We start from the raw sequence: 54,581 nt of genomic DNA, 5'->3' as shown, positions 1-54,581 counted from the left end.
CTCGGTCTGCGTCATCGGCATTTCGTCATGGCGCACGCCGTCAACGTCGTAAGCCACGCATACCGGGATCTGCTCGATGTTGGTGAGCACATCCAGCTTGGTCACGAAGTAGTCGGTGAAGCCGTTCACGCGCGAAGCGTGGCGAGCGAGCACGGCGTCGTACCAACCGCAACGACGCGGGCGTCCGGTGTTTACGCCGAATTCGCCACCGGTCTTCTGCAGGTAGAGGCCCATGTCGTCGAACAGCTCGGTAGGGAACGGACCAGCACCCACGCGGGTGGTGTAGGCCTTGATGATGCCGATGGAGCGGGTGATGCGGGTCGGGCCGATGCCCGAACCCACCGACGCGCCACCAGCAGTCGGGTTGGAGGACGTCACGAATGGGTAGGTACCGTGGTCCACGTCCAGGAAGGTGGCCTGGCCGCCTTCCATCAGCACGACCTTGTCCTCGTCCAGAGCCTTATTCAGCTCGTAGGTGGAGTCGATGACCAGCGGGCGCAGGCGCTCGGCGTAGGAGAGGAAGTACGAGACGATTTCCTCGACCTCGACGCTGCGGCGGTTGTAGATCTTGACCAGCAGCTCGTTCTTCTGGCGCAGTGCGCCTTCGACCTTCTGGCGCAGGATGGACTCGTCGAAGACGTCCTGTACGCGGATGCCCAAGCGCCCGACCTTATCCATGTAGGCCGGGCCGATGCCGCGTCCGGTGGTGCCAATGGCACGCTTGCCCAGGAAGCGCTCGGTGACCTTGTCCATGGTCTGGTGGTACGGGGCCACCAGATGCGCGTTGGCCGAGACACGCAGCTTCGAGGTGTCGGCGCCGCGCGATTCCAGGCCGTCGATTTCTTCGAAGAGGGCTTCAAGGTTCACCACGCAGCCATTGCCGATAATCGGAGTGGCGTTCGGGGAAAGGATGCCGGCAGGAAGGAGCTTAAGCTCGTACTTCTCTCCGCCGACGACCACGGTGTGCCCGGCGTTGTTGCCGCCGTTTGGCTTCACTACATAGTCAACCTTGCCACCGAGCAGGTCGGTAGCCTTTCCTTTACCCTCATCGCCCCATTGGGCTCCGACGATCACGATTGCTGGCATGGGATCCTCCCCCTTGCAAAAAGCAGTGGTTACGGCGTGCTTAGCGCCGTCCCGGCACGGTGCCGGGCAAAAAATATGCCCCTGTCCTGCTCACTGAAACCCGGAGGTCCGTTGCAAGAGTTAGGGGCTCTTACGACCAAAGTTTACCGAAACGATTAGCGAATCTCGAGTTGCACGTCACGAAGTCGGGGTTAATCATGGATATCAACGAGTTTCTCGCGCAGACTTGACCCTGACACAGTGTGAGGGCGGAGAACTGAAGCATGTTATCCATCGGGGCGTTTGCGCAGATCGGCCAGGTTACCCACCGCATGCTGCGGCATTGGGATACTGCCGGCCTGCTCACCCCCGCCCATGTGGCCCCGTTCAGCGGCTACCGCTCCTATGATCCTTCCCAGCTTCAGCGTTTGCATCAAATCGTCGCCTTGCGGGATTTGGGGTTCGGGCTCGAAGAGATTTCCATAATCCTGGATCAGGGAGCAACAGCTGGAAAAATAGCCGAGCTTCTGCACATTCGCCGGGCGCAGGTTGAGGCCGAACACCAGTTGGCCACACAGCGCTTGGCAGACGTGCAGCGGCGCCTGCACTTGATCTCCAAGGAGAAGCACATGTCACGTATTGAAATCATCCACAAGCCATTGCCCGCGGTGCGCTTGGCCGCAGGCCGTTTCACGGTGGCCGAGCAACCTGAAATCGCCGGTCGCGTCGGTCCCCTCTTCGACAGAATCGCGCAGTCCCTTCAGGGCCAGAGCCTTGCCACCCCCATTGCGCAATACGATGGCACCGAGGATGGCGTAGAGGTCATTGCCGGATACGCCACTAGCGCTATGAACCTCGCCGGGGTCGAGATCATCGAGCTTCCTGCAGTGCCCGAGGCGATCTGCGGGGTGCACTTGGGAGCCATGGACACCATCCATGAAAGCTGGCAGGCCGTGCACGAGGAAGTCTTGGCCCGCGGGCTAGTCCCATCCGGTCCGTGCCGCGAAGCCTATGTGCGCGCCGTGTCGGAAAACCAAGCGGATTGGGTGACCGAGCTGCAGCAACCGGTCAGCAAGCCTCAGCCAACCAGCTGATGCGGGGCCTCCAGCAGGTCTCCCACTACGCTGCGCGCGGCGCCGACCAGCGCACCGGTTTGGCCCAGCGGCGAACACAACAGCCGCGCTTGGGCGGCGATGCTTGGCGCGTGCACCTGCAGGCTGGCTTCCATGGCAGGACGCAACCACTGCTCCAGGGCGGCAAAATGCCCGCCAAAGACCACGGTGGAAACGTTGTACAGGCGCATGGCCGAGGCTACGGCAATTCCCAAGGATTTTCCGGCCTCGGCCACCGCGCCCACTGCCGGTTCGGCACCGGTTTCCAGCGCTTGGTAGAGCCGGCCAATTCGCTCCTGGCGCGATTCGCTATCGGCAACCGCCCCGAGGTTGGCAGCGGCCAGAATAGCTTCCTGCCCGGCGACGGTTTCCAAGCAGCCACGCCCGCCGCAGCTGCACGCCTTGCCATCGGGGGCGATCACCACATGCCCGAGTTCGCCGGCATGCCCCTGGGGTCCGACAAAGAGTTCAGCGCCGATGATCAATCCGCCGCCAATGCCCACTTCCCCCGAGACAAAGAGGAAGTCGCGGTCCTGGGCCGCCATCAATTGCTGCTGGGCCAGCGCCGAGGCGTTGGCTTCGTTAAAGAGCCTGAAGCGGGTTTTGGGTTCGGGCAGCAGCGCCGCGACATCCAGTTCCTGCTCCACCCAACCGAGGTTAGGGGCCTGCAAGACGGTGAACTGCTCCTCGTCCACCAAGCCCGGGACGGCGAGCGCTCCGCCAAGAATCGCCAGTCCTTGGGATTGGGCCGCTTCTTGCAGATTGCGGCTCAGTTCCCCCAGCGCGGCGAGCACTTCTCCGGAGTGCGAGCGGTGATTGGTGCGCGGCCGGATTTCGTGCGCCAGCAGTTTCCCGCTCAGGTCAACTAATCCGGCGGCAATGTAGTCGACATTGATTTCCATGCCCATCACGCAGCGCGCGGGATTGAGCACCAGCCCCACCGAGGGCCGTCCGCGCTCCCCGTCGCGGTGCACGCCGATTTCAATGGCCAACCCGGCAGCCAACAGGTCGGCGACCAAGCTGGAGACCGAGGCCTTGGTCAATTGGCTGCGCTGGGCGATATCAGCTCGCGATAGCCTCCCGGCATCGCCGGTGCCGGCAATCACCGACAGGACCCTGGCCAAGTTGGCTTTGCGCACGTCCCCGACGTTGCCCGGGGCGGAGGATGCTGCGGCTCGGGCGCTGGACGCTGGTTGGCGCATGCCTTCTCCTTGTGGAAATTCCTGGAATGGATTTGCGGGTTTCGCTATTGACTCTAGCGTATTGCCACCCATATAGTTCAGAACATAAACTAAATGGCGGAAGCCATACCACCCCGATCCAAGGATGCATCCCATGACTCTTCAGCCAACCGCCGCCGACCGCTTCACTTTTGGACTGTGGACCGTGGGATGGACCGGTGCCGATCCCTTCGGTGTCGCCACCCGCAAGAACCTGGACCCGGTAGAAGCCGTCCACAAGCTTGCCGAGCTCGGCGCCTATGGCATCACCTTCCACGACAATGACCTGATTCCTTTTGACGCCACCGCTTCCCAGCGCGAGCAGATCCTTTCGGACTTCCGTGCAGCACTGGAAGAAACCGGCCTGAAGGTCCCGATGGTGACCACCAACCTGTTCAGCCACCCGGTGTTCAAGGACGGCGGCTTCACCTCCAACGACCGCTCGATCCGCCGCTTCGCACTGGCCAAGGTCTTGCACAACATCGACCTGGCAGCCGAGATGGGCGCCGAAACCTTCGTCATGTGGGGCGGCCGCGAAGGCTCCGAATACGATGGCTCCAAGGACCTGGCAGCAGCACTGGACCGCATGGGCGAAGGCGTGGATACCGCGGCCGGCTACATCAAGGACAAGGGCTACAACCTGCGCATCGCGCTGGAGCCGAAGCCAAACGAACCACGCGGCGACATCTTCCTGCCCACCGTTGGCCACGGCCTGGCTTTCATCGAGAAGCTGGAACACGGCGACATCGTTGGCCTGAACCCGGAAACCGGCCACGAGCAGATGGCTGGCCTGAACTTCACCCATGGCATCGCCCAGGCGCTGTGGGCAGGCAAGCTCTTCCACATCGACCTCAACGGCCAGCGCGGCATCAAGTACGACCAGGACCTCGTCTTCGGCCACGGCGATCTGACCAGCGCCTTCTTCACCGTTGACCTGCTGGAGAACGGCTTCCCAACCGGCGGACCGAAGTACGACGGCCCACGCCACTTCGACTACAAGCCATCGCGCACCGACGGCTACGCTGGCGTCTGGGACTCGGCCAAGGCCAACATGTCCATGTACCTGATGCTCAAGGAACGCGCACAGGCATTCCGCGCAGATCCAGAAGTACAGGAAGCCATGAAGCTTTCCGGTGTCTTCGAACTGGGCGAAACCACCCTGAACGCTGGCGAAACCGCAGCACAGCTGATGAACGATGCGGCAAGCTTCGCCGACTTCGACGCCAACGCCGCGGCGCAGCGCAACTTCGCGTTCATCCGCCTGAACCAGCTGGCTATCGAGCACCTGCTCAACGCCCGCTAAACCCCGCATACCCACCCCACCGAAGGAAGCAGCCCGAACAATGACGCTCGTTGCCGGCATCGACTCGTCCACCCAATCATGCAAGGTGGTCATCCGCGACGCCGCAACCGGCGCATTGATCCGCTCCGGACGTGCCTCGCACCCTGAGGGCACCGAAGTGGATCCAGAGTTCTGGTTCACTGCGATGCAGGCTGCTATCGCCCAGGCCGGCGGCCCGGATGATGTAGCCGCAGTTTCGGTGGGTGGGCAGCAGCACGGCATGGTGGTGCTCGATGAATCGGGCACCGTCATCCGTCCGGCGCTGCTGTGGAATGACACCCGCAGCGCCCAGTCCGCCACCGACATCATTTCCGATGCCGGTGACGGCGATATGGAAGCCGGCGCCAAGTACTGGGCACAGCGCACCGGCACCCTCCCGGTCTCCTCGATCACGCTGACCAAGCTGCGCTGGCTGAAGGACAACGAACCGGAAAACGCCGCCAAGGTCGCCGCCGTCTGCTTGCCGCACGACTGGCTGTCCTGGCGACTGGCCGGTTACGGTCCGGGCAGCGGCGCCGAAGGCTTGGCCGCGCTGCGCACCGATCGCTCCGATGCCTCGGGCACCGGATACTACCGTCCCGCCGAAAACGCCTACGACCTCGAGGCGCTGGAGCAGCACTTAGGCCACGCCCCGCTGCTGCCAGCCGTTGCAGGGCCGCTGGAATCCATTGGCCGCACCGCGTCTGGCGCATTGATCGGTGCCGGCGCGGGCGATAACGCCGCAGCCGGATTGGGCGTAGGCGCCAAGGTGGGCGATGCGGTGATGTCCCTGGGCACCTCCGGCACTGTCTTCGCGGTTGCCGATTCCCCCTCGGCAGATGCTTCCGGCCTGGTGGCAGGCTTCGCCGACGCTACCGGCAACTACCTGCCGTTGGTATGCACCCTGAACGCCACCCGCATCTTCGACGCCACTGCCAGCCTGCTGCAGGCCAGCCTCGAAGAATTCAATGACCTGGCGCTGTCCGCCGCCCCGGGCTGCGACGGCCTGGCCTTGCTGCCCTACTTCGACGGCGAGCGCACCCCTAACCTGCCAGAGGCCACCGGCTCGCTGCATGGCATCACCCGAGCCAACTACACCGCCGCGAATCTGGCCCGCAGCGCGGTGGAAGCGGTAGTTTGCTCGCTGGCCGACGGCCTGCGCGCACTGGAAGCGCAAGGCGTCCAAGCCCAGCGCGTCATCCTGGTCGGCGGTGGCGCGCAGTCCCGCGCGGTCCAGCAGATCGCCGCACAGATCCTGGGCTTGCCAATCCTGGTCCCCGCCCCGGGCGAATACGTGGCCGATGGAGCCGCCCGCCAGGCGGCCGGCGTCCTGGCCGGAGAATTCCCCCACTGGGCACAGGGCACTGCCCAAGTCCCGGCGATGGAACCGGCCCCGCAGGTACTGGAACGCTACCGCGCACTGGTTTCCAGCCAGTGGCTCGACAAGTAGGGAATAGCCGTGGAACTGCGCAACAGGGAACTGAACTGGGCCGGAAATCTTGAATACCGGGCCAAAGAACTGCTCTACCCCACCAGCCTTGCACAGTTGCGGAACCTGGTGCGTGCTGCAAAATCCGTGAAGGTCCTGGGATCGCGCCATTCCTTCAATGACATCGCCGATACCGAGGAGCTGATGATCACTCTGGCCAAGATGCCAGAAGCCATCGAGATTGATGAGCAGGCCATGGCCGTGCGCGTCAGCGCCGGCACTACCTACGGTGCCCTGGCTGATGCACTGCAACGCGCCGGCTATGCCCTGCACAATCTCGCCTCCCTGCCGCATATCTCGGTTGCCGGGGCGGTATCCACGGGAACCCACGGTTCCGGCGAAACCCATGGCAACCTCGCCACCGCCGTGCGCGCGGTGGAACTGGTGCTGGCCGATGGCTCGCAGCTGAGCGTGAAGCGCGGCGACGAGGATTTCAATGGCATCGTGGTCGGCCTGGGTGCGCTGGGCGTGCTGACTCACCTCACCTTGGATATCGTGCCCAGCTTCGAGGTGGAGCAGACCGTCTACCAGGACCTGTCCTGGGACAAGGTGCTCGAGGACTTCGACACCATTCAGGCTTCGGCCTACAGCGTCAGCCTGTTCACTGACTGGAGCGGCGAGCAGGTAGGCCAGGCCTGGCTCAAGCGCCGCGTCGGCGACGCGCTGGCAGAGCATATTGACCAGGGCCGATTCGGCGGGTTCCCGGCGACCGCTGCGCTGCACCCGCTGCCCGGCGCCGATGGCGGGATCTGCAGCATCCAGTTGGGCCAGGCGGGTTCATGGTCGGATCGCTTGGCGCATTTCCGCATGGACTTCACCCCCAGCGCCGGCGATGAATTGCAGACCGAATACCTGGTCCCGCGCGAGCACGCGGTAGAAGCGATCCAGGCTATCCGCAGCCTTTCCCCCGCCATCACTCCCCTGCTGCTGGTCTCGGAAGTGCGCACCATTGCCGCCGATGACCTGTGGCTCAGTGGAAACTACGGCCGTGACGGCATCGCCCTGCACTTCACCTGGAAGCCCCGGCAGGAGGCTGTCGAGGCGCTCCTTCCACGGATCGAGGAAGCACTGGCGCCTTTTGCGGCACGCCCGCATTGGGGCAAGCTCTTCGCAGCCACCTGCGCGCAGCTGGCCGGGCTGTATCCGAAGTTCAACGACTTCATTGCATTGGCGCAGCGCCTGGATCCGTCCGGCAAGTTCCGCAACGACTTCCTGGACCGCACGGTGTTTGGAGCCTGAGCGCGCACCGGCGTTGCGACTAGACTTGTCACCATGGCATTGACTCAGTTAACGGTCGTGGACACCGCGGTCGGCATCCTGCAACAGTTCGGGTTGGCTGATTTGTCGATGCGCCGATTGGCCAAGGAACTCGATGTCCAGGTCGGTGCGCTCTACTGGCATGTGAAGAACAAGCAGGAGCTGCTGGCGCAGGTTGCCGCCCAGCTGCTGAACACCCCTGCGCTGTCGGTGGCTGCCGAGGACTACAACTCCCCATCCGAGGCGATCCTGCAGCTGGCACGCAAGCTCTACCTCGCGTTGCTGCCGATCCAGGACAGCCCCGAGGTCATCGAAGTCGCCACCGCGATGCGGGCCACCGAGCTCCAGCCGGTGCTGCAGCTTCGCACCCTGCTGGAAGCAGCAGGACTGCCTGCCGAAAATGCCCGCCATGGCCAGCAGCTTTTGCTGAACCACGTGCTCGGCTCGGTTGCCTACCGCCAGAACCTAGTGCAGCTCGATGTCGACGCACCCCTGGCTGATGGCTTCGACTGGGGGCTGCAGCGGGCCGTTGCCGGCCTCATCGGCTAACGCCTCGCGCCGGGAATTCCCAACTCTGCCAGCTCCCGCGCGCTAGCGGTCAATTCTCGAACTTCCTTCTTGGCCAAGGCAGCTTCCGGGTTATCGCTCAGGACCGAGACGTCCTCAATCAAACTTGCCAGGTAGTTCTTCGCTTCCTGCACCGAGTCGATAAGCAGCTGGGCTTGTCGAGCACCCGAGCGGCAGCGATCCATTCCTGCGCGAAGTCCCAGTATGGTTGGGCGTCCTGCGTGATCCGGTGGTTGTCGAGCTCTTCGACCAGCATGCCAGGGTCGTGGAGCACTGCCATGGCAACAGCTTCGGCTGCACGCCCTTTCTCGATCGCATCATGCATCAATTCCTTGTTCACGACTCCCTCCAGGAATCCCTGGTATTTGCCTGCGGCCGCAAGCAGGCGATTCCTTCCGCAATGGGTTTTGCGCCCTCTAGCTGTCCGGCATGAATCGGTGTCGATGAATATTCGAATCCGTGGCCTTCGGTACCGCGCCTTCGAGAGATCCCGATGCGCCGGAGGCAGGGCCAGCGGGATGAATCTTCATTCTGGAGGTTCTTCCTGGAATGAGCCATCGCCGTTCTGTTCTTCGAACTGGTCGTATCGTTCCCGCGCTTGTTCGATATCGGGCATATGGCTCACTGTCCAGTCGAGGAGCGCATCGATCGGTGCGCGCATGGTCTTGCCTATCGGCGCAACACGGTACTCGACTGCTACCGGACGGGAGCGCAATACCCTGCGGTCGATGACGCCATTTCGCTCCAGCCGGCGCAGCGTATTGGTCAAGGACTTCTGGCTCACTCCCGGAACGGCTCGCCGCAGCTCGTTGAATCGCTTGGGTGATTCGCAAAGCTGGCTCAAGACATGCAAAGACCACTTGTCCAAGACCTGGTCGAGCAGTTCGCGGTGGGAAGCCGATATGCCCAGCGGCGATTCGGAGGTTTCTTCCATTGCACCTAGTTTCGTTGCAGTTGCTTTTGTAGACCAAGTATAAGTTTTATACCTGCATCCAGCAGCGAACTACTGAAGGAGAATTCCATGCCAGTGAATTATTCAAGCCCCGCCGGGATGCTCCCCGGAACTCCCTACCACCACGTAGCGGTGGGATCCGGCACGCGGCATATCCACATCGCCGGACAGGTAGCCCACATGCCCGACGGCTCCAGGATCCCCGACGATTTGGCTGGCCAGGTGGCGCAGGCGCTACGCAACGTTTCCGCAGGCTTGAACTCGGCAGGGGCGGGGTTCCAAGACGTCGTCAGGCTGACCGTATACGTAACCGACTGGGAAACCAGCAAAATATCGGAGTTCATGCAAGGAGTCGAATCCGTCGCGGAGGAAATCGGGTTGCAGCTTCCGATGCCGCCTGCATCGTTGATCGCCGTGGCCCAACTGTACGAGCCAGCAGTTCTCGTGGAGATCGAAGCTACAGCGATACTCTGACCCGCAGCGAAAACGCCGAATGGGCCGCGGCCAGCGCCTTACCCGGCTGGCCGCCACTGGGTGGACCGGCCTCCGGCGGCTTTCGGCCGGCGCGAGGCTTCCGGTCCGAAAGGCTACCGAGCTAGCTCAGCTTGCCGCCGGAGGCTTCCAGATAGCAGGCAGCGCACAGCGACTCGTACCAGACCTCTTCACCGTCGATAGCGACCTGGTCTCCATCAAAAACAATGTGGTCACCCGATCGGCGGGTATTGAACATGGCCTTGCGCCCGCAGCGGCAGATGGTCTTCAGCTCTTCAAGTGAGTGCGCCAGTTCCATCAAGCGTGCCGAGCCCGGGAAGGCGCGGGTGCGGAAGTCGGTACGGATACCGTAGGCGAGCACCGGGACATCATCGAGCACGGCAATGCGCAGAAGATCATCGACCTGGGTGCGGGAGAGGAATTGAACTTCGTCGACCAGCAGGCAGGCTACCGGCGGCGCATCCACATGCGGCAGCAAGGCATCAGGGTCATCGCCGAGGCAATGGGCCGCGAACTTCTCGCGGAGGTTCTCTTCCGGCCCCACGCTGAAGTCGACTTCGCGTTCGATTCCCAGGCGGGAAACGATTGATTTCTCGCCCTTGGTGTCAACCCCCGGCTTGGCCAGCAGGATACGCTGGCCGCGTTCTTCGTAGTTGAAGGCAGCCTGCAGCAAGCTCGTGGATTTGCCCGAGTTCATCGCTCCGTAGCGGAAATACAGCTTGGCCACCATTGCTCCTCGAAAGTTGCGGTGCCTGCCAACTGGCAGGCCCCTTAAGATCTTAGTGCCCGCGCCGCGGATCGCCAGCGAACCGGCGCCGCGGACGATTGCCCTGCTATTTCACCGCAGGCTGTTTCTTGCCGGCGAAAACCAGCCTGTAGAGCACCGACATCACGATGACGAAGGGAACACCGAAGATCAGGGTGTACTTGAATTCCGGCACGAAGAACGAGGTCACCAGCAGGCCGGCGAGCAGTACCGAGCCGAGAATCGACGCGGCCGGGTAGCCTGGCAGCTTGTACTCCAGGACGGCCCGGTCCAGGCGCACCTGGCGGCAGAAGGACACGTGGGTCACCAGGATCATGAACCACGTCGCCAGGGCACCGAAGGTAGCCAGCGACATCATGATGCCGAAGCCTCCCTCCGGAACCAGCGCGTAGACCAGTGCTGCCACGGCGATGCCTCCGGCAGACATCCACACCGCGTGGATAGGAGCGCCCGCGCTGTTGGTCCGGTGTGCCAGGCGCGGCGCGTGCCCGGAATCAGCCAGCGAATGCAGCATGCGGGTTGCCGCATAGAGCTGGGCGTTCATGGCCGAGAGCGCGGCAATGATGAGCACGAAGTTCAGTACCGAATCGGCGAACGGGATACCCATCTGGGACATCACAGTGACAAATGGCGATCCGCCGGCCAGCAGTTCGCTGGTGGGCGCCACCGCGAGGATCAGGGCCATGGTGAACACGTAGAAGAGCAGCAAGCGCAGGAAGGAGACCTTGAAGGCCTTGCGTACGGCAATCTTGGGGTTCTTTGCTTCTGCGGCGGCAATGGAGATCGCCTCGATGCCCATGTAGGAGAAGATCGCCACGATGACAGCGGTCCACATGCCGAACAGGCCCTTGGAGAAGAAGCCGCCTTCGGCCGAGTAGTTATGGAACCCGTATTGGTCGCTGGGGTCGTGGAACACCAGCCAGAGGGCAATGATGATGAACGCGACCACCGCGAAGACCTTGATCGCGGAGAACCAGTATTCGGTGGTTCCGAAGATCTTCACGCTGGAGAAGTTCACGCCCAAAAGCGCGGCCGAGAAGACAAGGACCCAAACCAGCCCTGGAATCTCGGGGAACCAGTACTGCATGTACTCGCCTACCGCGCTGACTTCGGTGCCCACGGCGAAGATCAGCGCAGACCAGTACAGGTACTTGGTCAGGTACCCGGCGAAACGTCCAAGATAGCGTTCGGCGTAGACCCCGAAGGAACCGGCCACCGGCTGCTTGACGGTCATTTCCGCCAATGCGCCCATGACCAGCAAGGCGACGACCCCGCCAATGAGGTAGCTGATGATCACCGAGGGACCGGCCATGGCGATGGCGAGCTTGCTGCCCGCGAAAAGACCGGTGCCGATGGCACTGCCCAGCGCGATCATGGACATCTGCCCAGGAGTCAGCGACTTCTTCAAACCCGAACCGAATTCAGTGGCGCGTACCGGCTGCTTGCCCAACGATGCTCCCTTTAGACCTATGCGAACAGCACGGCATCGAAAATGCCGTGCTGTTGTTAAGGTTACTCTCGCGCAGATTCGCCGGCTTCGGCGCACCAAGACCCGAAAGCGGCGGAATTTGCGTTATGTCACGGCATTACGCACGGCGTACTCTTCGCGCTGCCAGGCATTGGTGTGCAGAATTTCACGCAGCTTCTCCACGGCGTCCCAGATATCGGTACGCGTCAGGTACAGCGGGGTGATGCCAAAGCGCAGGACTTCCGGTTCGCGGTAGTCCCCGATAACGCCCTGGTCAATGAGCGCAGCGATGATTTCGTACCCATGCTCATGGCGGAAGCTGACGTGGCTGCCGCGAGCAGCATGTTCGCGTGGAGTCACCAGTTCCAGGCCGTAGCCGGCGCAGCGGGTTTCAACCAGCTCGATGAACAGGTCCACCAGCTCCAGCGAGTTGGCGCGCACCTTGTCCATGTCCGCTTCCAGCGCGATATCCAGGCCGACCTCGATCATGGCCAGCGAAGTAACCGGCTGGGTACCGCACATGAAGCGGCGAATGTCATTTGCTGGAGTGTAGCTGCCAGCCATCTCGAAGGGCGACTTGTGCGACCACCAGCCGGACAGCGGCTGCCAGAAACGTTCATGGTGGCGGGCATTGACCCAGATGAAAGCCGGAGAACCCGGGCCGCCGTTGAGGTACTTGTAGGTGCAGCCCACGGCGTAGTCTGCATCTGCGGCATTCAGGTCAATCGGCACTGCACCCGCGGCATGGGCCAAGTCCCAGACCACCAGGGCTCCGGAGCCGTGGATTGCTGCGGTGGTCTCGTCCATGTCCCACATGGAACCGGTGCGGTAGTTCACGTGCGACAGGGCAACCACGGCGACAGTCTCGTCCAGTGCAGCGCGCAGCGACGCCTCGCCATCGATGAGCTTCACTTCATAGGCCACACCTGTTTCCTGCGAGAGCGAGTTGACCAGATCAGCCAATCCCTCGGCGATATAGATATCTGTTGGGAAGTTGTCGCGTTCGGTGAGAATCACCCGGCGCTGCGGGGCATCAGCCTTCTGCGTGCGCAGTGCCGATGCCAAGGCCTTGAACAGATTCAGTGTGGTGGTATCGGTGATCGCGGTTTCGCTGGGGTTCGCGCCCAGCAGCCGCCCCAGCTTGTCGCCGAGCTTCAGCGGCATCTCGAACCAGCCGGCGGTGTTCCAGGAACGGATCAGGCCCTGGCCCCATTCTTCGGTCACCACCTGGGCGGCACGTTCGGCCGCACCCTTCGGCAACGCGCCCAATGAGTTGCCATCGAGGTAGATGACGCCTTCCGGGAGGTTGAAGCGGTCGCCAAAGGCCACCAGCGGGTCTGTCGCGTCCAACTGGGCAAGGGTCTCTCGGGTCAGTTCCGTGGTCATTGGATCTCCTGTTCAGCCAAGATCAAAGCGGGAGAACTTCCGTTCTCGATGGTGTTTCCATCGTAGAATCAGATTCGATATAGTGCGACTAAATCTGAACTTTCCCAAAGAATTGAGTTGATCAACCGTGGCAGGTTCATTATGGACAGTTCAAGGCGACGCCAAGCCGAATCCTGTTCGTGTAGACGAAGCGGATTTGTCCATTCTCGCCGAGCTGAGCAAGGATGCTCGAATTGCCAATAACGTCCTGGCTGCAAAAGTCGGCCTGGCGCCGTCCACCTGCTTGGGCCGGGTGAAAGCCCTCTCCAAGGCGGGGGTGATCACCGGCTACCATGCTGCGATCAATGAGCAACTTCTTGGCGTGGCCGTCAACGCCATGATCTCTATTGTGGTCTCGTCCACAGCCCGAGACCGCTTGCTCTCCTCGGCGCATCAGCTCAAAGAGCTCGCCGAGGTCAAGGAAGTCTTCGTTCTTGGCGGCTCGCCGGATTTGCTGGTTCGGGTGGCTACCCGAAGCATCGAAGACCTACGGGCATTCGTGGCCGCGCACTTGGGCTCCAACCGCGCGTTCTCATCCACCCAGACGGTAATTATCTTCGAGCACCTGGCTTAGCCGAGACAGGCTTTTTGTCATCTAACGGCGTCTCTCATCTATATCTCATTTATTTCAGCCACAATGAAAAACATGGGAAAGGAAGCTTTGCGCCGCGTCTTTGCGACAATCGCTGTAATCGCAGTCGTATTTCTTGGCGCGTTCGGAATCAGCCAAGCCTTGGAAGGCCCGGCGGACCGGGACCTCGGTGAAGGGTTCATCTTCGAAGAAGTGACTCCTTCCCCGACAATCGGCACACCTAGCACTCCTTCCTCTTCACCTTCTTCCTCGGCGGCTGAATCCCAAAAGCCGTCCTCCAGCCCGAGCACCTCTGCCAAGCCGAAAACCTCGGAAAAGCCTAAGCCCAGCGCTACCCCGACACCGAAGCCCAAGCCGAAACCTCCAGCACCAGCACCGCCAAAGAAGACCGTTGTCCCGCTGCCTCCTTCGGGCACCCAGTACGACGACGATGACGACGATGACGACTACGAAGACTATGACGACGACGATGACGACTAGAGCGCCGGAACGCCGGTGGTCCATCCGGGCCCGAGTTCTGACCGGGATGATGCTCCTGGTTGGCTTGGCCTTGCTGGCAGCGGGTACGGCAAGCTTCGGCGTACAACGCCACGAACTCAATGAGCGCTTGGATGAGTCATTGACTCGCACCGTCAAGGAATTCGAAGTTCTTACCGAAACCGGTGTTGATCCGCGCACCATGGAACGCTTCAAGCACGCTGAAGACCTGCTCTACATAGCAATGCAGCGCACCTTGCCCTCCCCGAAGCAGGGCATGCTCTCCCTGGTCGGTGACGAGGTGCGTTGGACCGCACCGGATATCGTCAACACCCGCCTGGAAGATGATCCGGAATTCCTCGAATGGGCCAGAAGCATCCAGGACGCCAACCATATCCGTTTGGGAACTGTCGACACGGACATCACGACCTACCGTGCCGTCGTTGTTCCGGTTAGCCTTCCTGCAGACCACGAGCATGGCGCGTTCGTGCTGGCCTACGACTACTCTGCCGAGGCCATCGCCAACGACCGCAACTTCATGATCTATGGTGCCGTCGGCGCCTCGGTCATGCTCGTGGCCGCGCTGGCCGCCTGGCTTGTGGTTGGCCGAATGCTCGACCCGATCCGCCGCCTGCAAACTACCGCGCAGCAGATCTCGGAGACCGACGTATCCCAGCGCATTGAAGTTTCCGGAAATGACGAATTCGCCGAATTGACGGTCACCGTCAACGAAATGCTGGATCGCCTTGAAGGCGCGCTCAGCTCCCAGCGCCAGCTGCTCGATGATGTCGGGCACGAACTGCGCACGCCGGTGACTATCATCAACGGGCATCTGGAATTGATGGATCCCAACGATCCGGACGACGTTGCCCAGAGCCGCGATATCGCCATGGACGAGCTCGGGCGCATGTCCTTGCTCATCAATGACCTAGTCACCCTGGCAAAGTCCAACCGCACGGATTTCCTCCAGGTGGAACCGGCAGAAGTCGGCAAGCTGCTTGACGACATCCTCGACAAAGCCCGTGGCCTGGGTCCGCGCCAGTGGCGCGTGGACTACCGCACCGAGGCCACCGTGGCTCTCGACCCGGTCCGGACCACCCAGGCCATGCTGCAGCTCTGCGCCAACGCGGTGAAGTTCTCTGCTGCGGATAGCCGTATCGGCTTGGGCAACGAGATCGTGCGCGATGGGCATGGCAACACCACCTTGCGCTGGTGGGTATCCGATGCGGGCGTGGGCATCCAGGCTGAAGATCTTGAACGTATTTTCGAGCGCTTTGGACGGGGCCAGAACTCTGTTCGTTCTTCGGGGTCCGGCCTGGGGCTGAACATCGTGCAGGCCATAGCGGAGACCCACGGCGGACGCGTGTGGGTGAACTCGGAACATGGCAAGGGTTCGACGTTCTACATTGACATGCCGTTGACGACTGGAAGCAAGGAAGCATGAGCCAGATACTGATCATTGAAGATGAACCGCGAATCAGTTCGTTCGTAGCCAAGGGGCTGCGTGCTGCGGGACTGACCTCATCCATCGCAGAAACCGGGCATGATGGCTTCACCCAGGCCATTGACGGTGACCATGAGCTGATCATCCTCGACCTCGGCCTGCCGGATGAAGACGGCTTCTCGGTATTGCGGCGTCTGCGCGCCGCGCAGATCGATACGCCGGTGATCATCTTGACCGCACGCGGCAGCGTGGAAGACACAGTAGCCGGCCTGCAGAACGGCGCCGACGACTACATGGCCAAGCCATTCCACTTCGATGAGTTGCTGGCGCGGGTGCGCTTGCGCCTGCGCGCCGAGGACAATGCACCTGAAGTTTCCTCGCTGGCCCACGAAGACCTGATCATGGACCTGCTGCGCCGCCGGGTGACGGTCAATGAGCGCGAAGTCGACCTTTCCGCGCGTGAATTCGCGCTGGCCGAAGCCTTCTTGCGCAACCCGGGCCAGGTGCTGAGCCGCGAGCAATTGCTTTCCCGGGTCTGGGGCTATGATTTCGACCCCGGATCCAACGTGGTGGATGTGTATGTCCGCTACCTGCGCAACAAGCTCGGCTCGGAACGTTTTGAGACGGTACGCGGATTCGGCTACCGACTCGCCTCGGAGCGCTAGCCGAATCCTGCACGGGATCTAGCGCAACGTCGGATCCGGAACGAAGCTCTGCTGGAGCAAACGGCTCCAGCGATTGGCCGGCAGCTGCGGGTTCAGCAGTGCAATGCCGATGCAATACTTGGACATCGATACCTCTCGGATGCCCAGCTCGGCCAAGGCCTGGTCCGACGCGCCCCGGCCATCAGCGGACTTGGTCTCCACGACAACCAGGTCCGGTCCGTCAACCCTCGAATCGCCGTTGGCGTATTCCAGTTCAACGTCGCAGGTCAGCCGTTCGCCATCGATGGGGTTCACGAAAGTTGCACGCCGGTAGGCACTGTCCAGCACAGGTTGCAGTTGGGGCACGTCCTGCCCGTACTCGCTGCGCAGGACCGATTCCAAGAACTCGAGGTTCTCTTCGGTCAGCTCGCCGGCGCTGTCCAGATCCTGCTCGACGCGATGCTTCACCGTCGAGCCGCGAAGCCCCTTGGTCTTGATCTCGAACATCGACAGCCCGGTGTCAGCATAAGTGCGCGAGCGCACCTTGTATCGCCGTCGCCGCCCCTGGCGGTGGGCGCGGTACTGGTCGTAGTCCTCGGTATCGAAATACACCGATTCGTAGCGGAAGGTGCGCAGGCCATCGATCTGCATGATCTTGAATTGATCGCCCAAGCGCTCGGATAATGCCGTGAACTCCTCTGGGGCCAACAGGAACTTCTTGTCGACTCGGGTCTGCAGCGCCGCTTCGGAGATCACGTCTTCGAGACTGATCGGCTCCCGGCCGATGACGGCTTCTTCAAGAGCCGCGCGCGCCTGGGAGGCAACGACGTCCGCGCTCTTGGTTGCAAGCGCAGTCATCAGGACCACGTCTCCTGCTTGGCTCCGTTCTGCGCTGCCGGTGCGGACTGGCTGTTCGCCAATTCATAAGTGCCGGAGAAGCTCTCGGATGCGCTGGACTTGGCATTGGACTTGCTGCCGGCAGCGTTGGTACGGAAGCGGACATCAACGATGGTCAGATCGCGAACCATGTCCAGCTCGACAACTACGGTTCGCAGCACCTTGGCATCCAGCAGTTCTTCCAATGCAGCCTGCAGATCCGCCTTCTTCGGGTAGGCACGTTCCAGGGTCACGGTCTGGCGCTCGGTGCGCGGAGCGAAGCTCGGGTGGTCAGCAAGGAACATCACCAGAACCAGGGCCGCGGTGGCCGCTGGAGCCAGCCATGCCGGGTCCGGGTGCAGGCCGTTGACCAAACCAATGGCCAGCGAAATGAAGTAGTAGGCGACTTCTTCCTGGGTCAGCGTGTCTGAGCGAAGGCGAATGATTGAGAGGATGCCGAAGAGCCCCAGCCCCAGCCCCATGCCTGCGCCGCTGCCTGAAAGCAGCAAGGTGACCGCGAAGATTCCCATGCTCAAGGCGATATATGCGAGCACGAGGTCGCGGCGGAAGTGGCGGCGGAAGTATACGAAGTACACCAGAACCGTAATGCCGATGACGTTTGAGGCTAGTCCCGTCCAGAATGACAACATTGCTATCCCTTTCAAAAGTTTGAAGTGATGATCCCTTCTTTATGAACTTTAGGTGAACTAAATGAGTCCAAAAGTAGAACAACATGAGAACGCCCTCATGTTACTGAATAGGTCTTGACTTGCATGTTTGCCTTCTGCTGACGGAGAGTGTGCCGTCTGGCTGGTTTTACTCAGCTTCCGCGCACCCGAGTTCTCTTACTTCTTGAGCATGCCCTCGAAGCGTTAAACAGCTAACGGCGGCTATTCTCTTTGCGAGAATAGCCGCCGTTAGCTGTTGGAGTATCGCTTACTTGCCAGCTTCGATTTCAGCCTTGGCCGTCGAATCCGAATCGTTCAGGAACTTGCCGATGCGGTCGACTTCTTCAGTCTCGCCGATGGCTGCGGCCGCACGGCCCAGCGCATAGATCGAGCGAAGGAAGCCTCGGTTTGGCTCATGGCGCCAAGGCACAGGGCCCTGTCCGCGCCAGCCGGCTTTGCGCAGCGAGTCCAAGCCTCGGTGGTAGCCAACTCGTGCGAACGCGTACGACTCCACGATGCGGCCCTCACTGTGCGCTTCGTTGGCAAGCAGCGCCCAAACCAGTGACGAGGCAGGGAACTTTGCCGCCAAGTCCGTGGCTTCATCACCGGCTTCATAGCGTGCCAGCACTTCGGTTTCTTCCGGAAGCAGGGTTTCCGGGATACCCAGCAGGTTTTCTCCGACCATGGTTACTTCAGCGACTTTCCGGCCGAGCCTAGCTGCTGGGCAGCTTCAACGATGCGGGCAGCCATGGACTCTTCAGCCTTGGCGCCCCAAACGCGCGGGTCATAGGTCTTCTTGTTGCCAACTTCGCCGTCGATCTTCAGCACGCCATCGTAGTTGCCCAGCATGTGGCCTGCGACCGGACGGGTGAATGCGTACTGGGTGTCGGTGTCGATGTTCATCTTGATCACGCCGTAGGCAACAGCGTCAGCGATTTCCTGCTCGGAGGAGCCCGATCCGCCGTGGAATACGAGATCGAATGGGTTAGCCTTGCCGATTTTGGCACCAACCTGGGCCTGGATATCCTTCAGGATCTCTGGGCGCAGCTTTACGTTGCCTGGCTTGTAAACGCCGTGGACGTTGCCGAAGGTCAGCGCGGTGATGTAGCGTCCCTTTTCACCGGCGCCCAAAGCCTCGATGGTAGCCAAGGCATCTTCGACGGTGCTGTACAGCTTGTCGTTGATCGCGTTCTCGACGCCATCTTCTTCGCCGCCCACGGCACCAATTTCAACTTCGAGGATCTGCTTCGCGGCAGCGGTGCGTGGCAGCAGTTCAGCAGCAATACGCAGGTTCTCTTCGAGGGTCTCAGCCGAGCCGTCCCACATGTGGGAGTTGAAGAATGGATCGCGGCCTGCAGCGACTTCAGCCTCCGAAGCGGCCAGCAGCGGCAACACGAAACCGTCCAGCTTGTCCGCTGGGCAGTGGTCGGTATGCAAGGCGATGTTCACGCCGTAGTTCTTGGCAACCTGGCGCGCGAAGGCCGCGAAGCCCAGCGAGCCGGTAACCATATCCTTGATGGATGCACCAGACCAGTATGCGGCGCCGCCGGTGGAGACCTGGATGATGCCGTCGGATTCAGCCTCTGCGAAGCCGCGAATTGCGGCGTTCAGAGTCTGCGAGCTGGTCACGTTCACTGCTGGGAAGGCGTAGCCGCCTGCCTTGGCAGCATCGATCATTGCATTGTACTTATCGGGGGTTGCGATAGGCATGCTTCACTCCTGGTGATTAGCGAGGTTACGCGTCTCCATTGACGGCGGTTCGCCATCCATCCTATCGGCTATGTCACTAACTAAGCCCTAAATCTCGTATCGTGACACGGGGAATTCCGCGGTTTACCGCAAAGCAAACGGCCAACCCAGATGAGAGCTTGTCTCATTATGGTTGGCCGCTGGCTTTTTACGTTCTCTATTCGGTTGTTGCGCTTACAGAGGTGCTTCCCGACGGAGCTAGCTGTGTCTTGGTCGTGGTGCTGGGCACTGATGCAGAGCTCTTGGAAGCCGCCGGAGTTTCAGTTCCGGTCGAGGCCGACTTCGACGAATCCGTCTTTGGTGCAGAAGCTGAGCCGGTTGGAGTATCCGTAACGGCTTCTTCTTCTGGCTTCGTTGGCTCTGGAGTTGGAGCCTCCACCTCATCAGTGGCATCCGGATCTTCGGGTCCGTCCGTAGCGCCTGGACTCTTCGAATCGTCAGGGCTCTTGGAACTATCTGGGCTCTTCGAGCTATCAGGGCTCTTCGAACCGTCCGGGCTCTGTGAACCATCTGGAGACTGCGAACCGCTCGGGCTTTCACTCTCGCTCGGCGACGGGCGCTGTGATTCCGATGGGCTTGGCTTCGGCCGTGGAATGCTTGGAGTGTCATCCTCGGGGACAATGACGTCTGGATCCGGGCCGGTTGGAGCCTTATCAGGAACGCGGGAGCCGTTGCCCTTGGGAGCACTGCCCGCATTGACTGTCAGCCGCTGCGAATTAATCATCGCCTGGCGCTGGCCCGGAATGGTTGGCAGGTAGTTGCGCGGATCATGCCAACGGCCGTCGATGATGACCTCGAAGTGCACGTGGCAACCGGTCGAGTTGCCGGTAGTGCCAGCCAGGGCGATCAGTTCACCCTGCTCGACTCGCTGCCCCACCTTGGCAATCAACTTCGAATTGTGGCTGTAGCCAGTCTGGACATTGCTGCCGTGGTCGATAGTCACGCGCATGCCGGAGTGCCCAGCCCATGCCGATACGGTCACCGTTCCAGCTTCAGAAGCGTAGACCGGCGAGCCGCAGGAAATAGGGTAGTCCTGGCCAATGTGGATCTGGTTGCCAGGACCGGTAGGGTTGGCACGCCAGCCATAAGGGCTGGAAATACTGCGGGTCTTGACCGGGTGCATCAGTTGCAGGTCGCCAGGCAATTTGCCGAGCTCGCCGACCATGCCCGCAAGCAGAGCTGAGGATTCGTTGTCATTGCCGGACGCTTCTGAGCCCGCGTCAGCGCCATCAAGCATTCCAACGGGACGGCCGTCAATAGCCAGCTCCTTGCCGGAACCGCCAAATGAGTTCAGCGGCGCATCTGCACTGACGTAGACCGGTCCGTTGAACATTGATGGATCTGCCACAGCATCGATGCCTACAGGGATATCGCCCTGCCTGGAGTCACCGGCCTGAGCCATGATCGGGATCGCCAGGGCTCCCGTCAGTCCGAGCGCGGCGACGATAGAAGTGGACCATATAACCAATGGCCTTCTGCGTCGAGGCAGCCCGGGCAACAGCAAGTCACGGTTTACTTGATGACGTCGTTTCACGACCGCCCTCTCCCAGATCACGTTTTCATAACTAAAACCCAGAGTAGGCGGAAAATGATAACTAATCCAGATGCTCGACTAAACTCGTCAGTATTAAATTTCTTGTTAACCTACTTTTTGCCCAAACACGTGCCTGCGTACCCACGCATGCATGGCAATCCCGGCTGCGGATGCCGCGTTGATTGAACGAGTCGAGCCGAACTGCTCGATGGACAAGGTGTCCTTGGCCGCAACGTGGACTTCCGGGCTGAGTCCCGGACCTTCCTGCCCGAAGACCAGCACGCAGTCCTTCGGCAGGTCGTAGGTCTCCAGTGGAACGGAGTCCGGGAAGATATCGATTCCCAGAATCGTCAACCCCTCGCCCTCAGCCCAGGCAACGAACTCCTCCACCGTTGCATGGTGGCGTACGTGCTGGTAACGATCAGTAACCATGGCGCCTCGTCGATTCCAGCGGCGACGGCCGATGATATGGACTTCTTTGGCCAGGAAAGCGTTTGCGCTGCGTACCACGGTGCCGATGTTCATATCGTGCTGCCAGTTTTCAATGGCGATATGGAAATCGTGGCGGCGTTCGTCAAGATCAGCAATGATGGCGTCCATCGTCCAGTAGCGGTACTTGTCCGCGACGTTGCGCCGGTCGCCCTCGGCAAGCAACTGGGGATCGTATTTTCCGTCGGTTGGCAGTTCCCCCTCCCAGGGGCCTACTCCGATCACATGCTGCGCGCTCGGGTCATTAACTGGTTCATGCGTTTCTTCGTTCACAGTATTAAGCCTAGTTCGTTATGTTCGCGCCCTTGTTCACGGCGCATTTGCGTGCGCCTGTGTAATCTCTTAATAGAACGGGATACTTTCAGTGCCGATAGCTCCCACCACATATTTCCCTAGGGAGGATCCACGCCTCGTGACAACTTCAATCCGCGGTACGCGAACTGTCCACGACATCAAATGCTGGCTCACGGACATGGACGGCGTATTGGTTCACGAGAACCAGGCCATCAAGGGCGCCGCCGAGATGCTGAGCTACTGGCGCGACAACAACCTGCGCTTCCTGGTCCTGACCAATAACTCCATCTACACCCCGCGCGATCTGCGTGCCCGCTTATTGGCCTCGGGCCTGGACGTCCCGGAGGAAAACATCTGGACCTCCGCGATGGCCACTGCAGAGTTCCTGGCTCGCCAGCGCCCCGGCGGCCGCACCTTCGTCATTGGCGAAGCCGGTTTGACCACTGCCCTGCATGATGCGGGGTTCATCATGACCGACCAGAACCCTGACTACGTCGTGCTGGGCGAAACCCGCACCTACTCTTTCGAAGCCATCACCAAGGCCATCCGCCTGATCGAAGGCGGGGCGAAGTTCATCGCCACCAACCCGGACGCTACCGGGCCGTCCACCGAAGGCATTATGCCAGCCACCGGTGCGATCGCGGCTTTGATCTCGCGTGCAACCAACCGCGAGCCATACGTGGTGGGCAAGCCGAACCCAATGATGTTCCGTTCTGCCCTGAACCGAATCGATGCGCACTCGGAAACCACCGCAATGATCGGCGACCGCATGGACACCGATATCGTTGCGGGCATGGAAGCCGGACTGCTGACCGCATTGGTCTACACCGGCATCACCGCCCGCGAGGACATGGACACTTTCCCGTTCCGCCCGGACCTGCAGTTCCCATCCGTGGCGAATCTGCACGCGGAACTCGCCAAGGGTACCGCTGCAGCGGAAGCGCCTGCAGCCAAGAAGTAGCAGCTAGCGGATTCAGCAAGGCCGGGCTTTTGCCCGGCCTTGCTGCGTTGACGCAAGATTCCGGAAGTATGCTGAAACCGTGACCGAGCAAGTACCGAACGAGGTCCCGAGCGCGCGGAAGCGTGGACGGCCCAAAGGCAGCAACACGGGGACAACTAGAGCGGCGATCCTCAAAGCCGCGTCCAAGGAGTTCTCCCGTGCCGGATACGAGGCAGCCAGCCTCCGGTCGGTAGCGCGCCGAGCCGGGGTGGATCCAGCACTGGTTCACCACTATTTCAAGGACAAGAGCGACTTGTTTGTCCAGACCATGCGCATCCCCGTCAACCCAGGGGAAATCATCGCCGAGGCGGCAACAGCGCCGTTGGAGGAGATGGGCGAGGCGCTGACTCGCGCATTGCTCGCTACCTGGAGCAAGCCGGCTTTCCGCACGGCTGCAACGGCAATGATCCGGGGCTTGGTCTCCAGCAGCAGCGCGGCGAAAATCCTCCGTCCATTCCTGCAAGAGCAGATCTTCTCGCGCTTGGGTGCGCGTTTGCCGGAAGAAAGCGCCGAGCCGAGGGTAGCCCTGGTGGCCAGCCAGATTGTCGGCCTGATTGTCGCGCGCTACATCATTGGCTTGGAGCCTTTGGCCTCCATGGATGATGAGCAGGTTATCGAGCTGGTGGCCCCCACCATCCAGCGCTACCTCACCGGCCAATTGCCTGCGTTGAACCATTGACATGCTGCTGGCAGAGGTCCCTAATTCATTATGTGATGAATAAAACGGCTTGTGTCGATGTGCAGCGGCTCGACGTCAGACGCGGAAGGGCATTGGTCCTGGACCACGTGGAATTCCAGCTCGCGCCGGGACGGATCATCGGCTTGCTCGGCCCCAGCGGCAGCGGCAAGAGCACCTTGCTGCGAAGCATCGTGGGCAACCAAGTCATCAGCAGCGGAACAGTCTCCGTTCTCGGAAAGCCCGCCGGGCACAAGTCCCTGCGCAACCGGGTCGGCTATATGACCCAGGCAGCCAGCGTCTATGACGATTTGAGTGTCCGGCAGAACATCGCCTACTTCGCCAAGATCCTCGGCCAGCCCCCAGCCGAAGTGGATCGAGTCCTCGAAGCCACGGACCTGGCGGACCAGGCTGGCCGGCTGGCTATGGGCCTGTCCGGCGGACAGCGCAATCGGGTGTCCTTGGCCATCGCGCTGCTCGGCTCGCCGGAAATTGTCATCCTGGATGAACCCACGGTGGGTTTGGACCCGGTGCTGCGTGCGGATCTGTGGGCGATGTTCTCGCAGTTGGCGGCCACCGGCCTGTGCCTTGTCGTCTCCAGCCATGTCATGGACGAAGCCATGCGTTGCGATGAAATCCTGCTGCTGCGCGAGGGGAAGCTGCTCGGCCAGATGAGCCCGGCTGCATTGATGGAGTCAACCGGTGCAGACAATCCCGAAAATGCCTTCGTTGCCCTGATCGCGGCAGGCGGCACCGGGCAGCCGCCAAGGGGCACCGCACCTGCACCGAAGCATCGGGCCGAGGCCGAAAGGAACCAGCCATGAAACGGACACTCGCCACCGCCGGGCGGGTCCTGGCCCAGGTGCGCCATGACCCGCGGACCATTGCCTTGATGCTCATCGTGCCCAGCCTGCTAATCGGCCTGATCGCATGGATCTTCACCGACACCCCGGCCTTCAGCCGCATCGGCCCGGCCATGATCGCCTTGTTCCCATTCGTGGTCATGTTCCTGGTAACCAGCATCGCAACACTGCGCGAGCGGCGCAGCGGAACCCTTGAGCGCTTGCTGAGCATGCCGCTGGCCAAGGGCGAATTCATCTTCGGCTACGCGCTGGCGTTCACCCTGGTTGCGATCCTCCAGACCATGATCGCGGTCAGTTTCGCCATCTGGGTTTGCGGCTTGGAGATCGAAGGCAGTTTCTGGCTGCTGTTCGCGGTGGCCGCCCTCGACGCGCTGCTGGGCATCAGCCTCGGCCTGATGGCCAGCGCCTTCGCACGCACCGAATTCCAGGTGGTTCAGTTCATGCCGGCGCTGGTCATCCCGCAGTTCCTGCTGTCCGGAATCATCCTGCCCCGCGAGCAGCTGCCCGGCGCGCTGGAGGCCATCGGCGACTGGCTTCCGCTGTCCCACGCCATCGACGCCCTCTCGGATGCCGCGGCGGGAACAGTGGATTCGGCGACGGCAAGAAGCATGCTGGTCATCGCCGCCTGGATCGCCGCCGCGCTGATCGTCGGTTCCCTGACCCTGCGGCGGCGCACCGCCTAGCGGCTACGCGATGTCCACCGGGGTGTCCAGCACGCGGCCCTCGGCCACTTCGCGCACCTTCCCGGTGATCCGGAACTCGGCCTGCAGTGGCAGGTCCTCGCTGCTGGTTCCCACCAGCGCGGTGAACTTGCCCGGTTCCACAATGCGCTTCCCGGACAGCCCGGTGAACGAGGTTCGGTCAGCATGCACGGTGAAAGCCACGCGCTTCGACTCCCCTGCCTCAAGCTGCACCTTGGCGAAGCCGGCCAGCCAGCGGCGCGGGCGCACCACCTGCGACACCGCGTCAGCCAGGTACAGCTGCACCACTTCGGCACCGGAGCGCGCTCCGGTATTGGCCACGGTGGCACTGACCCGAATGGTGCCGTCGGCAGCGATTTCAGTTTCCGGCAGTTCCAGCCCGGAGATCTCGAAGCTGGTGTAGGAGCTGCCGTAGCCGAAGGGGTAGAGCGGACGCGGATCGAGGTTGGTTACGCCTTCTGAATGCCACGCCAGCTTGGAAGCCAGGTAGGTGCCCGGCTGCCCGCCGATATGGTCGGGGATCTGCACCGGCAGCTTGCCCGAGGGGTTGACCTCGCCGGTCAGCACGCCAGCCAGTGCCGGCCCGCCTTCCACCCCGGGCATGAAGCACTGGATGATGGCCGCGGTGCGATCAGCGAATTGCCCCAGCGAATACGGGCGCCCAGTGACCAGCACCAGCACCGTCGGGGTCCCCGTGGCCAGCACGGCTTCCACCAGATCCCCCTGCCGCCCGGGCAGGCGCAGGTCGACGACGTCGCAGCCCTCCCCCGAGGTGCCACGGCCGAAGAGCCCGGCGAGGTCGCCAACGGCAACCACCGCGACTTCGGCGTTGCGGGCGGCCTGGACCGCCTGGGCGATGCCCGAATCATCCAGATCGGTGAAGTCCACGCCACGGGCATACTCGATCTGCGATCCGGCGAGCGCGGGAGCCTGCTGCAAGGCTTCGAGGATCGAGGCCATCGGCACGCCGTAGTCCTGCTGCTCGGCGAAGCGCGAGTAGACATGATTGGTGAAGGAGTAGCAGCCCAGGTGGGTGCGCGGCTGGGAGGCGCTGGGCCCGATGACCGCCAAGCGTGCCGGGCTGGCCAAGGGCAGGATCTGCTCGTTGCGCAGCAGGATGATCGATTCCTCGGCCATTTTCCGGGCATGGGCACGGTTATCGGCCGAATCCAGTTCCACGTCATCGCCCAGCCAGGCCTGGCGCGGGTTCCAGCCCGGATCCAGCAGGCCCATCTGCAGCTTCTGGGCCAGCACGCGGCGCACCGCGGTGTCCAGGACTTCCTGCTCCAGCGCTCCGGCGCGGACCGCCTGGGCCAGGTTGGCGAAGGCGGTGGTCTCCGGGAGCTCAACGTCCATGCCGGCTTCCAGGGACAGCCGGCCCGCGGCGTCCTCGTCTTCTGCGACTTCGTGCATGCTGTGCAGGAAGCTGACGGACCAGTAGTCCGCCACGACGGTTCCCGCGAAGCCCCAGCGGCCCCGCAGCACTTCGGTGAGCAGCCGGTGACTGCCAGCGGGCGCTTCGCCATCCACGTCCGCATAGGAGTTCATCACGGACTTCACTCCACCCTCGCGAACCGCGCGTTCGAACGGCGGGAACACCGTGTCTTCTAGCGCCCGGGGGCCCATGGAGACCGGCGCGTGGTTGCGCCCGGCTTGCGAGGCCGCGTAGCCGGCGAAGTGCTTCAAGGTGGCGTGCACCCCCGAGTCCTGCAGGCCGCGCACGTAGGCTACACCCAGCTCCCCAACCAGGTGGGGGTCTTCGCCCATGGTCTCTTCCACCCGGCCCCAGCGGTAGTCGCGGGTGACGTCCAAGACCGGGGACAGGCCCTGGTGCACTCCCATCTTCAGCATGTCGGCGCCGATGCGCCGGGCCATGCCGCCAATGAGTTCCGGGTTGAAGGTGGCGCCCCAGGCAATGGACGCCGGGTAGCAGGTCGCGCCAAGGGTGGTGAATCCGGTCAGGCATTCCTCGTGGGCGATGGCCGGGATGCCCAAGCGGTTCGCGGCAATGACCTGTTCTTGCAGCTCGACCAGGCGTTCGCGGCCTTCGGCGGGGGCCAGCGGGATGGTGCCGAAGGCGCGGGTGATATGCCCCAAGCCGTCCTTGATGGCGGTTTCGAAGCTGGGGCCTGCGGTGAAGGTGTCGGCCATCGGCGCGACGTTGCCTTCCCCGTCCTGGTTTTCTTCCTCCGGGCGGATCCAGAACGAGCCCAGCTGCCCGGCTTTCTCTTCCAGGGTCATTTCATCCATGAGCGCGGCGACGCGCTGTTCGGCAGTAAGGGAGATGTCGTGCCAGGTTTGCTCGACGGTTTTCATGGCAGTTCCTTGTCTTCAAAGATTTCGATTGCTTGCGGGGGGGCGGATCAGCCCTTGACTGCGCCCTGCAGTCCATTGACGATGCGCTTCTGCATGGCCAGGAAGAAGATCAGTGCCGGGATCATCGCCAGCGCGGTGAACGCGAAGACGCCGGCGGTGTCGGCCGAGTGCTCGCTGGAGTAGTCGGCGACGCCCAGCGGCAAGGTGCGCATATCCCCTTGCAGCAGCAGCAACGGCAGCAGGTAGGCGTTCCACGAGCCGACGAAGGCCAGTACGCCGACGGTGACCATGCCCGGCCCGGACAATGGCAGCAGGATCCTCCAGAAGAAGCCGATGCGGCTGGCGCCATCGAGCTGGGCGGCTTCTTCCAGCTCCTGGGGCAGCGCCATCAGGAAGGGGCGCAGGATGACCACGGTCATGGGCAGCGCGAAGGCCGCCTGCGGCAGGGCGACGCCCCACCAGGTGTTGCCCATGTCCAGGTCCCGGGTAATCAGGATGAACAGCGGAACAATCGCCACGGTGGCCGGGAACAGCAAGCCAAGCACGAAGACCATGAAGATCGGCTCGCGCAGGCGGAACGTGTAGCGGGCCAGCGGGTAGGCAGCCATGATGCCGAAGACCACCACGACGATGGTGGTGATCACCGCGATCATCGTGGAGTTCAGCGCGTACTGCCAGAAATCCGGGTTCTTCAGCACCCCGGCGTAGTTCTCCAGCACCCACGGCTCGGGAAGGCCTGCCGGGTTCTCGGCCAGCTGCGCGTTGGTGCGGAACCCGCCGAGCACCCCGTAGAGGACCGGGCCCAGGGTGATCGCGACAACCGCCAAGGCGATGGCGTAGACCAGGACGTTTCCGCCTTGCCGGCCGTTGCGCTGCTTGGCGCGTTTTGCCTGGGCGGGGGTGTGCTGGGGCCTGGTAGCCAGGGTGGCGCTCATGCTTTGGCCTTCTTCCGCTTCGTGCGCTCATCATCGGGCTGCGAATCCCGCTTGAGGATGAACTGCTGGTAGGAGATGGCCAGAACCAGGGCGACGATGAACAAGATGACCGAGGCGGCCGCGGCGATCCCGAAGTTCTGGCGCTTGGTTCCTTCCGAAACCAGGAAGCTGGCCATCGTGGTGGTGGCGTTGGCCGGTCCGCCGCCGGTGAGGATCCAGACCATGTCGAAGAGCTGCAGCGAGCCGATCATGGACAAGAAGCCCCAGGTGCGCAGGGTGGGGCCCAGCAGCGGGATGGTGATCTTGCGCTGGATCTGCCACCAGGAGGCGCCGTCGATTTCCGCCGCTTCGTAGAGCTCGGACGGCACCCCCTGCAGCCCGGCAAGGAACAGGATCACCGCCAGGCCAAGGTACTTCCAGGTCAGCACTGCCAGCACGGTCCACAAAGCGAGTTCCGGCGTGCCCAGCCAGCCCTGGGCCGGCCCCTGGATTCCCAGCTTGGACAAGATGGTGTCGATCACCCCGTACTGCGGCTGCAGCAGCTGGAACCAGACCACCCCGGCGATGACTTCGGACAGCACGTAGGGCACGAAGATGATGGTGCGCAGCAGGGACTGGATCTTCATCTTCCGGTTCAGCAGCAGGGCGATGCCCAGGCCGATCGGCAGCTGCAGGGCGATGGAGCCGCCGATGATGACCAGGTTATGGACCAGGGCATCGGTGAACACCTCGTTGCCCAGCACCCGGACGTAATTCTTGAAGCCCACGAAGTCCACCAGCGGGCCGAAGCCCTTCCAGTTGTACATCGAGAAGCGCACGGCCTGGATGATGGGGACCAGCATGAAGACCGCGATCAGCAGCAATGCCGGGCTGACGAAGAACAGGATCTCCAGGTTCTTGCGCCGCTGCGCGGGCTTGCGCGTGCGCTTGGCACCGGCAGGCGGCAGTCCGCTTGGCGTGGAACGCCGCCTTTCGGAAAGCCCTGGGCCACCGCTGGCTGGCGGACTGGCTGCGTAGGTTACTTCTGGGGCCACGGCGTGGATCACTTCTCCAGGTCAGCGGCATCTTGGCTGGCGTCGACGATCTTCTGCGCGTCGGATTTGCCGGCGAAGAGCAGGGCGATCTCGTCGTTCATGGCCCCGCCAATGGAGGCACCGAACGAGGTGTCGAAGTACAGCTGGAAATATGGCGCCTTGTCGCGCACGTCCATCAGCGAAGCCAATGCCGGATCCGAGATCGCGTCCTTGGCCGCCGGGTTGGTCGGCAGGCCCATGTCCAGCTCGGCGAAACCGCGCTGGACCTCGTCGGAGAGCATGTGCTTCACGAAGTCCACCGCCGCGTCGGGGGCGCCTTCGGAAACTGCCCAGGCGTCGCCTCCGCCAAGCTGCGCGGCCGGGTCGCCCTGGCCGCCCTCAATGGCAGGGAAGGGGAACCATCCGGCGTCTTCCCCCATGCCAGTGCCGTCTTCGGTCAGGCCCTGCATGACCCCTGGCTCCCAGTGGCCAGCCAATTCCATGGCTACCTTTCCGGTGGCCAGCAGGCCCGAAGCGGAGGTGGGGCCGGACTGCGCCGGGGTAGAGAGGAAGCCCGGGTTGAATGGCTCGGATTTGATCAGCTGGTCCACGTCTTCCCCGGCCTTGGTGAAGCACTGGTCGCTGAAATCGAGATTGGCGACCGAATCGGCCAGGGTCTGCTGGGAGCATTCGCGCACTGCCGCGTAGTACCAGTAGTGGGCTGCCGGCCATTTGTCGCCGGCGCCGATGGAAATCGGGTCGATGCCTGCCTGCTTCAGCTTCCCGGTGGCCGCAATCAGTTCATCGAAGGTCTGCGGGGCCGAGTCGATGCCCGCTTCCTTGAACAGCGCCTTGTTGTACCAGAACCCCGCGCCGCCCAGCGAGAACGGCAAGGCGTAGGTCTTGCCATCGAGCTGCCAGCCGCCGGCGTTCTCGCCGAGGAAGGCGATTTCCTCGGAGGCCGCCTCGGTCAGGTCCTTGGTCAGCCCGGCGGCCACGTGGGCTGCGAGCTCCCCGCCACCACGTTCCATGTAGACATCCGGGGCGTCGCCGCTCTGGAAGGCCGCATCGAGCTTGGTGAGCATGTCCTCGTGCTGCATGGCGCTGACTTCGACCTCCACCCCTTCATGGGCGGCTTCGAAGTCGGCTGCAACCTGTTCGTAGTAGGCCTTGCCGTCGCCGTTATTGGAGTTGTGCCACCAGGTGATGGTGGTGGTTCCGTCTGCCGACGTCCCTTCCTGGCCTGCATCGGCGGCGCAGCCGGTGGCCAGCAGGGCAGTCGTGGCGGCCAGCGCCAGAATCTGCGCACCTCGGATCTTGGATAACATGCTCGTGCTCCTCAGCTGTGATGAAGACCTGCCGGCATCGGACGGCAGGCAATTGGCTCCACCAAGAATTGCACCGTGACGCAGGTCATGTCAATCGTTTTCGATAACGTTTTCGAAATCCATTGCGAAAACGTTGTCGAAAGATCCGCAATCGGTCGTCATGCCCCCGTGAAGTCACGGAATTCCGGAGTATTTTGCGCTACTGTTAGTGAAGTGATGACCCCTCAGACCGGAATCCCCGGGATCGCCAATGCCCAGCAGCCGCAGATCCCCGGCGAGCCTTCCAGCGCACGCGTGACCATCAACGACGTCGCGCGCGCCGCGCAGGTCTCCGTCTCCACCGTCTCGAAGGTCGTCAACGGCCGCTACGGGGTCGCCCCGGCCACCATCGCCAAGGTCCACCAGGTCATCAGCGAACTGGGCTACGAGACCTCGCTGGTCGCCTCCTCGCTGCGCAGCACCCGCACCAACATCATCGGCATCCTGGTGGCGGAGTTCGAGCCCTTCTCGCTGGGCCTGCTCAACGGCATCTCCGCGACCCTGCGCGGAACCCAATACGATTTGATGGCCTACGCGGGCAACCTTTCCCCCGAAGGGCATGCCGGCTGGGAACGCCGCTCCCTGTCCCGCTTGGGCGGAACGCTGATCGACGGCGCCATCATCGTCACCCCCACCGTGGAAGTCCCGCACAGCTCGGTGCCGGTCGTCGCCATTGACCCGCATGCCGGTCCGGAAATGCCGATCGCCATCGACGTGGACAACCGTTCCGGGGCCTATACGGCCACCCGGCACCTGCTGGATCTGGGCCATCGCCGCATCGGGCACATCCGCGGGCGCGGGGACCTGGCTTCCGCGCACCTGCGCGAGCAGGGCTACCGCCAAGCGCTGGAAGAGGCCGGCGTGGAATTCGATGGGCAGCTGTCGCACGATGGCGATTACCAGCATGATGCCGCGGTGCAGGCCGCCCATGACCTGCTGGACCTGCCCCAGCCGCCCACGGCGATCTTCGCGGCCAATGACCTCTCGGCCCTGGCCGCCTTGCAGGTGGCCGGCGAGCGCGGGCTGCAGGTTCCCGGCGATCTTTCGATCATCGGCTTCGATGACATCCCGGCCGCGGCACAGTCCTCTCCCCCGCTGAGCACCGTGCGCCAGCCGCTGCATGAGATGGGCGCCCAGGCGGTGAGCATGCTGCTGGGCCTGCTTGCGGGCGAGGACGTCCGCTCCCCCGGCCACCTGCCTGCCGTGCTCGTCCCGCGCGAGACCACGGGCCCCGCGCGCAGCAGCTAGCCGGGAAAAGCAGAGCACCCCGCCGCGCACCGGGAATTCTCCGGTGGGCAACGAGGTGCTGTGCAGGGAATCGCTTGCCGGCTACAGGCCCAGCTCGTTCTTGCCGTAGGCGAACAGGTACGGAACGCCGGCTTCTTCTTCGATGCGTTCCTTGGCTCCGGTGTCGCGGTCAACGATCACGGCCACGGCAATCACGTTGCCGCCGGCCTTGCGCACGCCCTCGACAGCGGTCAGCGCCGAACCGCCGGTGGTGGAAGTATCCTCGAGCACGATGACATCGCGGCCTTCGACGCTTGGGCCCTCGACCTGGCGGCCCATGCCGTAGGACTTCTGCGCCTTGCGGACCACGAAAGCGTCGATGGCGCGGCCCTTGGCCCGGGCGGTGTGCATGATGGCGGTGCCTACCGGGTCAGCGCCCATGGTCAAGCCGCCCACATTGCTGAATTCCAGCTTGGCCTCGTCCAGCAAGCCAAGCATGACTTCGCCAACCAAGCCCGAGGCTTCCTGGTGCAGGGTTACACGGCGCAGATCGATGTAGTAATCAGCTTCCTTGCCCGAGGACAAGGTGACCTTGCCGCGCACAATGGCTAGTTCTTGGATCAGTTCTTTTAGTCGCTCACGGGCGCTGGTTTCGCTCATACCCTCGATTCTAGTCGGCATCATGGCTAGGCTGATTCCATGAACGCAAAACGCCCCTTGGGTTACTGGCTGAAATTGGTGGATTCGCTGATTGACGAGCAGTTTGCAGCGACTTTGGAAGAGCACGGTGTGACACGCAGGCAATGGCAGGTGCTCAACCTGCTGGAGCAGCAACCTGCCACCGAGGCGCAATTGGACGCCGGGCTTTCCCCGTTCTTCGCCTCGCCGGATGAACCGCAATCATTGACAGAGCACCTTGCCGAGTTGATCGAATCCGGCTGGGTTACGGCAATCAACGGCGAGTATTCCATCACCGATCGGGGCCACACCTCGTTGCTCAAGCTCAGTGAGCTCGTGGAAAAGATCCGCACCCAGTTCGGCCAGGATCTGGACGGTTCCGAATATGACGCGGTGGTCGAAGCCTTGGAGAAGATCGCGCGCAATCTCGGCTGGGACCCGGACCAGGATTCCGAATAGCCCCTCCGGGATTTGTTGAGAACAGATTAACTTTCGTTCCCAGCCTGTGCAGCGGTACCGCACGGCGAGGGCTCATGCCTAGGATTAGAAGCATGCGTGAACTGCAAGCAAAGATCATTGAAGAGCTGGGCGTGCGCCCGGAAATCGACGCGGCCGACGAAATTCGCCGTCGTATCGACTTCCTCAAGGACTATCTGGCCGCTACCGGTGCCCGGGGTTTCGTGCTGGGCATCTCCGGCGGCATCGATTCGACGCTGGCTGGCCGCTTGGCCCAGTTGGCCGTCGAAGAGGTGCGCGAATCCGGCGGCGAGGCGCGCTTCGTGTCGGTGCGCCTGCCGCATGGCGTGCAGAAGGATGCGGCCGATGCGGAAGCGGCCATGAATTTCGTGGCTGCCGACGAGCAGTTCGAGGTGAACATCCAAAAGCCTGTCGCCGCTTTCGATGAAGCCCTGGCCGATGCGGGCCACCTGGCGCTGAGCGATTTCAACCGCGGAAACCTCAAGGCCCGCACCCGGATGATCATGCAGTACGCCATGGCCGGGGACCGCGGGATGCTGGTCCTGGGCACCGATCACGCGGCCGAATCGATCACCGGCTTCTTCACCAAGTTCGGCGATGGCGGAGCGGACCTCCTGCCCCTGGCCGGGCTGAATAAGCGCCAGAACCAGGCACTGCTGCGCGAGCTGCAGGCTCCTGAGCTGCTGTGGGCCAAGGAGCCTACCGCGGACCTGCTGGACGGCCAGCCGCTGCGCGCAGATGAAGAGGAACTTGGCCTGACCTATCCGCAGATTGATGACTACCTCGAAGGCCGCGAGATTGACCCTGCGGCAGCCGAGGTCATCGAAAGGCGCTTCGTGGGATCCCGGCACAAGCGCACCGTACCGGCCACCTACTGGGACAAATGGTGGCGCGCTTAAGGATTACCCCAAGCCGGTGATTTCCTTCAGCGCCTGGACATGTTGCGCAAAGGCCTCCTGCCCAGCTGAAGTCAGCTTCGCCCAGGTACGAGGCCTTTTGCCCACATACCCTTTCTTGATCTGCACGTAACCGCCGGCTTCCAGTGCGCTCAGATGCCGGGAAAGCACCGAATCCGAAATGCCGATGGCTTCTTTCAAGGATTTGAAATCGGCTTCGTCCACGGCTTGCAAGGAGCCCATCAGTGAAAGCCGTACCGGGTTGGAGAAGTCGTCGTTGAGCCGTTCGCGAGCATGGGCATTCACTTGCGCACCATCGCAATTCCGGTCAGGAACAACGGCGCGGCAACGATAATCCAGATCAACGCGATGGCGCCCCAGCCCATGGGTCCCGCCCCGAGCAAGGCCACTGCCACCGCGTAAAGCACCATGCTCGCAATGAACCCCCGAAGATACATCTTGGAATGCCCGCGCGGCAGCGAGCGGTAGAGCTTCCCGTAAGCCAAGGACATTGCTGCAACGGATACGCAGAACAACGCCATGATGACGATGAAGCCGATAAAATCCGCATCGGGACGAAAGACCTGCAGCAGTGCGGCCAGGCCGCCCATGAGCACTCCCAAGATGATGCAATAGGTGCCCAGCAATTTGGCTCCGTACCCGGCGGCACGCTGCATTCCCTGCCGCGCCGACCCCAGGGCGGCCAGTTGCTCTTCAGGGCTCATTTTCTTGCCGGAACTCATTTGCTGGCCGCCTTGCGAGCCTTCTGCTGGCGCTGTGCGTAGACGGACGTCATGGTCATGCAAATTGCCATGAAGAAGCCCATGCCAATGAAGATCAGGGAGTTGTTGCCCGTGGCATAGGCGGTCATGGCCATTGCCGCGAAGGCCAGACCTGCCGCAACGGTGATGATGGTGTACCAGGTGCTGAATGGCATCTTCATTGTCCTGCTCCTTTGGCTTTGATCTTCCGGGTTCCCCAACCATAACAAGTACTTTCCACTTTGGAAAGTACTTGTTATGAATTAGCTGGAAAGATTCCAACGGACGGATGCCCCGGCTACACGAAGGCACTGACTCCGGTCAGGGCACGTCCCACAATCAGCGAATTGATTTCATAGGTGCCTTCATAGGTATGGAGAATCTCGACATCGCAGAAGACCTTGGCCATTTCGAAATCGCTCACAATGCCATTGCCGCCAAGCATCGCTCGGCCCAAGGCGGCCGAATCCCGCGCCAGGCGGGTGGCAGTCGACTTCGCCATTGCCGCATCCACCATGTGCAATTCCGCGCGCTCTTGCTTGCGGGCAATATCGCCCATCATGGAAAGGCAGGCGCTCAGGTTGCCTGCAATTTCGGCCAGGGGCTGCTGAATCAACTGGAAAGCGGCCAGCGGCTGCCCGAACTGCTGGCGCTGCGCGACGTACTCGCTGCAGATGTCGAGCGTTGCCATCATCGCGCCGACAGCCTGCCACCCCACCCACGCGCGAGATTGCATCAATAGCTGGTTTGCCGCAGCGAAGCTGGTCACCCCTGGAAGCTTATTCGCGACGGGAATCCGCACATTCTCCAGCCGAATATCCGCATTCTGCATGCTGCGCAGCCCGATCTTGTGTTCGATCTTGGAGGCGCTATATCCAGGGCGGTCCGCTTCAACGAGGTAGGCCCCGACCTGCGAAGTTTCCTCGTCCTTGGCCCAGACCAGCGCGAAATCGCTGAAGGTGCCCATGCCGATCCACCGCTTGGCCCCGTTCAGAACGTACTGGTCACCGTCGCGCTGCGCGGTGCTCCGTATGCCGCCGGCGATATCCGATCCATGTTCCGGTTCGGTCAGCGCAAATGCGCCGTAGGCTTCAAAGCCGGCGAGCTTGCCCAGCCACTGCGCGCGCTGCTCTTCCGACCCCAATTCGCGGATCATCCCGAGCACCAGTTCGTTGTGGATGCCGACCACGGATGAGATTGAAATATCGGCGCGGGCGAGTTCTGCATGGATCAGCCCCCGCAGCAAATGCGAGCTGTCCCCCAGCTGCAATCCGCCCAGTCCGAGTTCGGCCAGTTTTCCGATCAGCTCGGTCGGAAATTCTTCGCGGTTCCAATAGCCAACGGACTGCTTGCGCACCTGATGCTGCGCTACCTGCCTGATTCCAAGCAGTCGCTGCCGTTCGGTTCCACTTAGTTCTCCGGCCACATTCAAGAGGTCCATCCGGGGATTCCTTCCAAACCATAGGATGTCCAAGTATATTGTTGGACTAAGTCTTCTTTTGGGGGTATGCACATGACTTCTCCGCTCTCACGCGATCCAATCGCGCAAGCCAGGGAACAATGGATTTCCCATGGATGGTCAGCCGAGGCCGACTCCATGGCCGCAATTACCGCGGTGATGCGCACGGCATCGATTTACCTGCAGCGAGCCGATGCCATCCTCAAGCCGCACGGGCTGACCTTTGCGCGATTCGAAGTACTCGCCTTGCTCGGTTTCTCCAAGCGCGGCTCCCTGCCCATGAGCCAGGCCAGCCAGCTCCTGCAGGTCCACGCCACCAGCCTGACCAACTCGGTAGACCGCCTGGAAGCCACCGGTTTGGTGCGGCGCATCCCGCACCCGACCGACGGCCGCACCCGCCTTTTGGAACTCACGGCCGCAGGCCAGCAAGTGCTGCCTGCGGCCCGCGGCGATCTGAACGAAAAGCTCTTTGCCCAGAGCGATCTCTCCGGCACCGACGCCACCGAGATTTTCGAGATCCTGGCCCGATTCCGCAAGGCCTCCGGGGACTTCCTATAGCGATCCGTCGCGGATCGCGTTGATAATCCCGGAAAAATCGGTTCCCGCATCGCCCTCATCGCTGAACTTGCGGTACAGCGCTGCGGCCAGGGAGCCGAGCTGGGCATCGGTACTCGTATGCTCCAGCGCGCTAGCTGCCAGGCCGAGGTCCTTGGCCATCAGCGCTGCGGCAAATCCTGGCTGGTAATCGCGATTGGCAGGGGAAGCAGGCACAGGTCCGGGCACCGGGCAATTGGTGGTGACCGACCAGCATTGCCCCGACGCGGAGGAAATGACATCGAAGAGCGCCTGGTGCTCCAAGCCCAGCCGTTCTCCGAGCACGAAGGCCTCGGCAGCGCCAATCATCGAGATGCCCAGCAGCATGTTGTTGCAGACCTTGGCGGCCTGGCCTGCGCCGTACCCGCCGCAGTGCACGATCCGCTTGCCCATGTGCTCCAGCAGCGGGGTGATCTCTCCGAGATCTTCGGCTTGCGCACCGAGCATGAACGTCAAAGTCCCCGCTTCTGCCCCGACCACGCCCCCGGATACCGGAGCGTCGGCGCTTCGATGCCCCGCGGCGACCGCAAGCTGCGCCGCTTCACGGGCCTGCGCTACGTCGATTGTGGAGCACTCCAGGAACAGCGTATTGGGCTTGGCGCTATCGAGCAGGTATTCGCGGTAGGCATCGAGCACGTGCTTGCCCGAAGGGAACATCGTGATGACGATGTCCACGCCGGCGGCCGCCTCGGCTCCGGTAGCCACAGTGCCGATGCCTGCCTCTTGGGCGGCCTGCACCGCGCCAGGAACCACGTCGAAGCCCTTGATCCGGTAGCCTGCCTTGTGCAGGTTGATGGCCATGGGCAATCCCATATGGCCCATGCCCAGGAATCCGATAACTGGTTTTGCGTTCATGAGTGGCTCTTTTCCGCTAGATCTTCACCGAGCAGTGCGAAAGTTAGTTCTGCCCCGAACAGGGGCTCCAAATGCCGTTGCGTGCGCTGGCCCGGGCTTAGCCCCGGGACTGCTTCCGTCCATTGCGCAGTGCGGTCCTTGTCGATGACTGCGGCGCGAATCCCCTCGGCGAAATCGGGGTCATCAAGCCGGTGAACGGCAGCCCGATACTCTCGTTGCAGGTCTGTTCTCAAATCCGATCCAGCCAGGTGGATCAGTTCTTCGGCCAAGCGCACCGAGCTCGGGCAGGCGGCGCCCAATGCCTTCAACGCCTCTTGGGCTTGCGGGCAGTCGTGCAGCTCCAGTGCACGCATGACCGCTGGGGTGCTTGCCTCGCCAAAGGCCTGTACCCATTCTTCGTGCAGGAAGCCAGGATCCGGAGTCTCGGCATAGCTGGCCAGCACCGACGCGGCCGGCTGGGCCTCGAGGTCTGCGAGCACGTCGGGGATCCGGGCCTTGGGCACATACGAGTCGGCCAGGCCCAAAGCGATGGTGTCGGCCGCGCTGAATTTCATTCCAGTCAATGCCGCCAATCGTCCGGCCGCATGCGGGGCACGCGCCAGCAAATGCGTTCCGCCTACGTCCGGGAAGAATCCGATACCGACTTCCGGCATGCCGCAACGGCTGGTTTCGGTAACTATGCGATGGCTGCCATGCGCCGAGATGCCGATGCCACCGCCTAGTACGATTCCGTCCATGAGCGCAATGTACGGCTTGGGGTACTCGTCGATCAGGACGTTGAGCTGGTATTCAATGCGCCAGAAGTCAGCCGAAGCACCGCTGCGGTCCAAGATATCCCGGTAGATCGCCACGATATCCCCGCCGGCGCACAGGCCGCGCTCCCCTGCGCCCATAACCGCTACCTGGGCGATATCCGGGTCATCGCGCCATTCCAGCAGCACGTCGAGGAAGTCGCGGCACATGTCCGCGTTGAGGGCGTTCAGGGCCTTCGGCCGGTTCAGCGTAATGAGCCCCAGGTGCCCCCGGCGTTCGGTCAGAATCTCAGGCAACAGACTCTCCTTTGAGTGATTGAGGTCACCTACTAGTGTCGAATATACTCGGACTTCCAACTAAATTGAAGTGGCACAAGACAGCAAACTTGATAGGTTGAACTAGTGAAGATTGCAACCTGGAATGTGAACTCGCTGCGAGCCCGCGCCGACCGTGTTGAGGACTGGCTGCGACGTACCGATGTAGATGTCCTGGCTATCCAGGAAACTAAGTGCAAAGACGACAATTTCCCCTGGGAACTGTTCGAGAACAACGATTATGAGGTAGCGCACTTCGGAGTCAACCAGTGGAATGGCGTTGCCATCGCTTCTCGCGTTGGCCTCGAGGATGTTGAGCGCACCTTCCCCGGGCAGCCGGAATTCGGCAAGGCCGGCAAGAATCCGATCCAGGAGCCTCGCGCCATCGCGGCAACCTGTGGCGGAGTGCGTGTCTGGAGCCTGTATGTACCCAACGGACGCGCGTTGGATGATGAGCACATGGGCTACAAGCTGAACTGGCTGGATGTGCTCAAGCAGGAATCCGCCCGATGGCTGGCGGAAAACCCCGAGGCGCAGATTGCCTTGATGGGCGATTGGAACATCGCGCCAAAGGACGAAGACGTGTGGGATATCGACTTCTTCCTCGAGAACAAGTTGACCCACGTCTCGGCGCCAGAGCGCGCCTCCTTCGCTGCCTTCGAGGAGCTGGGCTTCACCGATGTCGTGCGCCCGCACACCGAAGGCGAATACACCTACTGGGATTACACGCAGTTGCGTTTCCCGAAGGGCGAAGGCATGCGCATCGATTTCTCGCTCACCTCGCCTGCGCTCACCGCACGCGTAACCGGCGCAAGCATTGACCGCGAAGAACGCAAGGGCAAGGGCGCCAGCGACCACGCCCCGGTCATCGTGGAGCTGGCCGACTAGTCATGGCGGCAAAGATGATTGGGCCCGCCGCAGAGCTGACCGCAGCTACAGCGCACCTGCGCGTCTACGAGCCGCTGGATGCTTTCGAGGATTGGGCCCAGTCCATCATCCTGCGTACCCCGCGGCGCACCGCGGAGCAGTGGGATGACTTCGAGAACGAGCGGCTGTGGAGCCGCACCCTGCGCCATGTCTCCGACCCGTTCCCGCATAATGAGCCGGAATTCTTCCGCAGCGTGAAGTCCTTGGACTACCAAGGGGCCGAGCACACGCGCTATTGCCCGGGGCAATTGCAGGCACGCAGCCTGCTCGCTGCCGAACAAGCCGAAGAAGCCATGCGGGCCGAGGTTTTCGACCTGCTGGTACCGCCGGCAGCGCGGCAAGCTAACGCACAACGCGTTGATGCCGACCGCCTGGCCAATGACCTGACCCATCTGCACACGAGGACCTCTTCATGGGGCATCCCGCTGGGCTGGTTTGCCCTCTTCCGCGAGGACGACGAGCACGAGCTGGTTCACAGCGGTGAGCAGCTGAAGACGGTTCGCATGTACGCCACTTTCGAACAGGCCATTGACCGCCTGGCTTGGGCAGTCCAAGCGCTGGCATCCCATGCGCCGCAGTCGCAGCTCTTCGAGGAGCTGGGCAGCCTTGGCGGATGGCTGGAATCCTTCGACAACAGATCGGTCATTGAACTGGATTATGGCCTGTTGGCAGAAATTGTGTGGCCCGATGATTCCGCGAACGACTTGATGCACGGCATTCAGGCGTTGGAAGACGAGGACATGACTAGCGCCGCCGCCGCATACCGCCGGCTGAGCAATCGCTGGATTGGTCCGCGGCATCTTGGCCGCGCGAACTAACTGCCCCTGGATACAGCAAAAGCCCCGGAATCCGGAGCTTCTGTTTAGTGTGCGACCCTGACGGGACTTGAACCCGCGACCTCCGCCGTGACAGGGCGGCGCGCTAACCAACTGCGCTACAGGGCCTAGTGCTTTGAATAAATTCAAGTCACACAGTAAAACCCCCGGGATAAACCGAGGGCCTGCGTGGCTCCGACCGGCGTCGATCCGGTGACCTTTCGATTTTCAGTCGAACGCTCTACCAACTGAGCTACAGAGCCTGGTACCACTAAGTGGACACCAAATCTACTATTGAAATAGTAAATTGAGCGACCCTGACGGGACTTGAACCCGCGACCTCCGCCGTGACAGGGCGGCGCGCTAACCAACTGCGCTACAGGGCCTTGCTTTCGCAAGCCAATGGATTTCTCCATCTGACAACCACATAATGGTTGTTTGTACCCCCAACGGGATTCGAACCCGTGCCGCTGCCGTGAAAGGGCAGTGTCCTAGGCCGCTAGACGATGGGGGCCTAAGTTGTTCGCTTCGGTTTCTTGCTTCTCCGTAGCGGACTCCAATAACTATACGCAGTGTTTTTTGCTTTTGCAAAATCGGCACCTGGACGAGTTTCACCCATGCCAAATCGGGTGCGCGGGCCTAGTCTGGAAGCATGCTTTTTGAGATGGATGACGACGAATTCCAGACCCTGGTCGAGCAGGCCATCGACGCCATTCCGGAGGCTGCATTCGCCATGATGGACAACGTCATTTTCTTCATCGAAGACGAGTATGAGCCGCTTCCAGGAGAATCAGAAAACCCTGAAATTCTGGGGTTATACGAGGGCATTGCACTCACGGAACGGGACCTGGACTGGGGCACGGGCGCACTTCCCGACCGCATAACGATCTTCAAGAATCCGACGCTTCGAGCCTGCGAAACACGTGAAGATGTAGTGCGGGAAATTGGGATTACAGTGATGCACGAAGTGGCCCATCACTTCGGAATCGACGACGCGAAATTGCACGATTTAGGGTGGTCATAGCCCCAAATCCGCAGAATCTTCTTTTGAGATCTGCCTCACAAAAATACTCGAATGCAGTGGTCGAGTCGAGGTCGAAAGAGACCCAAAGCACAGGCATGGCGCTTGGAATCGCCATCCGGGTCCAGTCGACCGGCGGGCAAGCCGCCCAAAAGCCGGCTCTCAACGATTCGCGCGCCGGTCGGTTTCCCGTTGCCCCGCTGGCGGCTGCTTTATCCGGGCGTGATCAGGTGCAGCCAGCCGGAGGAACCTGGCATGCCCCTTGCCCTTGTCCACCCAGCGACTCTGGGCCCCTCCGCCACCAAGGGCAGCGAGGTGATCCCGATTGGGAGCACGGCACCGCACCCCCTCAAAAGGATTTCGCCATTGGAGCCGGCGCCTCCGAGGCAGACCCAGCGAAGCAGAGCTTTGCGCCCTCCCGGAGTACCTTTCCCTTTTAAAGGCAAACCTTCTTGCAGCCGCACATTCCCCTCCGGCACGTTACCCAAGCTTCATGACAATCGATACCTTGGTAACGAGGCGAGATATATGTCTGAGTAATTTCCCAGCCACTCTTGATCAGCCACACAGATCCCAAATGCCACTATCTTCGCAGATCACCGCCGAATACCCAGGCGAATTACACGAATGGGATTCATGTGACTGATGTGAACAGTGTTGCCAAGCGTGTCTTAATTGGCCTAATGTGCTATTTGGAGTCTTATCCGAATCGTGACCTACTCATCGGTGAAGGTCACGACTCACGCACTCCGCGTCATCCAAGTACTTAGTGAGGAACGATATGGCTACTCGCCACACGCTCGGTGTTGCTGCAAGCACCCTAGCCCTAGCGGTGTCCTGCATTGCAGGCGCTTTGCCCGCTTCCGCATCTACTTCAGCTCTGCTTCCTCAGTCTGTGGCCATCGCTGCCGCACCTAGCGCTTCCGCGCTACCTTCGGACGCAGAGGTCCAGGACGCAAAGAAGGATAAGGCTTCGACGAACGCGATGATCGCGCGCATCGAAGCTTCCCTGGCTTCCAGCCGCGCCGAACTGAAGCGCGTTGAAACTGAGGCCGCTCAGGCTCAGGAATCCCTGCTCACCGCCGGCGAAGAGCGCGATCTGCGCACCGCTGCGGCCGAGAAGGCTGTAGAACAGCTCGAGTACGCAAAGACTTACCTGGAGCAGAGCCGCAACGATCTGGGTGCTATCGCTTCGGATATCTACCGCAATGGCGCAGGCACCTCGACCCTGAGCCTGCTCCTTGATGACAACCAGGAAGGCGACCTGTTCTACAAGGCCGCTACCATCGACGCGTTGAGCGAACAGAAGGTCCAGTCCGTCAACACCGCCACCGAGGCCGAAGGCCTCGTTTCGGCTTGGCAGGAATATGCTGATGCGGCACAGAACGCCGCCGAAGAAGCTGCAGCCAACTATGACGCAGCCGCAGCGACCGCGAACAGCACCCTGTCCACCTACGAAGCAGCTATCTCACCTGAGAAGCAGCTGCGCGATGACTTGATCGGCCACCTCGCTACCTTGAAGCAGAAGGAAGAGGCCGAGGTTCGCCAGGCGGTTGAAGAGCGCGAAACGCAGGAGCAGGAAAAAGCTCTCGCGGACGCCATCGCCGAAGAGGAAACCGCCAAGGTTCCCGAAACGAAGCAAGACTCCGTTCAGCCGCTCTCGGTTGAAAAGCCACGTGAGCTGGAGCAGGCCGAACCTGAAGAGGAAACGGTCGAGTCGGAGCCTGAGAAGGTTGAAGAGGAACCGGAAGCTGTCGAGCCTCCCGTAGCGCCGAAGCCGGAGCCAACTAAAAAGGCCGAGCCAAAGCCGGAACCGACCAAAAAGGCCGAGCCAAAGCCGGAACCGACCAAAAAGGCCGAGCCGAAGCCGGAGCCAACCAAGAAGGCCGAGCCGAAGCCAGAGCCAACCAAGAAGGCCGAGCCAAAGCCAACCAAGAAGGCCGAACCGAAGCCGGAACCCACCAAAAAGGCCGAGCCGAAGCCGAAGACTACCCCGAAGCCGGCACCCAAGCCTGAGCCAAAGCCGGAGCCCAAGCCGAAGGTCACCCCGAAGCCAGCGCCTAAGCCTGAGCCAAAGCCGGAACCTAAGCCGGAGCCGAAGCCTGAAGTCGCGCCGCAGTCCGGCAGCAACTACTCAGCAGCGTTTTCCTGGGCCTTGAAGACCGCGGATGATCCCAGCAAGTACTACGTTTACGGTGCCAACGGTCCCGATGCTTTCGACTGCTCGAGCTTCTCGCAGCGAGCTTTCGGCAAATCCGGCATCAGCCTGCCACGTACTTCGTCCCAGCAGTTCGCTAGCGCCCCGCAGTACGTGTCGCTGAGCAACCTGCGCCCAGGTGACCTGGTGTTCTCGTCTTCCAACGGCGGTTCCTCGTTCTACCACGTAGCTATCTACATCGGCAACGGCCAGGTCGTCCACGCTCGCAACCCGAACGCCGGCATCTCGGTGACTCCACTGAGCTACGTCAACAACCTCTACCCGAAGGCAGCCCGCTACTAAGCGCCACCCCTCGAGCACGAAGGCCGCACACCCTTTTGGGTGTGCGGCCTTCCTGCATTCTGGCTACAGGCGTGCGGTCACTGCTCCTGCGCCCGCGTATCGAAGTCCTTGCGGTTCTCCAGGCGAGGGTCATCCGAGTCCGGCACGACCATCACCGGGCCCTTGGAGTGGTGCAAGACGCCCTGCGAGGTTGAGCCAAGCAGCATCCCGGTAAAGCCGCCGCGGCCCCGCGAGCCGGTGACGGTCAGTACCGCATGCTCGGATTCGCGGATCAGCACCTCGACGGGAGGCCCGGAGACCACATCGGTTTCCATCTTCAGCGACGGATAGTGCGACTTCAGCCATTTGGAGCCCACACTCATCTGGTAGCGCACATCTTCCAGCACGGCTTCCTGGTCAACGGTCGCCGGCATCCATGCCAGCGCCGCCCCCACCGGCGGCACCGCGCAGATCAGGCGCAGCGTCAGGTCGCTGGCGATGGCCGCGTCCGCGGCCGCCAGCACCGCTGAACGCGCGCGGTCTGAACCGTCAACGCCGACCACGATGCAGTTGCGGTTCGACGCCGCGGCGGCACCGGCCTCTTCCTGCTCCTTGGCCATGGCCAGCGGAACCACGACGGTCGGGCACTTGGAGTGCGCGGGCAGTGCCGAGGACACCGAGCCGAGCAGGCGGCCAACGAAGCCACCGCGGCCACGGGTTCCGACCACTACCAATTCGGCGTCCTGGCTCAGGTCCAGCAGCACGCCGGACGGGTCGCCGGATTCGATATAGGTGCGGATGGCCGCCGTGCTGCCTTCAAGCTCTGCGCGCGCCTGGCGCACAATGTCCTCGGCTCCCCCGCGGATCAGGTCGTCATCCAGGGTCGAGTAGCCTGCGTCCATGGAGGACGCGGCGAACACCGGGATGGTGTAGGCGGACACGATATTCAACACGCTGCCGCGGCGTACCGCTTCGCGTTCGGCCCAGCGCAAAGCGCATCTGCTCTGCTGGGATCCGTCCACGCCAACGACAATTCCTTCAATCTTCTCTGCTGCGACTGGTGCTTCGTCACTCATCAGACTCGCTCCTCAACTACCTCAGATATAACGGGATGTGATTTCCCTTACCACCAATGTACTTGCTTCCGCAGTTCTAGGTGTGAGTTGGGTCTAAAGTTTTCGCGTACAGCCTACTGGACACTCGGATCGATATGAATCAGCGCCCGAAACGTCATAGAATTTTTCCATGTCCTCCTCCACACAAACCGCGTCCGGGAATGCTATGGCCGCGCGCATCGACCGATACTTCAAGATTTCGGAACGGCGTTCAACGTTCTCCACCGAAGTTCGCGGCGGCATCGCCACCTTCTTCGCGATGAGCTACATCGTCGTCCTCAACCCGCTGGTTCTTTCCGGTGCCGATTCCTCGGGCGGCGAGTTGGGCATCCAGCGCGTTGCCGCGGTGACCGCATTTGTCGCCGGCATCCTGACCATCCTGATGGGCATCTGGGCCCGCCACCCATTCGCCATGGCTACCGGCTTGGGCGTCAACGCCTTCGTCGCTATCACCGTGGCAACCAACCCGGAACTGACCTGGGCTGATGTCATGGGCCTGGTGCTCATTGCGGGTGTGGTCATGTTCGGCCTGGTGCTCACAGGGTTCCGGACCGCGGTGTTCAATGCGGTTCCAGCCGGATTGAAAACCGCCATCGTGGTGGGCATCGGCATGTTCATCGCACTGATCGGCCTGGTCAACGCCGGCTTCGTCCAGCGCCTCCCGGATGCCGCGAACACCACCGTTCCGGTGGGCCTGGGCTTCGACGGAGAGCTGATGGGCTGGCCGATCCTGGTCTTCGTTGTCGGCCTGCTGCTGACCATGGCCCTGGTGGTGCGCAAGGTCAAGGGCGCGATCCTGATCGGCATCGTCGTTTCTGCGATCCTTGCCAACATCCTCGAAGCCGTCTTCCACATCGGCGCGATGGAGACCAATACCTGGTCGCTGGTGGTTCCGTCGCTGCCGGAGTGGACCCTTCCGGACCTGTCGCTGATCGGCCAGGTCAGCGTGTTCGGCGCCTTCAGCAAGATCGGCGCCACTGCCGCTTCGCTGCTGGCCTTCGTCATCCTGCTCTCGATCTTCTTCGATGCCATGGGCACCATGGTGGGCTTGGCTTCGGAAGCTGGTTCCATGGACGAGAACGGGCAGATCCCCAACGTGGACAAGGTCCTGCTGGTGGATGCGGCCGGCGCGATCGTCGGCGGCGGCACCTCCAGCTCCTCGGCGCAGATCTTCGTGGAGTCCGGCGCCGGCATCGGCGAGGGCGCCCGTACCGGCCTGGCCTCGGTAGTCACCGGCCTGCTGATGATCGTCGCGATGTTCCTGAGCCCGCTGATCTACCTGGTGCCTTTCGAAGCCGTGGCGCCGGCACTGGTCGTGGTCGGTTTCATGATGATCACCCAGGTCTCCAAGATCGATTGGAACGACTGGGGCATCGCGCTGCCGGCCTTCCTGACCTTCACCCTGATGCCGTTCACCTACTCGATCGCCAATGGCATCGGTGCCGGCTTCATCTCCTACGTCTTCATCCGCGCCACGCAGGGCCGCGCCAAGGAAATCCACCCGCTGATGTGGGTTGTTTCCGCGGCTTTCGTGCTGTTCTTCGGCATCGGACTGATTGAGATGTGGGCCGGGGTCAAATAGCCCCGAAGCCCTCCAGGCGCCCCGTCATTGCTCCGGCGATGGCGGGGCGTTTTTTGCCTCCGTCCCGGCGGGCACTGGCTAGGATGGGCTCTATGAGCGATCAGCAGAACACCGCTGGGCAGTGGATCCAGGTGGCCGCAGGCTTGAAGAACCCCTCGATGCGCCGGCTTCTCGGGGCCGTATTGAGCGGGCACGGGGTACCCGAGCAGGCCAATAAGTCCGAACGCAAGGACTTGGAGCGCTGGGCCAGCATCGGGCTTCTGCGCCAAGAGGGGTCCGACTGGGCGCTGAACGACGAACTGCTGGAGAAGACCTTGGCTTCGGCCTCGGCCGCGAAGGCCGACCGCGTCGGGATCCGCCGCTTCTTCGACGAACACAAGCTGCATAGCCTCCCGGCGAAACCAGCGGACCGCCATGAAGTGCTGGTCTACCTGCGCAATGCGGTGATAGGAGCCGGGGACGAACTGCGCGAAGAGCAGCTCAATGAACGGCTGCGGGTATTCCACCCGGACGTCGCGCTGCTGCGCCGCTACATGGTTGACCACGGCCTGCTGCAGCGCGCAGCAGACGGGAGCGGATACCGGATGGGCCCCGGGAGCTAGCCGGTAATCGGCACGGCCCCGGTGGCGAAGCGCTGCACTGCCGCCCCGGAAACCAGCTGCGCCGGCAACGGCGCAGTGCGCAGGCTGCGTTCGAATGCAGGGCCGAGCTTGAGCGGTTCGTCGCTGGCCAGGAACACGATGTTCCCGTAGCGCCGGCCCTTGAGCATCGGCGGGTCGGCGATCATGGCCACATGCTCGAAGACCTCCAGCAGCGTCGCGGCTTCCGCCTTGGCGCCGGACAGGTCCGCGGTATCGCCGCAATTCATGATGTAGACGCCCCCGGCATCCAGCACGCGCTGGGCTTCGCGGGCGTAGTCCGCCGTGGTCAGCACGCGCGGGGTGGTGCTCCCGGCGAAGACATCGCGGATGATCACATCGCGGCTCGCATCGCTCAAGGTGGGCAGCACCTGGGCTGCGTCTCCCACGCGCAGGCGTACCAGCGGAGCGCGCGGAACCTCGAAGTGGACGCGCACCAGCTCGGCCAGCTTGGCATCCAGCTCCACCACGACCTGCCGGGCGTTTTCATAGCTGGCCGCGACCCAGCGGGCCATGGAGCAGCCACCTCCGCCAAGGTGGAGCACGCGCAGCTTGCGGGCGCGCCCGTCGTATTGCCCGGCCGGGAAACCGATGCCGAAGACCGGTTCCATCCAGCGCATGTACTCGAAATCGAGGTAGGCCGGGTCCTCCAGGTCCACATGGGAGGAGGGCACGCCGTTGACCTTCAGGATATAGCGGCTGGCGCCGTAGGGATCAGCTTCAATGATCGCCGTTCCGGTGTCGATCGGATACTCTCCGAGCATTGATTCCTTGGCATCCCTAGCCACGCGCGCGCACCATTCGTTGTTCGATTAAGCCATCCCAGCTGCCAGTCAGGGCTTCACTGGTTCCATCAGGCGTGAATCCCTGCTTCGCGAAGAAGGCCAGGGCCCTCTCGTTGCCTTGCAGGACCCAGACCAGGGCGTCGTGCTGTCCAAGGACAACATCGAAGAGGTGCTGGCCCAGTCCGGTACCGTAGTACTCTTCCAGGACATAGAGCATGCCCAATTCGACGTCTACTCCGGCATCCTGGTCTTCTTCGATCACCGGAGTTCCACCGGCTAGCCCGATGATGCGGCCATCGCGGTCTTCCGCGATGAAGAACTGCGCTCCGGATGCCAGCCCGCGTTCCCACCAGGCTGTCTGGCCATCAAGTTGGCCTTCATGGTGGGCGAAAAAGGACTCATCGCGAAGTGTGGCGTACGCTTCTCGCCAGGCTTGCAATTTCATTTGCAGCGCTGGGCGGACGTCTTGTTCAGTAGCCAGTCGGATTCGGTAGTCGTTCATTTGCGGCACTTCTCTAGCCTACGGCAGTGACTTCGCTATTTTCTTCCAACGCACCAAGGCCCCCTCCTACTAAAGTAGTATTGCGGACTGTCCAAATGCTTGAAAAAATATTCACGTAGTCGTAAACTTTTTGGCTCAAAGGGGGGTCGGACTTGAACCGGAATACAAAATACGCTGCCTTGACTGGTGGCCTTGTCGGTTCCCTGACCCTGACCATCAGCCTTTCCTCGACCTTCTGGGTGATTTTGCTCGGTTGCGTTCTCCTAGCCGCCGGCTTCAGCATTCTGGCCAGGTTCGAACGCTTCTGGGGCCCGGCCGAACCGGACCACTACTACTACATCGTTCCCATGCTGGTTGGCCCGGTAGTTGCGGGGCTGGTGCGCAATACCGGTTATGCCCTGTGGGTCGGCCCGCCGATGGGTCTTCTCTGCGGATTGGGCGTGTACTTCTTGATCCTGAAGTCGCCGCCGTTCAAGCACGATGAAGCCGGGGAACTCGAATTCGAGCGCCCCGAGCGCTATCCAACGCGCTAGAGGACTCGCGCTAGCGCGAACCCGTCCCACCCCTTGACGCCTATAGTCTGCAGCGCCGTGGCTGATACGCGCGGGTCATCGCGCAACCACCGCAAAGAGTCCTGGATTCCGCGAACATCGGCTTCTTGCGCCCCATGCCGGGATGGGTCATCCAAGACCGCGCCGCTGCGCACCACGTTGTCGAGCACCAGCACGGTGCCTGAATGCGCCAGCTCCAGTGCGCGTTCCAGGTAGGGCACGTTGTTGCGCTTATCGGCATCTATGAAGATCAGGTCAAATGGTGCAACGCGTTTGAAAATCAGCGAATCCATGGAACCCTGAGCGGCCCCCAACCGGATTTCAACACGTTCTGAAAGCCCTGCCCGCTGCAAGTTCTCACGCGCAATCGAGGCATGCAGGGGTTCAAATTCGCAGCTGATGACGGTACCAGCTGCACCGACGCCCCGGGCGAGCCAGCTGGTGGAGTAGCCTCCGAGGGTTCCGATCTCGAGGACCCTCCGGGCACCTGTGATCTCGGTGAGCAGCTGGAGGAACTTTCCCTGGGCAGGACTGACTTCAATCCGTGGAAGCCCGGCACTATGGGAATGCTCCCGGCCTGCCTCCAAGGCATCAACGCGCAACCCCAGCGCCTGTTCCAAATATTCATCGACGGCTGCGGCATGGTGCTCTGCAGAATGGTGGATCATGACGACATGTTCTCCTCACTATCCTCAATAGCCTTCTCCAGGCGTTGGATTTTGCCATCGAGCTCACCTTCGTAACCGGGCCGAATATCGGCTTTCAACACCAGCGATACGCGCGAACCGAATCGGCCAACGGCCATGGTGGCTTGCTTGACTACCTCCATGACTTCGTCCCATTCACCTTCGATCTCGGTGAACATGGAGCTGGTGCGATTGGGGAGGCCAGAATCGCGGACGATTTTCACCGCTTCGGCCACTGCATCGTGGACCGAACCGTTGGGGTTGTCGTTACTTGGGGCTACGGAGAAAGCTACAATCATGCTTCCACTGTCCCACTACGCCTTGTGCTTGTCATCCGCCTTGCAGGCAATATCTAGGCAGCTAGTCCGCTCGCCCTCAAGACGATGGCCGCCAGAGCACCGACGACAACGACGACAAGATAGGGTGCCTTGAAAGCCAGTGCGATAATCGCCGCCGCGAGCGCACCGATACGGGCGTCAATCACCAGTTCCTGCCCGGAGGTGAAGGCGTTGACCGTCACCAACGAGGCGAGCAACGCAATGGTCAGCGTGGCCGCGACATGGGACATGGTCGGCGAGTCCAGAACCTTGCGTGGCACAAAGTAGCCGCAGAGCTTGATTGCGTAGGCCATCAGGCAGGCTCCCAGAATCCACCAGCTCAATTCGCTCAAGGCTGGTCCTCCTCAATGCTTTCCAGATCGCCGTGCTCGGTCGCAGCCGGGGTCCGGCGGCCGGTGGCCACCGCGTAGATCGCAGCGCAGGCCGCGGTTACCAGAATCGGCAAGCCCGGCGCGGTGACCGGCACAGCCAGCGCGGTGAGGATTGCGGCCGCAATCGCGATCATGACCGGTTCAACTGACTTCAAGCGCGGCCAGAGCAAACCGATGAAGGCGGCGACCGCGGCGCCATCGAGCCCCCAAGCCGCGGGGTCCCCCATGCGTTCTCCGAGCAAGGCTCCGACGAGGGTGAACAGATTCCACAGGACGTAGACGCCCATCCCGGCGGTGAAGAAACCACGGCGCTTCTCGGCCAGGTCCGATTGCCCCAAGCTGACTGCGGTGGATTCATCGATGGTCACCTGGGCCATCCAGGGCACATGCCGTCCCAAAGGCCGCAATGCCTGCTTGATCTGCATCCCGTACACGGCATTGCGGATTCCCAGCAGCGAAGCGGCGGAGAACGCTGCCGAGGCAGCACCTCCGCCTGAGATCACGCCGATAAAGGCGAACTGCGATCCGCCGGTGAACATCAAGGCGCTCAAGGCAACGGTTTGCCACAGATCCAGTCCTGCAGCAATGGACAGGGCCCCGAAGGAAATGCCGTAGAGCCCGGTGGCGATCGCGATGGAAAGGCCCATCCTGGTCGCCGGAGTGAACCAGCTAGCGGACGTGGCGTGCATCGTACCTGACCTTGTAGACACCGCGCTTGACCTTTGCGTCGCCGATCTCGACGTGCTGCAGCTGGTTCAGGTGCTTCACGTGGGTGCCACCGCAAGGTTCGGCATTCACCCCGGCGATGCTCACGGTACGGATGCCCTGAGCATCGGTGGCCGTTGTGATTTCTCCGCCGCCAGCGATGAGTTCATCGACGCGTCCTTGGAGCCAGGCCTTGGCGGCGGCCCGTTCGTTCTCATCACCCAATGGCAGGTCGAGGCTGGCCGGATCGAAGTCGAGCCGCGACTGCCCAGGGAAGTGCGAGTGGCCCTGGTGCTGCCAGCCGCGGTCTTCGCCAGCGAAGCCCAGGACGTGCCCTGCGGTGTGCAATGCGGCATGGGAAAGGCGCAGCTCGCCATCGATCTCAGCTAGGACCTGATCACCCACCTGCCGGGCGCCGGCGCCGTACAAGACCACCAGTGCATTCGCGTCGCGCTGGACTGAGACAGGCAGCCCGTCCACGGTGCCTGAGTCTTCGGGCTGGCCTCCACCACGGGGATGGAAGATATTGGGGCTCAGGGCAATCCACTGCCCGTCTTCGCCGCTTCCCGTCGCAATGACTCGGGCCTCCGCAGCAAAAATGTACGTGTCCTGCAGGTACAGGTTGACCTGTGCGATTTCTCCGGTGTTCATGTGGCCTAGCTCAGCTCCAATTCTTTGCGCAGTTCTGCCGGGCGGTTGCTCGTCAATTCCCCGACACCCAGGTCCACCAGGAATTGCGCATCCGCGGGACGGTCAACCGTCCAGATGCGCGCCTTCAGCCCTTGTTCCAGCCATCGGCGCACAAGATGCTCATTGGCTCGGGTCCAGGCGACCCCGGATCCAATGATGCCAGCTCCCCCTGCGTTGATCAGTTCGATTCCTTCAGGCACGGAGCGGTAAAGAACATCGTAGACACCTGCTCGCCCCAGGTCGCCGGAATCAATGAGCTGCCGGACATAGTCCGGGTTGACCTCGGTCATCAGTTGGCACAATAGTGAAGTGCTGACGGTGCGTGCCAGATAGCGCAGGGAATTCGGCTCAAAGCTCATCAGGGTCACCGCGATCTGCCCTTGCGAGCCGGCCGTGCCCGTCTGCGGGTCGAAGCCATGGGCTGCGAGAACCTGCAGCACACCCTTTTCGAGCAGGTGGCCATAGGGGCTTGGATGCTTGATTTCGATAGCCAGGCCAATTGGCTTGCCGCGTGCTTCAATGAGCTCGAAAAGTTCGCCGAGGCTCAGGAGCTGTTCATTCTCCGCCCCGTACTCGGCCGGGACCATGCTCGGAACGACTCCAGTGAAGTCCATGGCTTTCATCTGGGCCAAGGTAAATCCGGCAACCAGACCGGCTGAATCAGAGGTGCGGTCGACTGTTGGATCGTGGTGGCAGACGACGATTCCGTCTTTGCTCAGATGGACGTCGCATTCGATTCCATCGGCGCCTTCGTCGATGGCCTGCAGATAGGCAGCACGAGTGTTCTCCGAATATTTATGGGAGCTGCCGCGATGGGCGAAAAAAAGCGTATCCATAATTCCTACGCTACGCGATCATCGCTCCTTGGCAACGCAGATTGCCCTCTGCCAAGACGCTTATTTCTTCGACTGCTTTCGTGGCTTCGGCCTGCGGATGCAAGCACTTGCTGCCATCGTGCAAAACACGAAGTTACCCGGCAAGAAAAGGTGTCCGCTTTCCTGATTCTGCCCCGGAATTCCAAGGCAAAATCGCCATCGTCATGGGAATCAGCCTGCACGCTGATAGCTGGCTGCGATTGCCCCGCTGGCCAGTGGCTGCGCTGATATCAACTGGAGGTGACGGGAATCCTGCAATCCTGCCTCATGCAGGGTTGGTCCATGCCCGGCGATGACTGGATGGACTAGGAAGTGGTATTCGTCGATAAGTTCCATCCGGTCCAGAACCGTTGCCAATTTGCCGCTACCGAGCAGCACTCCATTGGGGTACTGGTCCTTCAGCTTCTGCACCGAGGCGCGTAGGTCGCCGCTTAGCAAGTGCGAATTCTTCCACGAGTACGCGGTGCGGGTGCTTGAGACAACGTACTTGGGCTTCTCCTCCAGCTGCTGCGCCCAGCGAAGCAGCGCTGGTGGCGCTGCGATATCTCCATGAGCGACGGCCGGCCAGTAATCTTCCATCAGCTCGTAGGTGGCACGCCCCCAGAGCATCGCTCCGTGCGCATTCATCAGTCGTGTGAAGTAGTCGTGCAATTCGTCGTCGGCGATGCCTTCGCGATGATCTACACAGCCATCCAGCGTGACGTTGATGCTGAATGTCAATTGTCCCATCGCAAGCTCCTGTAGCTATAGCCTCACCACCAGGTCCCCGGTGCCTTGACTGTAGGGTTGCCGGCCAGCCACGTCAAGCAGCGACGATGCATCATCAGGCAACCGGTGCGAAAGCAAAGACAGGCCCGTTCGCATCGGCGATGTCCGCCCAGCATCTGCGTTGGATGCAGAACCTGTAAGCGAAATACAATTTCACGCTCATCTTCCGGGAGACTAAGCGTCAAAGGTAGGCTCGCAGTATGCCGCCACCAGACTCATCCCCAAGTTTGTCCCCTGGTCCCCGCGACCTCATGCCCATTGTCCAGGGCCTGGTCCAAGGCCCCTGGCCAAAGACCGAAGTCGAGCGTGAAGTCCTGTTCGGTGCCCTTGGATTCGTTTCCGGAAACAACGTTGATGCCGAAGACCACGATTCACCACATCAAATGATGAGCCTAGACCTCGGCCTGCCAGGAAAAATGGTGAGTTTTTGGGATACTTACCGTCAGCAATTCCTCAGCGTCTGCACCCACCTCTACGGATCGCTGAACGCCCAGGACCCGGTGGCCCAGTATGGCTACGAAGCCCTGCAGGCGCAGCTTTCCCAACTGTATGGCACTCCTGAGCGCCCTTGGGACGACGAAGATCAGCCGGTGGGCATGTGGCGCTGTAATGGCCGGAGCATCACCCTGCAGCTATTTGACCGGTCGGATAGCACCGTGATGCTCACCATCGAAGACCTGGCACTCGCGTCAATAATTGAAGCCGAAGAAGCAGCCCACTAGTCTTCTCACTCCTTGGACGGCTTGAAGCGGTTCAAAGCGATTGCGATGCTTCGATAATAGGCAGGCCGCAAGCCAACAGGAACAGTGCTTAAACAAGTGCAGGGGCCAGGCTTTCATGCCTGGCCCCTGCACGGGTTAAACAGGTGAGGCCCCGGCACCAAACGGTACCAGGGCCTCAAACCATCTACTCAAGTTAAGTCCGGCGGTGACCTACTCTCCCACACC

60 protein-coding genes and 4 tRNA genes (1 of these 64 running past the window's edge) are annotated in these 54,581 nt (G+C 61.9%); 26 read left to right on the top strand and 38 right to left on the bottom strand.

Annotated elements, in window-relative coordinates; all coding sequences use genetic code 11:
* Positions 1-1,086, bottom strand: the 5' portion of a protein-coding gene (locus ACWICV_RS15335) for an adenylosuccinate synthase (protein WP_388024618.1). It extends 204 nt beyond the left edge of the window; the window shows 1,086 of its 1,290 coding nt (coding positions 1-1,086); it begins with the start codon at positions 1,084-1,086; its stop codon lies beyond the left edge, outside the window.
* Positions 1,087-1,349: 263 nt separating this feature from the next.
* Between ACWICV_RS15335 and ACWICV_RS15330 the strand changes: the two genes are divergently transcribed.
* Positions 1,350-2,159 (top strand): MerR family transcriptional regulator, encoded by an 810-nt coding sequence (locus tag ACWICV_RS15330; RefSeq protein WP_400291074.1) that lies wholly within the window; start codon positions 1,350-1,352, stop codon positions 2,157-2,159.
* On the opposite strand, the gene ACWICV_RS15325 is transcribed toward ACWICV_RS15330, so the two are convergent.
* On the bottom strand, positions 2,144-3,379 hold the full coding sequence (locus ACWICV_RS15325) for an ROK family transcriptional regulator (RefSeq protein WP_454091283.1): 1,236 nt from the start codon (positions 3,377-3,379) through the stop codon (positions 2,144-2,146). The two genes, ACWICV_RS15330 and ACWICV_RS15325, sit on opposite strands and share 16 nt — an antisense overlap.
* 133 nt (positions 3,380-3,512) lie before the next feature.
* Between ACWICV_RS15325 and xylA the strand changes: the two genes are divergently transcribed.
* The 4 genes from xylA to ACWICV_RS15305 are packed head-to-tail and all read left to right on the top strand — an operon-like array spanning position 3,513 to position 8,013.
* Positions 3,513-4,700: a xylose isomerase gene (gene xylA, locus ACWICV_RS15320; protein ID WP_400291070.1), complete on the top strand. Its 1,188-nt coding sequence runs from the start codon at positions 3,513-3,515 to the stop codon at positions 4,698-4,700.
* A gap of 40 nt (positions 4,701-4,740) precedes the next feature.
* Positions 4,741-6,168 (top strand): xylulokinase, encoded by a 1,428-nt coding sequence (gene xylB, locus ACWICV_RS15315; protein ID WP_454091282.1) that lies wholly within the window; start codon positions 4,741-4,743, stop codon positions 6,166-6,168.
* Between the two features lie 9 nt (positions 6,169-6,177).
* Entirely contained in the window at positions 6,178-7,446 is a 1,269-nt protein-coding gene (locus ACWICV_RS15310) for an FAD-binding protein (RefSeq protein WP_454091281.1), read from the top strand.
* Positions 7,447-7,479: 33 nt separating this feature from the next.
* Positions 7,480-8,013 carry a TetR/AcrR family transcriptional regulator gene (locus ACWICV_RS15305; RefSeq protein ID WP_400291064.1) on the top strand — a complete coding sequence of 178 codons (534 nt, stop codon included), beginning with the start codon at positions 7,480-7,482 and terminating at the stop codon, positions 8,011-8,013.
* Here ACWICV_RS15305 and ACWICV_RS15300 read toward each other — a convergent pair.
* Positions 8,010-8,216: a hypothetical protein gene (locus ACWICV_RS15300; RefSeq protein WP_400291062.1), complete on the bottom strand. Its 207-nt coding sequence runs from the start codon at positions 8,214-8,216 to the stop codon at positions 8,010-8,012. The two genes, ACWICV_RS15305 and ACWICV_RS15300, sit on opposite strands and share 4 nt — an antisense overlap.
* 341 nt (positions 8,217-8,557) lie before the next feature.
* Entirely contained in the window at positions 8,558-8,965 is a 408-nt protein-coding gene (locus ACWICV_RS15295; RefSeq protein ID WP_400291060.1) for a winged helix-turn-helix transcriptional regulator, read from the bottom strand.
* A gap of 87 nt (positions 8,966-9,052) precedes the next feature.
* On the opposite strand from ACWICV_RS15295, the gene ACWICV_RS15290 reads away from it, so the two are divergent.
* The gene (locus ACWICV_RS15290) at positions 9,053-9,457 is read left to right on the top strand and encodes a RidA family protein (protein WP_133834957.1); all 405 of its coding nucleotides are present in this window, start codon (positions 9,053-9,055) and stop codon (positions 9,455-9,457) included.
* Between the two features lie 121 nt (positions 9,458-9,578).
* Here ACWICV_RS15290 and ACWICV_RS15285 read toward each other — a convergent pair whose 3' ends face one another.
* The 3 genes from ACWICV_RS15285 to kynU form a co-directional block, all read right to left on the bottom strand.
* Positions 9,579-10,202, bottom strand: a complete 624-nt coding sequence (locus ACWICV_RS15285) for a thymidine kinase (RefSeq protein ID WP_105658007.1) — start codon at positions 10,200-10,202, stop codon at positions 9,579-9,581.
* A 106-nt stretch (positions 10,203-10,308) separates the two neighbouring features.
* Positions 10,309-11,691 carry an amino acid permease gene (locus ACWICV_RS15280; protein ID WP_454091280.1) on the bottom strand — a complete coding sequence of 461 codons (1,383 nt, stop codon included), beginning with the start codon at positions 11,689-11,691 and terminating at the stop codon, positions 10,309-10,311.
* 123 nt (positions 11,692-11,814) lie between these two features.
* Positions 11,815-13,095 (bottom strand): kynureninase, encoded by a 1,281-nt coding sequence (gene kynU / locus ACWICV_RS15275; RefSeq protein WP_105662646.1) that lies wholly within the window; start codon positions 13,093-13,095, stop codon positions 11,815-11,817.
* Between the two features lie 127 nt (positions 13,096-13,222).
* Between kynU and ACWICV_RS15270 the strand changes: the two genes are divergently transcribed.
* The 4 genes from ACWICV_RS15270 to ACWICV_RS15255 all read left to right on the top strand — a co-directional run bounded on the left by ACWICV_RS15270 (position 13,223) and on the right by ACWICV_RS15255 (position 16,312).
* The gene (locus ACWICV_RS15270; RefSeq protein ID WP_105662647.1) at positions 13,223-13,708 is read left to right on the top strand and encodes an Lrp/AsnC family transcriptional regulator; all 486 of its coding nucleotides are present in this window, start codon (positions 13,223-13,225) and stop codon (positions 13,706-13,708) included.
* Between the two features lie 72 nt (positions 13,709-13,780).
* Positions 13,781-14,206 carry a hypothetical protein gene (locus ACWICV_RS15265; RefSeq protein WP_105662648.1) on the top strand — a complete coding sequence of 142 codons (426 nt, stop codon included), beginning with the start codon at positions 13,781-13,783 and terminating at the stop codon, positions 14,204-14,206.
* Positions 14,196-15,647 carry a sensor histidine kinase gene (locus ACWICV_RS15260; RefSeq protein ID WP_286134703.1) on the top strand — a complete coding sequence of 484 codons (1,452 nt, stop codon included), beginning with the start codon at positions 14,196-14,198 and terminating at the stop codon, positions 15,645-15,647. Before ACWICV_RS15265 ends, ACWICV_RS15260 begins: the two co-directional genes overlap by 11 nt.
* Positions 15,644-16,312, top strand: a complete 669-nt coding sequence (locus ACWICV_RS15255; RefSeq protein WP_402473734.1) for a response regulator transcription factor — start codon at positions 15,644-15,646, stop codon at positions 16,310-16,312. The genes ACWICV_RS15260 and ACWICV_RS15255 overlap by 4 nt, the downstream gene beginning before the upstream one ends.
* 18 nt (positions 16,313-16,330) lie before the next feature.
* On the opposite strand, the gene ACWICV_RS15250 is transcribed toward ACWICV_RS15255, so the two are convergent.
* From ACWICV_RS15250 to ACWICV_RS15225, 6 genes are all read right to left on the bottom strand, one after another.
* On the bottom strand, positions 16,331-17,149 hold the full coding sequence (locus ACWICV_RS15250) for a polyphosphate polymerase domain-containing protein (RefSeq protein WP_105657908.1): 819 nt from the start codon (positions 17,147-17,149) through the stop codon (positions 16,331-16,333).
* Positions 17,149-17,817: a DUF4956 domain-containing protein gene (locus tag ACWICV_RS15245; protein ID WP_105657907.1), complete on the bottom strand. Its 669-nt coding sequence runs from the start codon at positions 17,815-17,817 to the stop codon at positions 17,149-17,151. The genes ACWICV_RS15250 and ACWICV_RS15245 overlap by 1 nt, the downstream gene beginning before the upstream one ends.
* Positions 17,818-18,103: 286 nt before the next feature.
* Complete coding sequence (locus ACWICV_RS15240) at positions 18,104-18,520, bottom strand: DUF3151 domain-containing protein (RefSeq protein ID WP_454091279.1); 417 nt, start codon at positions 18,518-18,520, stop codon at positions 18,104-18,106.
* A 2-nt stretch (positions 18,521-18,522) separates the two neighbouring features.
* Positions 18,523-19,545 (bottom strand): class II fructose-bisphosphate aldolase, encoded by a 1,023-nt coding sequence (gene fbaA / locus ACWICV_RS15235; protein WP_105657905.1) that lies wholly within the window; start codon positions 19,543-19,545, stop codon positions 18,523-18,525.
* Between the two features lie 196 nt (positions 19,546-19,741).
* The gene (locus tag ACWICV_RS15230; protein ID WP_454091278.1) at positions 19,742-21,118 is read right to left on the bottom strand and encodes a peptidoglycan DD-metalloendopeptidase family protein; all 1,377 of its coding nucleotides are present in this window, start codon (positions 21,116-21,118) and stop codon (positions 19,742-19,744) included.
* A 105-nt stretch (positions 21,119-21,223) separates the two neighbouring features.
* Positions 21,224-21,880 carry a TrmH family RNA methyltransferase gene (locus tag ACWICV_RS15225; protein ID WP_105662651.1) on the bottom strand — a complete coding sequence of 219 codons (657 nt, stop codon included), beginning with the start codon at positions 21,878-21,880 and terminating at the stop codon, positions 21,224-21,226.
* Between the two features lie 139 nt (positions 21,881-22,019).
* On the opposite strand from ACWICV_RS15225, the gene ACWICV_RS15220 reads away from it, so the two are divergent.
* The 4 genes from ACWICV_RS15220 to ACWICV_RS15205 all read left to right on the top strand — a co-directional run bounded on the left by ACWICV_RS15220 (position 22,020) and on the right by ACWICV_RS15205 (position 25,123).
* Positions 22,020-22,862, top strand: coding sequence for an HAD-IIA family hydrolase (locus ACWICV_RS15220; protein ID WP_105662652.1), 843 nt, complete (start codon positions 22,020-22,022; stop codon positions 22,860-22,862).
* Positions 22,863-22,941: 79 nt separating this feature from the next.
* Positions 22,942-23,580: a TetR/AcrR family transcriptional regulator gene (locus ACWICV_RS15215; protein ID WP_402473738.1), complete on the top strand. Its 639-nt coding sequence runs from the start codon at positions 22,942-22,944 to the stop codon at positions 23,578-23,580.
* A 35-nt stretch (positions 23,581-23,615) separates the two neighbouring features.
* Positions 23,616-24,401, top strand: a complete 786-nt coding sequence (locus ACWICV_RS15210; RefSeq protein ID WP_402735220.1) for an ABC transporter ATP-binding protein — start codon at positions 23,616-23,618, stop codon at positions 24,399-24,401.
* Entirely contained in the window at positions 24,398-25,123 is a 726-nt protein-coding gene (locus ACWICV_RS15205; RefSeq protein ID WP_402473739.1) for an ABC transporter permease, read from the top strand. Before ACWICV_RS15210 ends, ACWICV_RS15205 begins: the two co-directional genes overlap by 4 nt.
* Positions 25,124-25,126: 3 nt before the next feature.
* On the opposite strand, the gene ACWICV_RS15200 is transcribed toward ACWICV_RS15205, so the two are convergent.
* From ACWICV_RS15200 to ACWICV_RS15185, 4 genes are read right to left on the bottom strand one after another with little or no spacing between them, the layout of a single operon-like run.
* Positions 25,127-27,457, bottom strand: coding sequence for a glycoside hydrolase family 3 N-terminal domain-containing protein (locus tag ACWICV_RS15200; RefSeq protein WP_454091277.1), 2,331 nt, complete (start codon positions 27,455-27,457; stop codon positions 25,127-25,129).
* A 47-nt stretch (positions 27,458-27,504) separates the two neighbouring features.
* Positions 27,505-28,392, bottom strand: coding sequence for a carbohydrate ABC transporter permease (locus ACWICV_RS15195; protein WP_105662657.1), 888 nt, complete (start codon positions 28,390-28,392; stop codon positions 27,505-27,507).
* Positions 28,389-29,426, bottom strand: coding sequence for a carbohydrate ABC transporter permease (locus ACWICV_RS15190; protein WP_105658004.1), 1,038 nt, complete (start codon positions 29,424-29,426; stop codon positions 28,389-28,391). Before ACWICV_RS15190 ends, ACWICV_RS15195 begins: the two co-directional genes overlap by 4 nt.
* A gap of 8 nt (positions 29,427-29,434) precedes the next feature.
* The gene (locus ACWICV_RS15185; RefSeq protein WP_400291030.1) at positions 29,435-30,733 is read right to left on the bottom strand and encodes an ABC transporter substrate-binding protein; all 1,299 of its coding nucleotides are present in this window, start codon (positions 30,731-30,733) and stop codon (positions 29,435-29,437) included.
* Between the two features lie 216 nt (positions 30,734-30,949).
* Here ACWICV_RS15185 and ACWICV_RS15180 point away from each other — a divergent pair, with 216 nt between their 5' ends.
* The gene (locus ACWICV_RS15180; protein WP_105657895.1) at positions 30,950-32,020 is read left to right on the top strand and encodes a LacI family DNA-binding transcriptional regulator; all 1,071 of its coding nucleotides are present in this window, start codon (positions 30,950-30,952) and stop codon (positions 32,018-32,020) included.
* Positions 32,021-32,101: 81 nt separating this feature from the next.
* Here ACWICV_RS15180 and pyrE read toward each other — a convergent pair whose 3' ends face one another.
* A complete protein-coding gene (gene pyrE / locus ACWICV_RS15175; RefSeq protein ID WP_400291028.1) occupies positions 32,102-32,659 on the bottom strand; it encodes an orotate phosphoribosyltransferase in 558 nt (185 codons plus the stop codon).
* A gap of 39 nt (positions 32,660-32,698) precedes the next feature.
* Here pyrE and ACWICV_RS15170 point away from each other — a divergent pair, with 39 nt between their 5' ends.
* Both ACWICV_RS15170 and nadE read left to right on the top strand, forming a co-directional pair.
* The gene (locus tag ACWICV_RS15170; RefSeq protein WP_434692706.1) at positions 32,699-33,136 is read left to right on the top strand and encodes a MarR family winged helix-turn-helix transcriptional regulator; all 438 of its coding nucleotides are present in this window, start codon (positions 32,699-32,701) and stop codon (positions 33,134-33,136) included.
* Positions 33,137-33,228: 92 nt separating this feature from the next.
* On the top strand, positions 33,229-34,053 hold the full coding sequence (nadE, locus tag ACWICV_RS15165; protein WP_402473742.1) for an ammonia-dependent NAD(+) synthetase: 825 nt from the start codon (positions 33,229-33,231) through the stop codon (positions 34,051-34,053).
* A 3-nt stretch (positions 34,054-34,056) separates the two neighbouring features.
* On the opposite strand, the gene ACWICV_RS15160 is transcribed toward nadE, so the two are convergent.
* From ACWICV_RS15160 to ACWICV_RS15145, 4 genes are all read right to left on the bottom strand, one after another.
* Complete coding sequence (locus tag ACWICV_RS15160) at positions 34,057-34,356, bottom strand: winged helix-turn-helix domain-containing protein (protein WP_105657891.1); 300 nt, start codon at positions 34,354-34,356, stop codon at positions 34,057-34,059.
* Complete coding sequence (locus tag ACWICV_RS15155; protein ID WP_402473743.1) at positions 34,353-34,793, bottom strand: hypothetical protein; 441 nt, start codon at positions 34,791-34,793, stop codon at positions 34,353-34,355. Before ACWICV_RS15155 ends, ACWICV_RS15160 begins: the two co-directional genes overlap by 4 nt.
* Positions 34,790-34,993 (bottom strand): hypothetical protein, encoded by a 204-nt coding sequence (locus ACWICV_RS15150; protein ID WP_402473744.1) that lies wholly within the window; start codon positions 34,991-34,993, stop codon positions 34,790-34,792. Before ACWICV_RS15150 ends, ACWICV_RS15155 begins: the two co-directional genes overlap by 4 nt.
* Before the next feature lie 116 nt (positions 34,994-35,109).
* Positions 35,110-36,252, bottom strand: coding sequence for an acyl-CoA dehydrogenase family protein (locus tag ACWICV_RS15145; protein ID WP_402473745.1), 1,143 nt, complete (start codon positions 36,250-36,252; stop codon positions 35,110-35,112).
* A 72-nt stretch (positions 36,253-36,324) separates the two neighbouring features.
* Between ACWICV_RS15145 and ACWICV_RS15140 the strand changes: the two genes are divergently transcribed.
* Entirely contained in the window at positions 36,325-36,828 is a 504-nt protein-coding gene (locus tag ACWICV_RS15140; RefSeq protein WP_105658003.1) for a MarR family winged helix-turn-helix transcriptional regulator, read from the top strand.
* Here the strand turns inward: ACWICV_RS15140 and mmsB are convergent.
* Both mmsB and ACWICV_RS15130 read right to left on the bottom strand, forming a co-directional pair.
* The gene (gene mmsB / locus ACWICV_RS15135; RefSeq protein WP_332727630.1) at positions 36,823-37,719 is read right to left on the bottom strand and encodes a 3-hydroxyisobutyrate dehydrogenase; all 897 of its coding nucleotides are present in this window, start codon (positions 37,717-37,719) and stop codon (positions 36,823-36,825) included. The genes ACWICV_RS15140 and mmsB overlap by 6 nt on opposite strands.
* A complete protein-coding gene (locus ACWICV_RS15130; RefSeq protein ID WP_434692711.1) occupies positions 37,716-38,768 on the bottom strand; it encodes a 3-hydroxyisobutyryl-CoA hydrolase in 1,053 nt (350 codons plus the stop codon). The genes mmsB and ACWICV_RS15130 overlap by 4 nt, the downstream gene beginning before the upstream one ends.
* 105 nt (positions 38,769-38,873) lie before the next feature.
* On the opposite strand from ACWICV_RS15130, the gene ACWICV_RS15125 reads away from it, so the two are divergent.
* Entirely contained in the window at positions 38,874-39,674 is an 801-nt protein-coding gene (locus ACWICV_RS15125; RefSeq protein WP_105657885.1) for an exodeoxyribonuclease III, read from the top strand.
* Between the two features lie 2 nt (positions 39,675-39,676).
* Positions 39,677-40,531 carry a hypothetical protein gene (locus ACWICV_RS15120; RefSeq protein WP_286134704.1) on the top strand — a complete coding sequence of 285 codons (855 nt, stop codon included), beginning with the start codon at positions 39,677-39,679 and terminating at the stop codon, positions 40,529-40,531.
* Between the two features lie 52 nt (positions 40,532-40,583).
* On the opposite strand, the gene ACWICV_RS15115 is transcribed toward ACWICV_RS15120, so the two are convergent.
* From ACWICV_RS15115 to ACWICV_RS15100, 4 genes are all read right to left on the bottom strand, one after another.
* Positions 40,584-40,657: transfer RNA gene (locus ACWICV_RS15115), tRNA-Asp, on the bottom strand.
* A gap of 61 nt (positions 40,658-40,718) precedes the next feature.
* Positions 40,719-40,791, bottom strand: a tRNA-Phe gene (locus tag ACWICV_RS15110).
* A gap of 49 nt (positions 40,792-40,840) precedes the next feature.
* A tRNA-Asp gene (locus ACWICV_RS15105) sits at positions 40,841-40,914 on the bottom strand.
* A 55-nt stretch (positions 40,915-40,969) separates the two neighbouring features.
* Positions 40,970-41,042, bottom strand: a tRNA-Glu gene (locus tag ACWICV_RS15100).
* Positions 41,043-41,180: 138 nt separating this feature from the next.
* Here ACWICV_RS15100 and ACWICV_RS15095 point away from each other — a divergent pair.
* Both ACWICV_RS15095 and ACWICV_RS15090 read left to right on the top strand, forming a co-directional pair.
* On the top strand, positions 41,181-41,552 hold the full coding sequence (locus tag ACWICV_RS15095) for a metallopeptidase family protein (protein ID WP_105662666.1): 372 nt from the start codon (positions 41,181-41,183) through the stop codon (positions 41,550-41,552).
* Positions 41,553-42,330: 778 nt separating this feature from the next.
* Positions 42,331-44,049, top strand: a complete 1,719-nt coding sequence (locus tag ACWICV_RS15090) for an NlpC/P60 family protein (RefSeq protein ID WP_434692715.1) — start codon at positions 42,331-42,333, stop codon at positions 44,047-44,049.
* A gap of 77 nt (positions 44,050-44,126) precedes the next feature.
* On the opposite strand, the gene ACWICV_RS15085 is transcribed toward ACWICV_RS15090, so the two are convergent.
* Complete coding sequence (locus ACWICV_RS15085; RefSeq protein WP_105657882.1) at positions 44,127-45,104, bottom strand: universal stress protein; 978 nt, start codon at positions 45,102-45,104, stop codon at positions 44,127-44,129.
* Between the two features lie 169 nt (positions 45,105-45,273).
* On the opposite strand from ACWICV_RS15085, the gene ACWICV_RS15080 reads away from it, so the two are divergent.
* Entirely contained in the window at positions 45,274-46,725 is a 1,452-nt protein-coding gene (locus ACWICV_RS15080; protein ID WP_181148871.1) for an NCS2 family permease, read from the top strand.
* Between the two features lie 92 nt (positions 46,726-46,817).
* Positions 46,818-47,327, top strand: a complete 510-nt coding sequence (locus tag ACWICV_RS15075) for a DUF2087 domain-containing protein (RefSeq protein ID WP_402473748.1) — start codon at positions 46,818-46,820, stop codon at positions 47,325-47,327.
* Here the strand turns inward: ACWICV_RS15075 and ACWICV_RS15070 are convergent.
* The gene (locus tag ACWICV_RS15070) at positions 47,324-48,151 is read right to left on the bottom strand and encodes a spermidine synthase (RefSeq protein ID WP_454091276.1); all 828 of its coding nucleotides are present in this window, start codon (positions 48,149-48,151) and stop codon (positions 47,324-47,326) included. The two genes, ACWICV_RS15075 and ACWICV_RS15070, sit on opposite strands and share 4 nt — an antisense overlap.
* Positions 48,144-48,650: a GNAT family N-acetyltransferase gene (locus ACWICV_RS15065; RefSeq protein ID WP_286172335.1), complete on the bottom strand. Its 507-nt coding sequence runs from the start codon at positions 48,648-48,650 to the stop codon at positions 48,144-48,146. Before ACWICV_RS15065 ends, ACWICV_RS15070 begins: the two co-directional genes overlap by 8 nt.
* Before the next feature lie 152 nt (positions 48,651-48,802).
* On the opposite strand from ACWICV_RS15065, the gene ACWICV_RS15060 reads away from it, so the two are divergent.
* Positions 48,803-49,183: a hypothetical protein gene (locus ACWICV_RS15060; RefSeq protein ID WP_400291007.1), complete on the top strand. Its 381-nt coding sequence runs from the start codon at positions 48,803-48,805 to the stop codon at positions 49,181-49,183.
* On the opposite strand, the gene ACWICV_RS15055 is transcribed toward ACWICV_RS15060, so the two are convergent.
* The 7 genes from ACWICV_RS15055 to ACWICV_RS15025 form a co-directional block, all read right to left on the bottom strand.
* The gene (locus ACWICV_RS15055; protein WP_454091275.1) at positions 49,180-49,869 is read right to left on the bottom strand and encodes an O-methyltransferase; all 690 of its coding nucleotides are present in this window, start codon (positions 49,867-49,869) and stop codon (positions 49,180-49,182) included. The genes ACWICV_RS15060 and ACWICV_RS15055 overlap by 4 nt on opposite strands.
* Positions 49,866-50,186 carry a thiamine-binding protein gene (locus ACWICV_RS15050; RefSeq protein ID WP_400291005.1) on the bottom strand — a complete coding sequence of 107 codons (321 nt, stop codon included), beginning with the start codon at positions 50,184-50,186 and terminating at the stop codon, positions 49,866-49,868. The genes ACWICV_RS15055 and ACWICV_RS15050 overlap by 4 nt, the downstream gene beginning before the upstream one ends.
* Before the next feature lie 53 nt (positions 50,187-50,239).
* Positions 50,240-50,557, bottom strand: coding sequence for an AzlD domain-containing protein (locus ACWICV_RS15045; protein WP_434692722.1), 318 nt, complete (start codon positions 50,555-50,557; stop codon positions 50,240-50,242).
* Entirely contained in the window at positions 50,554-51,285 is a 732-nt protein-coding gene (locus ACWICV_RS15040) for an AzlC family ABC transporter permease (RefSeq protein ID WP_400291003.1), read from the bottom strand. The genes ACWICV_RS15045 and ACWICV_RS15040 overlap by 4 nt, the downstream gene beginning before the upstream one ends.
* A complete protein-coding gene (locus ACWICV_RS15035; protein ID WP_105662673.1) occupies positions 51,266-51,952 on the bottom strand; it encodes an alanyl-tRNA editing protein in 687 nt (228 codons plus the stop codon). The genes ACWICV_RS15040 and ACWICV_RS15035 overlap by 20 nt, the downstream gene beginning before the upstream one ends.
* A 5-nt stretch (positions 51,953-51,957) precedes the next feature.
* Positions 51,958-52,827 carry a glycerophosphodiester phosphodiesterase gene (locus ACWICV_RS15030; RefSeq protein WP_105657872.1) on the bottom strand — a complete coding sequence of 290 codons (870 nt, stop codon included), beginning with the start codon at positions 52,825-52,827 and terminating at the stop codon, positions 51,958-51,960.
* Between the two features lie 210 nt (positions 52,828-53,037).
* On the bottom strand, positions 53,038-53,595 hold the full coding sequence (locus ACWICV_RS15025) for a dihydrofolate reductase family protein (RefSeq protein WP_402473751.1): 558 nt from the start codon (positions 53,593-53,595) through the stop codon (positions 53,038-53,040).
* Between the two features lie 239 nt (positions 53,596-53,834).
* Between ACWICV_RS15025 and ACWICV_RS15020 the strand changes: the two genes are divergently transcribed.
* Positions 53,835-54,356 carry a hypothetical protein gene (locus tag ACWICV_RS15020; RefSeq protein ID WP_400291000.1) on the top strand — a complete coding sequence of 174 codons (522 nt, stop codon included), beginning with the start codon at positions 53,835-53,837 and terminating at the stop codon, positions 54,354-54,356.
* Positions 54,357-54,581 lie beyond the last annotated feature (225 nt).

It is taken from the genome of Glutamicibacter sp. NPDC055354 (genome assembly GCF_053644955.1).
The sequence above is the reverse complement of the archived record's forward strand: the minus strand, read 5'-3'. Positions and strand labels throughout refer to the sequence as shown.

Excerpts from the sequence above, each read along its gene's own strand:
- ACWICV_RS15330 (WP_400291074.1), top strand. The coding sequence starts at position 1,350 with ATGTTATCCATCGGGGCGTTTGCGCAGATCGGCCAGGTTACCCACCGC.
- ACWICV_RS15325 (WP_454091283.1), bottom strand. The coding sequence starts at position 3,379 with ATGCGCCAACCAGCGTCCAGCGCCCGAGCCGCAGCATCCTCCGCCCCG.
- xylA (WP_400291070.1), top strand. The coding sequence starts at position 3,513 with ATGACTCTTCAGCCAACCGCCGCCGACCGCTTCACTTTTGGACTGTGG.
- xylB (WP_454091282.1), top strand. The coding sequence starts at position 4,741 with ATGACGCTCGTTGCCGGCATCGACTCGTCCACCCAATCATGCAAGGTG.
- ACWICV_RS15305 (WP_400291064.1), top strand. The coding sequence starts at position 7,480 with ATGGCATTGACTCAGTTAACGGTCGTGGACACCGCGGTCGGCATCCTG.
- ACWICV_RS15300 (WP_400291062.1), bottom strand. The coding sequence starts at position 8,216 with ATGGATCGCTGCCGCTCGGGTGCTCGACAAGCCCAGCTGCTTATCGAC.
- ACWICV_RS15295 (WP_400291060.1), bottom strand. The coding sequence starts at position 8,965 with ATGGAAGAAACCTCCGAATCGCCGCTGGGCATATCGGCTTCCCACCGC.
- ACWICV_RS15290 (WP_133834957.1), top strand. The coding sequence starts at position 9,053 with ATGCCAGTGAATTATTCAAGCCCCGCCGGGATGCTCCCCGGAACTCCC.
- kynU (WP_105662646.1), bottom strand. The coding sequence starts at position 13,095 with ATGACCACGGAACTGACCCGAGAGACCCTTGCCCAGTTGGACGCGACA.
- ACWICV_RS15265 (WP_105662648.1), top strand. The coding sequence starts at position 13,781 with ATGGGAAAGGAAGCTTTGCGCCGCGTCTTTGCGACAATCGCTGTAATC.
- ACWICV_RS15260 (WP_286134703.1), top strand. The coding sequence starts at position 14,196 with ATGACGACTAGAGCGCCGGAACGCCGGTGGTCCATCCGGGCCCGAGTT.
- ACWICV_RS15255 (WP_402473734.1), top strand. The coding sequence starts at position 15,644 with ATGAGCCAGATACTGATCATTGAAGATGAACCGCGAATCAGTTCGTTC.
- ACWICV_RS15250 (WP_105657908.1), bottom strand. The coding sequence starts at position 17,149 with ATGACTGCGCTTGCAACCAAGAGCGCGGACGTCGTTGCCTCCCAGGCG.
- ACWICV_RS15245 (WP_105657907.1), bottom strand. The coding sequence starts at position 17,817 with ATGTTGTCATTCTGGACGGGACTAGCCTCAAACGTCATCGGCATTACG.
- ACWICV_RS15240 (WP_454091279.1), bottom strand. The coding sequence starts at position 18,520 with ATGGTCGGAGAAAACCTGCTGGGTATCCCGGAAACCCTGCTTCCGGAA.
- fbaA (WP_105657905.1), bottom strand. The coding sequence starts at position 19,545 with ATGCCTATCGCAACCCCCGATAAGTACAATGCAATGATCGATGCTGCC.
- ACWICV_RS15210 (WP_402735220.1), top strand. The coding sequence starts at position 23,616 with ATGAATAAAACGGCTTGTGTCGATGTGCAGCGGCTCGACGTCAGACGC.
- ACWICV_RS15205 (WP_402473739.1), top strand. The coding sequence starts at position 24,398 with ATGAAACGGACACTCGCCACCGCCGGGCGGGTCCTGGCCCAGGTGCGC.
- ACWICV_RS15200 (WP_454091277.1), bottom strand. The coding sequence starts at position 27,457 with ATGAAAACCGTCGAGCAAACCTGGCACGACATCTCCCTTACTGCCGAA.
- ACWICV_RS15195 (WP_105662657.1), bottom strand. The coding sequence starts at position 28,392 with ATGAGCGCCACCCTGGCTACCAGGCCCCAGCACACCCCCGCCCAGGCA.
- ACWICV_RS15185 (WP_400291030.1), bottom strand. The coding sequence starts at position 30,733 with ATGTTATCCAAGATCCGAGGTGCGCAGATTCTGGCGCTGGCCGCCACG.
- ACWICV_RS15180 (WP_105657895.1), top strand. The coding sequence starts at position 30,950 with ATGACCCCTCAGACCGGAATCCCCGGGATCGCCAATGCCCAGCAGCCG.
- pyrE (WP_400291028.1), bottom strand. The coding sequence starts at position 32,659 with ATGAGCGAAACCAGCGCCCGTGAGCGACTAAAAGAACTGATCCAAGAA.
- ACWICV_RS15170 (WP_434692706.1), top strand. The coding sequence starts at position 32,699 with ATGAACGCAAAACGCCCCTTGGGTTACTGGCTGAAATTGGTGGATTCG.
- nadE (WP_402473742.1), top strand. The coding sequence starts at position 33,229 with ATGCGTGAACTGCAAGCAAAGATCATTGAAGAGCTGGGCGTGCGCCCG.
- ACWICV_RS15155 (WP_402473743.1), bottom strand. The coding sequence starts at position 34,793 with ATGAGTTCCGGCAAGAAAATGAGCCCTGAAGAGCAACTGGCCGCCCTG.
- ACWICV_RS15150 (WP_402473744.1), bottom strand. The coding sequence starts at position 34,993 with ATGAAGATGCCATTCAGCACCTGGTACACCATCATCACCGTTGCGGCA.
- ACWICV_RS15145 (WP_402473745.1), bottom strand. The coding sequence starts at position 36,252 with ATGGACCTCTTGAATGTGGCCGGAGAACTAAGTGGAACCGAACGGCAG.
- ACWICV_RS15140 (WP_105658003.1), top strand. The coding sequence starts at position 36,325 with ATGACTTCTCCGCTCTCACGCGATCCAATCGCGCAAGCCAGGGAACAA.
- mmsB (WP_332727630.1), bottom strand. The coding sequence starts at position 37,719 with ATGAACGCAAAACCAGTTATCGGATTCCTGGGCATGGGCCATATGGGA.
- ACWICV_RS15120 (WP_286134704.1), top strand. The coding sequence starts at position 39,677 with ATGGCGGCAAAGATGATTGGGCCCGCCGCAGAGCTGACCGCAGCTACA.
- ACWICV_RS15095 (WP_105662666.1), top strand. The coding sequence starts at position 41,181 with ATGCTTTTTGAGATGGATGACGACGAATTCCAGACCCTGGTCGAGCAG.
- ACWICV_RS15090 (WP_434692715.1), top strand. The coding sequence starts at position 42,331 with ATGGCTACTCGCCACACGCTCGGTGTTGCTGCAAGCACCCTAGCCCTA.
- ACWICV_RS15085 (WP_105657882.1), bottom strand. The coding sequence starts at position 45,104 with ATGAGTGACGAAGCACCAGTCGCAGCAGAGAAGATTGAAGGAATTGTC.
- ACWICV_RS15080 (WP_181148871.1), top strand. The coding sequence starts at position 45,274 with ATGTCCTCCTCCACACAAACCGCGTCCGGGAATGCTATGGCCGCGCGC.
- ACWICV_RS15075 (WP_402473748.1), top strand. The coding sequence starts at position 46,818 with ATGAGCGATCAGCAGAACACCGCTGGGCAGTGGATCCAGGTGGCCGCA.
- ACWICV_RS15065 (WP_286172335.1), bottom strand. The coding sequence starts at position 48,650 with ATGAACGACTACCGAATCCGACTGGCTACTGAACAAGACGTCCGCCCA.
- ACWICV_RS15055 (WP_454091275.1), bottom strand. The coding sequence starts at position 49,869 with ATGATCCACCATTCTGCAGAGCACCATGCCGCAGCCGTCGATGAATAT.
- ACWICV_RS15050 (WP_400291005.1), bottom strand. The coding sequence starts at position 50,186 with ATGATTGTAGCTTTCTCCGTAGCCCCAAGTAACGACAACCCCAACGGT.
- ACWICV_RS15040 (WP_400291003.1), bottom strand. The coding sequence starts at position 51,285 with ATGCACGCCACGTCCGCTAGCTGGTTCACTCCGGCGACCAGGATGGGC.
- ACWICV_RS15035 (WP_105662673.1), bottom strand. The coding sequence starts at position 51,952 with ATGAACACCGGAGAAATCGCACAGGTCAACCTGTACCTGCAGGACACG.
- ACWICV_RS15030 (WP_105657872.1), bottom strand. The coding sequence starts at position 52,827 with ATGGATACGCTTTTTTTCGCCCATCGCGGCAGCTCCCATAAATATTCG.
- ACWICV_RS15025 (WP_402473751.1), bottom strand. The coding sequence starts at position 53,595 with ATGGGACAATTGACATTCAGCATCAACGTCACGCTGGATGGCTGTGTA.
- ACWICV_RS15020 (WP_400291000.1), top strand. The coding sequence starts at position 53,835 with ATGCCGCCACCAGACTCATCCCCAAGTTTGTCCCCTGGTCCCCGCGAC.